Source organism: Cytobacillus sp. SAFR-174, from assembly GCF_051964675.1.
GTDB lineage: Bacteria > Bacillota > Bacilli > Bacillales > Cytobacillaceae > Cytobacillus.
Genome location: NZ_JBQCMZ010000028.1, coordinates 1 through 50,234, shown reverse-complemented (window position 1 = coordinate 50,234; position 50,234 = coordinate 1). Strand labels below are relative to the sequence as shown.

The 50,234-nt window shown below is 41.4% G+C and carries 52 protein-coding genes and 1 other RNA gene; 12 read left to right on the top strand and 41 right to left on the bottom strand.

From position 1 onward, the window contains the following. Window positions 1-284: 284 nt before the first annotated feature. The 4 genes from ACTHRG_RS21300 (at window position 285) to ACTHRG_RS21285 (ending at window position 2,296) form a co-directional block, all read left to right on the top strand. Window positions 285-527: a DUF2249 domain-containing protein gene (locus tag ACTHRG_RS21300; RefSeq protein ID WP_440231917.1), complete on the top strand. Its 243-nt coding sequence runs from the start codon at window positions 285-287 to the stop codon at window positions 525-527. Further along, window positions 524-730: a DUF2249 domain-containing protein gene (locus tag ACTHRG_RS21295; protein WP_076260609.1), complete on the top strand. Its 207-nt coding sequence runs from the start codon at window positions 524-526 to the stop codon at window positions 728-730. The genes ACTHRG_RS21300 and ACTHRG_RS21295 overlap by 4 nt, the downstream gene beginning before the upstream one ends. A 127-nt stretch (window positions 731-857) precedes the next feature. Next, window positions 858-1,985, top strand: a complete 1,128-nt coding sequence (locus tag ACTHRG_RS21290) for a hypothetical protein (RefSeq protein WP_286149021.1) — start codon at window positions 858-860, stop codon at window positions 1,983-1,985. An 11-nt stretch (window positions 1,986-1,996) separates the two neighbouring features. Further along, the gene (locus tag ACTHRG_RS21285; RefSeq protein WP_076260599.1) at window positions 1,997-2,296 is read left to right on the top strand and encodes a metal-sulfur cluster assembly factor; all 300 of its coding nucleotides are present in this window, start codon (window positions 1,997-1,999) and stop codon (window positions 2,294-2,296) included. Between the two features lie 35 nt (window positions 2,297-2,331). On the opposite strand, the gene ACTHRG_RS21280 is transcribed toward ACTHRG_RS21285, so the two are convergent. The 9 genes from ACTHRG_RS21280 to ACTHRG_RS21240 form a co-directional block, all read right to left on the bottom strand. Then, window positions 2,332-4,260, bottom strand: coding sequence for an ATP-dependent DNA helicase (locus tag ACTHRG_RS21280; protein ID WP_076260597.1), 1,929 nt, complete (start codon window positions 4,258-4,260; stop codon window positions 2,332-2,334). Window positions 4,261-4,663: 403 nt separating this feature from the next. Beyond that, entirely contained in the window at window positions 4,664-4,831 is a 168-nt protein-coding gene (locus ACTHRG_RS21275) for a hypothetical protein (RefSeq protein ID WP_175609136.1), read from the bottom strand. Window positions 4,832-4,903: 72 nt separating this feature from the next. Then, complete coding sequence (locus ACTHRG_RS21270; protein ID WP_076260594.1) at window positions 4,904-6,043, bottom strand: THUMP domain-containing class I SAM-dependent RNA methyltransferase; 1,140 nt, start codon at window positions 6,041-6,043, stop codon at window positions 4,904-4,906. A gap of 202 nt (window positions 6,044-6,245) precedes the next feature. Beyond that, window positions 6,246-6,634: RNase P RNA component class B (rnpB, locus tag ACTHRG_RS21265), an RNA gene on the bottom strand. Window positions 6,635-6,715: 81 nt separating this feature from the next. Continuing rightward, on the bottom strand, window positions 6,716-7,015 hold the full coding sequence (gene gpsB, locus ACTHRG_RS21260; RefSeq protein ID WP_048008342.1) for a cell division regulator GpsB: 300 nt from the start codon (window positions 7,013-7,015) through the stop codon (window positions 6,716-6,718). Between the two features lie 80 nt (window positions 7,016-7,095). Then, window positions 7,096-7,665 carry a DUF1273 domain-containing protein gene (locus ACTHRG_RS21255; RefSeq protein WP_076260591.1) on the bottom strand — a complete coding sequence of 190 codons (570 nt, stop codon included), beginning with the start codon at window positions 7,663-7,665 and terminating at the stop codon, window positions 7,096-7,098. Window positions 7,666-7,742: 77 nt separating this feature from the next. Continuing rightward, window positions 7,743-8,126, bottom strand: a complete 384-nt coding sequence (locus ACTHRG_RS21250) for a CotD family spore coat protein (protein WP_076260588.1) — start codon at window positions 8,124-8,126, stop codon at window positions 7,743-7,745. 318 nt (window positions 8,127-8,444) lie between these two features. Next, on the bottom strand, window positions 8,445-9,710 hold the full coding sequence (locus tag ACTHRG_RS21245; RefSeq protein ID WP_076260585.1) for a ribonuclease H-like domain-containing protein: 1,266 nt from the start codon (window positions 9,708-9,710) through the stop codon (window positions 8,445-8,447). Next, entirely contained in the window at window positions 9,700-12,000 is a 2,301-nt protein-coding gene (locus tag ACTHRG_RS21240; RefSeq protein WP_076260583.1) for a DEAD/DEAH box helicase, read from the bottom strand. Before ACTHRG_RS21240 ends, ACTHRG_RS21245 begins: the two co-directional genes overlap by 11 nt. Window positions 12,001-12,200: 200 nt before the next feature. On the opposite strand from ACTHRG_RS21240, the gene ACTHRG_RS21235 reads away from it, so the two are divergent. The 4 genes from ACTHRG_RS21235 (at window position 12,201) to ACTHRG_RS21220 (ending at window position 15,387) form a co-directional block, all read left to right on the top strand. Next, the gene (locus tag ACTHRG_RS21235) at window positions 12,201-13,094 is read left to right on the top strand and encodes an ABC transporter permease subunit (RefSeq protein ID WP_076260581.1); all 894 of its coding nucleotides are present in this window, start codon (window positions 12,201-12,203) and stop codon (window positions 13,092-13,094) included. A 5-nt stretch (window positions 13,095-13,099) separates the two neighbouring features. Further along, the gene (locus tag ACTHRG_RS21230) at window positions 13,100-14,017 is read left to right on the top strand and encodes an ABC transporter permease subunit (protein WP_076260578.1); all 918 of its coding nucleotides are present in this window, start codon (window positions 13,100-13,102) and stop codon (window positions 14,015-14,017) included. A 101-nt stretch (window positions 14,018-14,118) separates the two neighbouring features. Continuing rightward, window positions 14,119-14,811, top strand: a complete 693-nt coding sequence (locus ACTHRG_RS21225) for a Crp/Fnr family transcriptional regulator (protein WP_076260575.1) — start codon at window positions 14,119-14,121, stop codon at window positions 14,809-14,811. Between the two features lie 111 nt (window positions 14,812-14,922). Continuing rightward, on the top strand, window positions 14,923-15,387 hold the full coding sequence (locus tag ACTHRG_RS21220) for an Hsp20 family protein (protein ID WP_048008335.1): 465 nt from the start codon (window positions 14,923-14,925) through the stop codon (window positions 15,385-15,387). Between the two features lie 93 nt (window positions 15,388-15,480). Here ACTHRG_RS21220 and ACTHRG_RS21215 read toward each other — a convergent pair whose 3' ends face one another. From ACTHRG_RS21215 to ACTHRG_RS21205, 3 genes are all read right to left on the bottom strand, one after another. Then, window positions 15,481-17,889, bottom strand: coding sequence for an ABC transporter permease subunit (locus ACTHRG_RS21215; protein ID WP_440231908.1), 2,409 nt, complete (start codon window positions 17,887-17,889; stop codon window positions 15,481-15,483). Beyond that, window positions 17,882-18,745 (bottom strand): ABC transporter permease subunit, encoded by an 864-nt coding sequence (locus ACTHRG_RS21210; protein WP_076260569.1) that lies wholly within the window; start codon window positions 18,743-18,745, stop codon window positions 17,882-17,884. Before ACTHRG_RS21210 ends, ACTHRG_RS21215 begins: the two co-directional genes overlap by 8 nt. A 204-nt stretch (window positions 18,746-18,949) precedes the next feature. After that, complete coding sequence (locus tag ACTHRG_RS21205; protein WP_083675396.1) at window positions 18,950-19,519, bottom strand: YppG family protein; 570 nt, start codon at window positions 19,517-19,519, stop codon at window positions 18,950-18,952. A 318-nt stretch (window positions 19,520-19,837) separates the two neighbouring features. Between ACTHRG_RS21205 and ACTHRG_RS21200 the strand changes: the two genes are divergently transcribed. Further along, window positions 19,838-20,053 carry a YppF family protein gene (locus tag ACTHRG_RS21200; RefSeq protein WP_061792775.1) on the top strand — a complete coding sequence of 72 codons (216 nt, stop codon included), beginning with the start codon at window positions 19,838-19,840 and terminating at the stop codon, window positions 20,051-20,053. Between the two features lie 26 nt (window positions 20,054-20,079). Here the strand turns inward: ACTHRG_RS21200 and ACTHRG_RS21195 are convergent, their stop codons facing one another. From ACTHRG_RS21195 to ACTHRG_RS21185, 3 genes are all read right to left on the bottom strand, one after another. Then, complete coding sequence (locus ACTHRG_RS21195) at window positions 20,080-20,457, bottom strand: YppE family protein (protein ID WP_076260566.1); 378 nt, start codon at window positions 20,455-20,457, stop codon at window positions 20,080-20,082. 71 nt (window positions 20,458-20,528) lie between these two features. Then, the gene (locus ACTHRG_RS21190) at window positions 20,529-20,792 is read right to left on the bottom strand and encodes a hypothetical protein (protein ID WP_440231905.1); all 264 of its coding nucleotides are present in this window, start codon (window positions 20,790-20,792) and stop codon (window positions 20,529-20,531) included. A 470-nt stretch (window positions 20,793-21,262) separates the two neighbouring features. Continuing rightward, entirely contained in the window at window positions 21,263-22,255 is a 993-nt protein-coding gene (locus tag ACTHRG_RS21185; RefSeq protein WP_440231904.1) for a DUF2515 domain-containing protein, read from the bottom strand. 178 nt (window positions 22,256-22,433) lie between these two features. On the opposite strand from ACTHRG_RS21185, the gene recU reads away from it, so the two are divergent. Continuing rightward, a complete protein-coding gene (gene recU, locus ACTHRG_RS21180; RefSeq protein ID WP_440231903.1) occupies window positions 22,434-23,045 on the top strand; it encodes a Holliday junction resolvase RecU in 612 nt (203 codons plus the stop codon). Between the two features lie 40 nt (window positions 23,046-23,085). Then, window positions 23,086-25,782 (top strand): PBP1A family penicillin-binding protein, encoded by a 2,697-nt coding sequence (locus ACTHRG_RS21175; RefSeq protein ID WP_440231902.1) that lies wholly within the window; start codon window positions 23,086-23,088, stop codon window positions 25,780-25,782. Between the two features lie 37 nt (window positions 25,783-25,819). On the opposite strand, the gene ACTHRG_RS21170 is transcribed toward ACTHRG_RS21175, so the two are convergent. The 19 genes from ACTHRG_RS21170 to ACTHRG_RS21080 all read right to left on the bottom strand — a co-directional run bounded on the left by ACTHRG_RS21170 (window position 25,820) and on the right by ACTHRG_RS21080 (window position 43,513). Continuing rightward, window positions 25,820-26,341 (bottom strand): YpoC family protein, encoded by a 522-nt coding sequence (locus ACTHRG_RS21170; RefSeq protein ID WP_440231900.1) that lies wholly within the window; start codon window positions 26,339-26,341, stop codon window positions 25,820-25,822. Continuing rightward, window positions 26,338-26,994 carry an endonuclease III gene (gene nth, locus ACTHRG_RS21165; protein ID WP_076260547.1) on the bottom strand — a complete coding sequence of 219 codons (657 nt, stop codon included), beginning with the start codon at window positions 26,992-26,994 and terminating at the stop codon, window positions 26,338-26,340. The genes ACTHRG_RS21170 and nth overlap by 4 nt, the downstream gene beginning before the upstream one ends. Window positions 26,995-27,044: 50 nt before the next feature. Further along, window positions 27,045-27,755 (bottom strand): DnaD domain protein, encoded by a 711-nt coding sequence (locus tag ACTHRG_RS21160; RefSeq protein ID WP_440231899.1) that lies wholly within the window; start codon window positions 27,753-27,755, stop codon window positions 27,045-27,047. Between the two features lie 178 nt (window positions 27,756-27,933). Beyond that, on the bottom strand, window positions 27,934-29,226 hold the full coding sequence (asnS, locus tag ACTHRG_RS21155; protein ID WP_175609139.1) for an asparagine--tRNA ligase: 1,293 nt from the start codon (window positions 29,224-29,226) through the stop codon (window positions 27,934-27,936). Window positions 29,227-29,392: 166 nt separating this feature from the next. Next, window positions 29,393-30,577, bottom strand: coding sequence for a pyridoxal phosphate-dependent aminotransferase (locus ACTHRG_RS21150; RefSeq protein WP_440231920.1), 1,185 nt, complete (start codon window positions 30,575-30,577; stop codon window positions 29,393-29,395). A gap of 57 nt (window positions 30,578-30,634) precedes the next feature. After that, window positions 30,635-31,108: a cell wall elongation regulator TseB-like domain-containing protein gene (locus ACTHRG_RS21145; protein ID WP_076260536.1), complete on the bottom strand. Its 474-nt coding sequence runs from the start codon at window positions 31,106-31,108 to the stop codon at window positions 30,635-30,637. A gap of 15 nt (window positions 31,109-31,123) precedes the next feature. Then, on the bottom strand, window positions 31,124-31,294 hold the full coding sequence (locus ACTHRG_RS21140) for a YpmA family protein (protein ID WP_009332715.1): 171 nt from the start codon (window positions 31,292-31,294) through the stop codon (window positions 31,124-31,126). 303 nt (window positions 31,295-31,597) lie between these two features. Continuing rightward, complete coding sequence (locus ACTHRG_RS21135) at window positions 31,598-32,446, bottom strand: ATP-dependent DNA helicase (RefSeq protein WP_440231898.1); 849 nt, start codon at window positions 32,444-32,446, stop codon at window positions 31,598-31,600. Between the two features lie 147 nt (window positions 32,447-32,593). Further along, complete coding sequence (dinG, locus tag ACTHRG_RS21130; RefSeq protein ID WP_440231897.1) at window positions 32,594-35,395, bottom strand: ATP-dependent DNA helicase DinG; 2,802 nt, start codon at window positions 35,393-35,395, stop codon at window positions 32,594-32,596. Window positions 35,396-35,563: 168 nt separating this feature from the next. Further along, a complete protein-coding gene (gene panD, locus ACTHRG_RS21125) occupies window positions 35,564-35,947 on the bottom strand; it encodes an aspartate 1-decarboxylase (RefSeq protein WP_076260528.1) in 384 nt (127 codons plus the stop codon). Between the two features lie 13 nt (window positions 35,948-35,960). After that, window positions 35,961-36,818 (bottom strand): pantoate--beta-alanine ligase, encoded by an 858-nt coding sequence (gene panC / locus ACTHRG_RS21120; RefSeq protein WP_440231895.1) that lies wholly within the window; start codon window positions 36,816-36,818, stop codon window positions 35,961-35,963. Further along, entirely contained in the window at window positions 36,815-37,651 is an 837-nt protein-coding gene (gene panB / locus ACTHRG_RS21115) for a 3-methyl-2-oxobutanoate hydroxymethyltransferase (protein ID WP_335687261.1), read from the bottom strand. The genes panC and panB overlap by 4 nt, the downstream gene beginning before the upstream one ends. Before the next feature lie 269 nt (window positions 37,652-37,920). Continuing rightward, a complete protein-coding gene (locus tag ACTHRG_RS21110) occupies window positions 37,921-38,904 on the bottom strand; it encodes a biotin--[acetyl-CoA-carboxylase] ligase (protein WP_083675395.1) in 984 nt (327 codons plus the stop codon). After that, complete coding sequence (locus ACTHRG_RS21105; RefSeq protein WP_440231893.1) at window positions 38,877-40,085, bottom strand: CCA tRNA nucleotidyltransferase; 1,209 nt, start codon at window positions 40,083-40,085, stop codon at window positions 38,877-38,879. Before ACTHRG_RS21105 ends, ACTHRG_RS21110 begins: the two co-directional genes overlap by 28 nt. Continuing rightward, on the bottom strand, window positions 40,085-41,227 hold the full coding sequence (gene bshA / locus ACTHRG_RS21100; RefSeq protein ID WP_076260516.1) for an N-acetyl-alpha-D-glucosaminyl L-malate synthase BshA: 1,143 nt from the start codon (window positions 41,225-41,227) through the stop codon (window positions 40,085-40,087). Before bshA ends, ACTHRG_RS21105 begins: the two co-directional genes overlap by 1 nt. Next, window positions 41,224-41,940 (bottom strand): bacillithiol biosynthesis deacetylase BshB1, encoded by a 717-nt coding sequence (bshB1, locus tag ACTHRG_RS21095; protein WP_076260514.1) that lies wholly within the window; start codon window positions 41,938-41,940, stop codon window positions 41,224-41,226. The genes bshA and bshB1 overlap by 4 nt, the downstream gene beginning before the upstream one ends. Further along, window positions 41,927-42,349 carry a methylglyoxal synthase gene (gene mgsA, locus ACTHRG_RS21090; protein WP_076260512.1) on the bottom strand — a complete coding sequence of 141 codons (423 nt, stop codon included), beginning with the start codon at window positions 42,347-42,349 and terminating at the stop codon, window positions 41,927-41,929. The genes bshB1 and mgsA overlap by 14 nt, the downstream gene beginning before the upstream one ends. Before the next feature lie 14 nt (window positions 42,350-42,363). Next, the gene (dapB, locus tag ACTHRG_RS21085) at window positions 42,364-43,167 is read right to left on the bottom strand and encodes a 4-hydroxy-tetrahydrodipicolinate reductase (protein ID WP_076260509.1); all 804 of its coding nucleotides are present in this window, start codon (window positions 43,165-43,167) and stop codon (window positions 42,364-42,366) included. Between the two features lie 13 nt (window positions 43,168-43,180). Beyond that, window positions 43,181-43,513, bottom strand: a complete 333-nt coding sequence (locus tag ACTHRG_RS21080) for a nucleotide pyrophosphohydrolase (protein WP_440231892.1) — start codon at window positions 43,511-43,513, stop codon at window positions 43,181-43,183. A gap of 214 nt (window positions 43,514-43,727) precedes the next feature. Here ACTHRG_RS21080 and ACTHRG_RS21075 point away from each other — a divergent pair, with 214 nt between their 5' ends. Next, window positions 43,728-44,600 carry a YitT family protein gene (locus tag ACTHRG_RS21075; protein ID WP_076260504.1) on the top strand — a complete coding sequence of 291 codons (873 nt, stop codon included), beginning with the start codon at window positions 43,728-43,730 and terminating at the stop codon, window positions 44,598-44,600. A gap of 64 nt (window positions 44,601-44,664) precedes the next feature. Here ACTHRG_RS21075 and ACTHRG_RS21070 read toward each other — a convergent pair whose 3' ends face one another. The 7 genes from ACTHRG_RS21070 to ACTHRG_RS21040 all read right to left on the bottom strand — a co-directional run bounded on the left by ACTHRG_RS21070 (window position 44,665) and on the right by ACTHRG_RS21040 (window position 50,082). Then, window positions 44,665-45,345 (bottom strand): zinc metallopeptidase, encoded by a 681-nt coding sequence (locus ACTHRG_RS21070; protein ID WP_048008306.1) that lies wholly within the window; start codon window positions 45,343-45,345, stop codon window positions 44,665-44,667. Between the two features lie 302 nt (window positions 45,346-45,647). Beyond that, complete coding sequence (gene ypjB, locus ACTHRG_RS21065) at window positions 45,648-46,424, bottom strand: sporulation protein YpjB (protein WP_048008305.1); 777 nt, start codon at window positions 46,422-46,424, stop codon at window positions 45,648-45,650. Window positions 46,425-46,754: 330 nt separating this feature from the next. After that, on the bottom strand, window positions 46,755-47,351 hold the full coding sequence (locus ACTHRG_RS21060) for a DUF1405 domain-containing protein (RefSeq protein ID WP_076260501.1): 597 nt from the start codon (window positions 47,349-47,351) through the stop codon (window positions 46,755-46,757). Window positions 47,352-47,472: 121 nt separating this feature from the next. After that, window positions 47,473-48,240, bottom strand: coding sequence for a menaquinol-cytochrome c reductase cytochrome b/c subunit (locus ACTHRG_RS21055; protein WP_076260498.1), 768 nt, complete (start codon window positions 48,238-48,240; stop codon window positions 47,473-47,475). A 43-nt stretch (window positions 48,241-48,283) separates the two neighbouring features. Beyond that, window positions 48,284-48,958 carry a menaquinol-cytochrome c reductase cytochrome b subunit gene (qcrB, locus tag ACTHRG_RS21050; RefSeq protein ID WP_035330156.1) on the bottom strand — a complete coding sequence of 225 codons (675 nt, stop codon included), beginning with the start codon at window positions 48,956-48,958 and terminating at the stop codon, window positions 48,284-48,286. Window positions 48,959-48,961: 3 nt separating this feature from the next. After that, window positions 48,962-49,468: a ubiquinol-cytochrome c reductase iron-sulfur subunit gene (locus tag ACTHRG_RS21045; RefSeq protein WP_048008301.1), complete on the bottom strand. Its 507-nt coding sequence runs from the start codon at window positions 49,466-49,468 to the stop codon at window positions 48,962-48,964. Between the two features lie 149 nt (window positions 49,469-49,617). Next, a complete protein-coding gene (locus ACTHRG_RS21040; RefSeq protein ID WP_076260496.1) occupies window positions 49,618-50,082 on the bottom strand; it encodes a YpiF family protein in 465 nt (154 codons plus the stop codon). Window positions 50,083-50,234 lie beyond the last annotated feature (152 nt).

The following is a 50,234-nucleotide window of genomic DNA, read 5'->3' as shown; positions in this document are numbered from 1 at the left end:
CGCAGGAAAGCGAAGCGCCTGGAACGGAAATCAACAGCCTCGATTACACGCTAAATAAAAAAACTGCAGACAAGCTCTTTTTTCATCGAGTTTGTCTACAGTCTGGAATCCGCAGATTAAGCATCCGCGGATTTTTTTGTCCCATTTGATTTGTGCATTTTAAAAAATGTTCTTTGCAATATGATATATGTCACTTATTTGAAAAGCTCATGCTGATAAACTTAAAGTAATTAATAACGATTCTCACTGGCATGTGATTTTCAGTTAACGAAGGAGAGATCAGAATGGAAAACAAAGTTATTGAACTTGATGTAAGAAAGGATTTAAAAAATAAATTGGAGCCATTTCAAAAAATCATGTCGGCGATAGCTGAACTCGATATCGATGATGTTTTTATCCTTCATGCTCCGTTTAAACCCGTCCCTCTCTTTGGAGTATTAAAAGCTAAAGGGTTTGAATATGAAGCTGAAGAAATTGAAAAGAAGCATTGGAAAGTGATCTTTACTAAGAGAGGTGCGTCAAAATGAAACTGGATAACCGAGGGCTGGAACCGCCTCAGCCGATGATGAGAACTCTGGCAGCTCTTGAAGATCTGCCAGAGGGAGAAACCTTATCCATTATAAATGACAGGAGGCCCATGTTTCTTTATGAACAGCTGGACGAAATGGGCTGCAGGCATGTAACTGCCGAACAGGAAGACGGAAGCTTTTTAATAGAAATAACAAAATAAGCAGGTGATCGCATTGCTGGCCAATACAAAAAATGAGACCAATATCAAACTTCCTTTTTCATTTATACTTTTCAGCTTGCTCTGCTTAATAGGATCTATGGCGCTCATTCTTTTTCAAGGGGAATCCATGATTAACAGTCAATTTCGTATACCCGCCATTTGGTCAGCGGCTCATTTGTTTATATTGGGCTGGGCGCTGATGACAGCAATGGGAGCTATGTATCAGCTCGTTCCGGTGGCCTTTCTTACCCCTATATGGAATGAAAGATTTGGATTTATACAATTTACTGTAACCGCCTTTGGGATATTATATTTCGCGCATAGTTTATTTTATAATCCGGCGGGTGCAATGCTGCCCGGGCTCATTACATTAACAGGCATCTTAATGTTTCTGCTGCAAATGTTCATGACTTTAAGGCAGCAGGCAAAGCCCAATGTACTGACTCTTTTCGTAGGAACTGCATTGATTAGCCTGCTGTCTGCAATTCTATTGGGAATCCTTATGGTCTTCAGCATGAAAACCGGATTTATTTCCGGCCATTATCAGGCAGTTTTTAAAAGCCACATACTGCTTGGAACAGCAGGCTGGTTTACCCTTCTGATTTTTGGATTTTCCTATAAAATGGTTCCCATGTTTTCCTTGTCCCACGGATACAGCATGAAGCCTGCCAAATATGTGTTTATGGTTTATGCTATTGGGCTGGCAGCTGCTCTGATCTCTTTTTTCACCAAGAATAATTCGCTTTTAACTATAGCTTTAATGATCCTGGCTGGCGGATTTGCATTCTTCACCTGGCACATGCTGCAAATCCTGCAGAAAAGAGTAAAGAAAAAGCTTGATTATTCATTCCGATTTGCTCTTCTCGCTATACCTGCAGGGCTTTCAATCCACCTTGGAGCATTCATAAACTCACTAATCGGAAACTTTCAAAATACAGTGGGATATCTCGTGTTTGCATACCTCATGCTCTGGGTAGCCTTGAGCATTCTCGGTTATCTGTTTAAAATAGTGCCATTCTTGTGGTGGACCTGGAAATACAGCAAAGAGATCGGCAAACGGAGTGTGCCTTCTCTCAAAGATATGATGAATGACAAGGCATCCATTCCGGTTCTTTCCGCCTTCATTCTTGGTATCCTTGGTGCGACAGTCTCCATTGCCTATGAACAGCCCGCCCTGTTCCTAACCGGCCAGATTTTAACTGTTGGTGCAAGCATTGTGTTCTGTTATTTGATTATTACTGTTATAAAACAATAGGGGGAATTAACATGAATCGAAAAGAAATAGTCCTCAGCAATCTAAAAAGAGTTATGGATCCCGAATTGAATATAAACGTGGTTGATTTGGGCCTTATTTATGATATTAATATTCCAGAGGATGACAAAGCGGTTATTACCATGACTTTGACAACACCTGGATGCCCGCTGCATGACAGCATAGTCAGTGGAGTTAAATATTGCATAGAAGATCTTGAGCTGTTTTCAGATGTAGAGGTTAACCTTGTCTGGGAGCCTGCCTGGACTCCTGCTCGTATGACACCGGAAGCAAATCAGCTGTTGAGAGGTTAAAAGAAAGGCAGCGCCCTCTTGGGCACTGCCTTCGTTCAGCTTATTACGGATGGCTCTGCAGGCAGAACCCTTTTTATCATTTCGCGCACTTCAGGATTTTCATTTTTATTCATCAGAATATGAACGGTCCCTTTGTCTTCATGTGTTCTAATTAATCTCCCAATCCCCTGCCTTAACCGCAGAATCATATATGGCAGATCAACCTCTTTGAAAGGATTGGCCGAACCTTCCCTTTTCGCTGTAAAGACCGGATCGTGTGGAGGAAATGGCAGGCCATAAATAAGCACATTCTCCAGGGATCTCCCAGGTATATCAAGACCTTCCCATAAATGGACAGAGCAGAGTACTGAATGCTCATCATTTTGGAAATTTGATACGAGGCTGCTTATCTCTGCATCCCCTTCAAAAAAGAGCGGTACACTTATTTTCCCTGAAGCAAAGGCTTTGAATTCTGCCAGCTCAGAAGAACTGTTGAATAATACTAAAGCACGTCCTTCGGTTGCCTTAACTTGTTCGAGAATGTATTCCATTTTCGCTGTGCATGACTCCTCTGCAAATTCCGGCATGCGAATGACCATATTTTCTTCATAGTCGAACGGGGACTCAACAGTAAAGGATAAATAATCGTCTACTCCCAGGCTTTTTGCCATATAATCAAAGGATTTATTCTCAGACAATGTTGCTGAAGAGAAAACAAAAGGCTTCTTCTGGGAAAATACTTCTTCCCTCATAATATCTTCTACCATTCTTGGCATGATAACCAAGGTTCTTTCCCCATTATTCTCTTCAAACCAAGTTATTCCTTTTAATTCCTTAAGGAACAGTGAAAGTGAGTATGCGATTTGCTCAAGATATTCTTCAACAATTTTTAAGTCATATTCATTAATCACGTACATTTCGCTTTCAAATACTAATTCTTCCTCAAGTGTATTGATCAAGTCCTGCAGTTTACGGCCTTCTCTCATTACATCTGCAGTTTTTTCAATCGTTTTCTTGTCAGAACCAGTGTCACCCGAAGCAGACATGGACAATGTCAGAAAGAAATGCTCATTCTGGTAAATAGCATCTTCAATGATATTTAACGTTTTTTCACGCACATCATTCGCCATAAGCCTTGTTAAGAGGGATTCCAGAATCTGCTCGGAAAAACGATATGTCAGAGCCTTTTGGGATGCATATTCCAGCAGATGGCCTTCATCAAAAACCACACAAGAACTCTCAGGAAGCAATGGCAGCTGCCCTTCCCGTTTTCTCGATTCCTTTGTCCAGATATGTTCCATGTAAAAATCGTGTGAACAAATGATCAAGTCTTTTGCGCTGCGGTAATATTCCCTATGGAGAGTTTGACCGCAGCGGTGACGCTTCTCACAAGTGAAACAGTCCTGGATTGAATCCCAAGAGACATTGGTCCAATGCTCATCCGGCAATTCAGGGTAATCTTTCCGGTCACCATATCTTTCAAACTTTTGCATGGATGAGCCTGTTTGAACAAAATCCGGAAGATCATCAAAAATGCGATTATAGTGATCATGAGCATCATTTGCTACGAGCTTGTCCAGCTTGTTTAGGCATAAATACTGATCGCGTGATTTTGCCAGTCTGACATCAATATTTAACCCTAATGCTTTTTCCAGCTTGGCAATATCACCTTCTTTTTTCACAAGCTGCTCGATTAAAGTCTCATCCGCACAGGCGATAATAGCAGGTTTATTTATGTACCTTGCATAACTGATTGCATATAAGAGGTAAACAATCGTTTTCCCAGTCCCTACACCTGCCTCAGCAAAAATAACACTTTTATCTTTAAATGCTTTCTCCAGCTGAAAAGCCATAAATATTTGCTCATCCCGAATTTCAAATCCTGCTTCAGGCAATATATCGTAAAAAACATCTCCGATCCACTCACTTAGCTTTTCATAAAAAGATTCGCTCTTGGATACGGCAAAAGGCATCCGGTTCGACATGCTACCCCTCCGTAATTAAAAAGTTAAAGCGCCTAAAAACCAGACGCTCCTGAATTCAGTTCTATCATTATTTCATATATTAGGTGTTAATAATCAAATGAACATCATATAATTTTATCTCAAATACAGTAACTGTCAAGATATAACGCCAAACCTGTTGTTTTCGCCTATCAATGTTGTCCGTTGATTTCCGCTCCAGGATGCTCAGCGAACCGCGGGACTTTGAATAAGCTTCCTTGAGTAAACACCGCACGAAGAAAATGCGAATGCATTTTCGAGGATCTCGCACCTTGAGCCCCAATCAACTCAGTAAATAATATAAAAAATGCAACAAACCTTGAGAAAACAGCCTTATCAAAAAAACAGGGGTGCTTTAAGGCAGCCCCCTGCTCATTATAAACGACTAGTTGAAACGTGACATAGAAAATGACAATGCCTGCTGAAGTTCGTCCTGTGCGTTTTTAAGACTCTCCAGTGCCTCTGCTGATGGATCACCGTCTCCGTGAATTGCTTCAAGTGTTCCATTCAGCGCCTGGGAAATTTTATGGAAATCGATGCTGGAATGTTTCATTGCCACCCCTCCTGAAAAAAGAATCAGATAGATATATTCTATACAGTCTCAGGAGGTTTTATGCTTTTGCTGCTAATTATTTCTCGGCGGTCTTTTGCCCCAGTACTGATAATAGTCTGTACGAATAAAACCATTGAAGAGCTTGCGTTTTTTAGTTGCTTTTCTTCCATAGTGATTCTCAAATTCCTCGTCTGATGTCAGGATATAAATGGACCACGTGTCAAGAGGAGCAAAGGCATTTCCCATCTCTGCATACATTCGCTGTACCGCAGCCTTCTCACCAAGGCGCTCCCCATATGGAGGATTCCCGACAATGACACCATATTCCTTAGCAGTCGTAAAATCACGCACTTGCATTTGTTTGAAGTTGATCAAATCACCCAGTCCAGCTTCGAAAGCATTTTCTTCGGCAATCTTAACCATCCTGTGATCAATGTCAGCACCTGTTATATCGAGTGGCTGATCATAGTTTGCCAGGTCTTCAGCTTCATTTCTTGCATCTTCCCAAACTTTTTCAGGAATCCAGGACCATCCTTCCGAAATGAATTCACGATTAAAACCGGGTGCAATATTCTGGCCGATTAATGCTGCTTCTATCGGGATAGTCCCGGATCCGCAGAAGGGATCAGCAAATGGCTTATCAGGGTTCCAATTTGTCAGCATAACCAATGCAGCTGCAAGTGTTTCCTTCAGCGGGGCCTCCCCCTGCCCTGCACGATATCCCCGTTTATGGAGGCCGCTTCCGCTGGCATCGATGGTCAGAAGGGCTACATCCTTATGAAGAGCGACTTCTATTTTAAATAGGGGCCCATTTTCTTCAAGCCAGCCTGTCTTATTATACTTTGTTCTCATGCGTTCCACGATTGCTTTCTTGACAATCGCCTGACAGTCGGAAACAGAAAAAAGCTTGGACTTCACAGATTTACCTGATACTGGGAATTCGGCGTTTTCTGGCATATACCTTTCCCAGGGCAGCGCTTTAGTTTTTTCAAAAAGCTCGTCAAAGCTAGTTGCTTTGAATTCTCCTACTTTAATGCGAACCCGATCTGCTGTTCTCAGCCATAAATTAGACCGGACAATTGCAGCTTCATCACCTTTAAAGGTTATTCTGCCGTTTTCAACTTCACATTCATATCCAAGATCGCGCACTTCTTTTGCAGCAAGTGCCTCAAGGCCCATGGCCGTAGTGGCGATTAAATCGTATTTAGACATATTTATTTTCACCCTAACCTAATTCTTATTTCTATTATGTATACCCTAACTGGATCAACAAATAAAGTATATCTGTTTATAGGATTACCCGCAATGAATGCCTAAGTTATCATTATTATATACCAGCCTGCAGCAAAGTAAAAAAGCTCTCCCAAAAAGGAGAGCTTGAATTTATAACACTCATACTGTCTCACTAATAACGTTCTGTAAGCCATGTTTTGTACCGTAGTACTGCAAGCGACAAATGTCTCGTACTCAGGTGGCAATCATCTATCTACAGGCATCTGCCTGTCCTTCCCGTTGTTCATTTCCTCAGGGAAAGTGCCCCTACCATCATTTGGGTTTCTCGCTCGCGGGGTTTACCTCGTTCCACCCTTTTCATTTCTGAAAAGGCTACGTCACTGTGGCACTTTCAAGGTATTCATGCCATATCCCGAAGGACTTAGGCATTTTCCCTGCCGTCAGCCGGAGACAGCTCCGACTGCCCTAGCTTATGAATTCGCTAGGCACGAACACTACAGGCATCTCAGCCTGTGCGAGCATGGACTTTCCTCTACAATATAAGATATATTGCAGCGATTACCCGAACGCTATTAATGATCACAAAGAATATTATATGTAATCTGTGATGGAATAGCAATGGTTTTAAATTGGAAAGTCCGATAAATACTGTCAATCATACAATTTACTGCCAAAAACGTGTTTTTCCAGATTTGATAATCTTTTTAGGATGTCAAAATTGGTTGTTCCAGCAGTTTGTGCTGCCGGTCTGCGTGAAGCTTCCTCAACCTGTTTTTTCAGCTTCATATTTTCCAGCTGCAGATCTTCAATTTCCTGATGGAATGCCTCGTAGTCTTTAATGACCAAATCTAAAAACTTATCGACATCTTCAGGCTTGTAGCCTCTCATGGCTGTCTTAAACTCTTTTTCCAAAATATCTTTTGCAGTTAATTTAATTTTATCGGATAGCATGACACTCACCTCAGTATATCGGCAATCATAATTAATACTATTTTTCCAGAGATATGTACATTTGTCAATTTATCTGAGCATTATTCAAATGTGTCTCTCTGAGAGAATTGTTCTTCTTCTACAATCAATTGTAAATCATAAAAGGTGATTAGTCTAATATCATATTCATTTTCTTCCTGATATTTTTTTGCGGTTTCATACAGATACTTAGGGCTTCCCTCTTTTTCCATATCATAAAACAGCAGCAGAACATCACTTTTACTGATCAAAAAATGATTTTTTAATCTGAACTGCTGCGGACTTTCATATGGTTTTTTTGTGACTGAATCAACAAAATCTGCCTGAGCCAATATAGATTCATACCATTCTTTGTTGGCATCATTCCAGGAAGCTTCCTGATCTAAAAAGGGAGTAATGACTGCAAGCTTCAGGTCTTCGTATCCTTCAAGCTGAAGATTATAAACAACTTCAGCTGCCCAAAGTTCTGCACCAAGCTGCCCGCTGATGATTACCCATTCCAGACCGTCATCCATCAAAGAAAGCAGGCTTTTTCTGATTGCGGTTTTGATATAGCCGACAGCAGGGTTATCATTTTTAAATATCCCTACTTCAAAAGGCTTGTACCCTGAAATAACTGCTACTTTTGTCAATTGCAAAACTCCTTAAAGAAATCTGGCAGGGAATAGCCAGTTATATAAATAAAACAAGGGCATAAAGCCCTTGTTTATTATCTGCCTGAAAAGCCAGGCCCTTGTTTTGGACCCATTCCTGTTGATGCTCCAGCTACGCCAGTTCCAGGTCCGCCATATCCTGGTCCCATTCCCATTCCTGGTCCCATTCCCATTCCTGGTCCCATCCCCATACCTGGGCTATATGCACCTGCCACGCCAGGTCTTGGTCCCATATTCACATTTGATTGTGTAACCTGGTTAACATTTGACTGCGTTTGCGGGAAAGAGTGCTGATTCTCATAGTTAATGTGGTTTACATGAGTATGATGTGTAGGATGAATGTGCGGAACCACAATGTTCTGGAACGAATGAGTTACACAGCACTTTGTCGGATGAACAACAGCAGGCATAACCTGCGAAGGTCTCGGTCTGCAATACATGTAAAGATCCCCTTTCGAAATTGTTTTTACATTAACAACCTATGTTAGAAAGAGTAATCTTGTACTAATGAAAACACCTATTTTATAGGTACTAGCCTTAGAGCATACTGTAGAAACTGTCTTTTAAATTGGAGAAAACGATTGCAGTAGTGAAAATTACAAGGAAGAATAAAAATAAGATTGCTTTATACATCTTTTACCAGCCTCACTATATAAAATTCCTAAAAAAGTACCACACAAGTTATAATTTTAACTGTTAGAAGAAGTACATACAACTAGGAAATAGTGGATTTTTTTGTCTGGTATATTAAAATTATGTTACAAGGAGATATTAGCTTGATTAAATTTTCGTTCAAGCCGTACAATTCGCCGGTGCACATCTTCCTGTTTTATTTTCAGTTTTTCTATTCCGTTATCTGCTTCCAGCAGGTTTAACGCTTTATTTGAATAGATTATAGCCTGGCTAATATCCTTTATTCGATGCTCGTAGATCTTGGCCAGTTCAATGCAAGATATTACCTTCATATTGGTCAAACCTTTTTCAGCAATATCCTTCCATAATTTTGCTGCCTCTTCCCAATTTTTATGTTTCTTATGCTCAAAAGCTAATGCAAACCTGGCATTCAAAGCTTCAGATGACTCTCCTGCAGATATTTTATTGAAGGCACTTGCTGCCTGTGAAGATTCACCCAGTGTGGAAAGCCACCTTCCCACTTCATAAACCTCACGGGATGTCTGTCTTTCATCCAGCTGCAGAATCTGGAAAGAAAGATGTGTATACAGGCTTATCAGGGATAGGATATCAATTTCATTATGCTTTATGATTCCCAGCATGCCTTCAGGATCTTTTCTTTCAATAAAATCAAAATAAATCATTGGTGCCAGAAACCCTGGAATATCATCTTTTCTTTCAATCCCCAGAACATCTTTCTCCACTGCAGCAAGCTTTATTCTTTCAAGCTTGTGCTTCCACATTCTTCTAGCAGCATGATATAAATCAAAATGTCCAAACGGCGGCAGTTTTGGAACATGCTCCCTTAACAGGGTATGTCTCGTTTTAACCTGCGGCCAGTCGAAAGCTTTCCCGTTATATGTGACCATTGTTGAATAATCAATGCTTTCCAAAAAACTTTTATATAAAGCTATCTCAGCACCCGGCTGAGGGAGAATATGCTGTTTCAGCTTTATTTTGCTTCCCTGCAGGCTGGCTTGGCCAAGAAGGAAGATAGTATTGCCAGTCCCTCCGCCCAATCCGGTTGTCTCTGTATCAAAAAAGAAAAGATTTTCCGGCCCGTGACCGGATGCAGACAGCGGATGTCTCAGGCCGGAAGAATTCCAGGCATCCACCGCTGCTGTAAACTGTCCAAAAGTATAGATTCCATGCTTGTAATCAAGGCTGTATTCTTTTTCCCTTACAAGACAGTAAGAGTCTTCAAAGTAATACGGATAAACACCTTCTTTAGTCCATACTTCTTTAAAAGGAACATCGGCCTTATTCTCATGTTTTGGGACGGATGAAGGCTGTTTATCGTTATCTGTCCCAAGATGGCCCTTAAGCCTGTTCAGCTTGTTTTTAATGGACAATTCTATCACCTGCGCTATTAACGCCATTTTTAAAAGAGCCGAGAATCCTGAGTACGTCTTTTTTGGCCGTTTCTGATGAGGTATCTGTTCCTATGCAGGAAGGACAGCCATGGTCACATGCACATCTGCTGACCATTTCCATCGTTTCGTGCATGATATGTTCGATTCCCCCGAAAATTTTCTCACTTAACCCTACACCGCCAGGATACCTGTCATAGAAAAAGATTGTCGGCTTTTCATTATGGGCAGCTTTCACTTGCGGGACAACATGAACGTCCTGAGGATCGCACATAACAAATAACGGCACAATATGCTTAAGGGCATGTGCTGTTCCAATGAGTCCCTGTTCAAGCCGGTCCTGTTTATAATTCAAGGATTCCCGGTTAAACGAAAGCCAGGTTGAGCTTGTATGGAGCTCTTCTTCAGGAAGTGTTATTGGACCGGATCCGATATTTTCATGTGTTTCAAACTTAACTTTTTTAAATATTGTTGCCATTGCTACAACACTGACATCCCCATAGCCAATATCTCCAATGGATGACGACCTGATTTTATCCTGCTCAAGCACTTTGAGCTCTACTGCCAGATTAGCATCGGTAAAATAGTCCACATCCACTTCCCGGACAAATGCCTTCTTCTCTTCCCAATCAAGCATTTCCACCTGAAACTGGGTTCCCTGATGAAGATAGATTGCCTCATCGTGGAGAAGGGTCATAGCGGAAAAGCGGTCCATTTCACCAATTACTTTTACATTCGCAATATCTGACTGATCAATTATGATAACATTCTCCTGTGATGCTGAACGAAGACTGATGTTGTGGGCAGGAAATGAATCTTTCATCCAATAAAATTTGTCTCCGTTCTGATGAAGCACCCTCTCCTCCGCCAGATATTCCAATACCTCTTCGGTTTCAAAAGTGCCAAAACGTTCCCCGGCATTGAAAGGGAGCTCATAGGCTGCACATTTGATATGATCAACCAGAATAATAAGGTTATCCGGGTTTATTCTGGCTGTTTCAGGACTTTTATTAAAAAAGTAATCAGGATTTTGAATAACATATTGATCCAGCGGACTGGAGCTTGCCACCATAATGACAAGCGATTCACCATGCCTTCTGCCTGCACGTCCAGCCTGCTGCCATGAGCTGGCAATGGTACCGGGATATCCGGTCATGACACAAACCTGCAGCTGTCCGATATCCACTCCCAGTTCAAGGGCATTTGTGCTGACAACTCCATAGATCTCCCCTGAACGCAGTCCTTTTTCAATTTCCCGTCTCTGGGTTGGCAAATAACCGCCTCTATAACCCCGAATAGCTTTAGGCCCCAGTTTATGTTTGACAAGCTCCTGGAGGTAAGTCAGCAGGATTTCGACTCTGACCCTGCTTCTTGCAAATACAATGGTCTGGATTTTATTTTTCAGAAGTTCTCCTGCGAGCTTTCTCGCTTCGAGAGTTGCACTTCTTCTGATATTCAGCGGTTTATTGACGATTGGAGGATTATAAAATACAAAATGTTTCTTCCCGCTTGGAGCTCCGTTATTATCCACGAGTTTCATCGGCTTTTCAGTAAGCTTTTCTGCCAGCTCCAGAGGATTGGCTATTGTTGCAGATGTACAGATAAAAATGGGGTCGCTGCCATAAAAACGGCAAATGCGTCTAAGGCGGCGAATAACATTTGCTACATGACTGCCAAATACCCCTCTGTAAATATGAAGTTCATCTATGACCACATACTTTAAATTTTCAAACAAGGATACCCACTTTGTATGATGAGGCAATATTGCCGAGTGAAGCATGTCCGGATTTGTAATAACCACATGCCCGGCCCTGCGAACTTTTTGCCGAATGTTTGCCGGTGTATCCCCGTCATATGTATAGGAATTTATATCCAATCCGGACTCCTGGATGATTTCATTGATTTCGCTTTTTTGGTCCTGAGCCAATGCTTTTGTGGGAAACATATAAAGCGCCCTTGCATCCGGATCATTTACGATCGTCTGCAGGACTGGAAGGTTGTAGCAAAGCGTTTTTCCAGAAGCCGTTGGAGTAACAGCTACCAGACTGTCCCCATTCATGGCTGTCTGATAAGATGTTTTCTGATGTGTATAAAGCCTTGAAATGCCCCTTTTTTGCAGTGCATCCTTTAAGGATGGATGAATGTTTTCCGGAAGGCTCGCAGTTTTAGCCTCTTTTTCTTCTATTGTGTGCCAATGGACAATATTCTCTTTATATTGCTGTTCAGATATAAGCTGTTTCATGATTTCAGGCAAATTTTTTCGCACTTTCATCTATTTCACCTCATCTTCCTATTCTATCGAATAAACGTTCGTTCTAACAGAGCAAACTCTTAATTTCTATTAACTTTTTATGGAAAAATTTCTATTAAGCCTTTAAGTCTTTACTCTTTCAGATTCAAAGAAAAATTGACTGAAAGTTCTAAATATAAGAGAATGTAATATATCCATTTTTTCTCAAATGAGGTGAAGTCATGCTGCAAAGCATTTTAAAATCAACAGGTGTATTTATGTTAATTGTCATTGGATTTATCCTGATTCTTTTTCTTCCAAGAGAAAAGGAAGTAACCTTTTTATCGGCCTTTCATATTGAAGCAGATTACCCCTTCAGCTTTGAACTATATCTGGAAAGAATAGAAGATTTCACTGGCCATATCTTAACTGAAAAAGGATTAGGGGAAGCCCGCACCGGACGCCCCGTTAGTGAAGAAGCTGGAATATTCGTTGCGCGCAGCTTAAAAATTGTTCTGCCTGCTTTCATTGTCAGCATGCTTCTTGGCACATTAATGGGTGCTGTCCAATTTTACCGGAGAACAAAATTCACCGGGAAGCTGCAGAATTTTCTTTCCTGGATGTTTTCTTCCATACCCGATTTTTTTCTGTTTATTGCCATTCAGTATCTATTCATTCTGATGATGCAGCATGGACTTCCGCACTTTAAGCTATATGGACATGAAAATTGGTATAGCTTTTTATTGCCGCTCATTTCATTATCCCTATTTCCATTTCTGCACATGTCCCGTTTTACATCGGCTGCTCTTGAAAATGAAATGGGCGAAGAGTATGTGCGCACAGCATATGCAAAAGGGCTTGGCGACTTTAAAGCACTTCTTCACATGCTCTGGAATTGCTGGTCCCCCATTATGAACCAGGCGCAGCTGGTGATGCTCTATATCCTATCCAGTCTCCCAATCATTGAAAAGCTGGCAGGCTATAATGGGGCAGGCAAGGAACTTCTATTCAGCATATCATCTAATGATGAAATGAAGGCACTGTCCCTGATGCTTCCCTTCCTCTTCATCATGTTTTTAACAATTATCCTTTCACAGACAGCAAAAATATGGCTCGTCCAAAAGGAAAGGGTGTGAGGGAAATGCGATTTTTATCTTGGATCAAGAAACATGCTTTATTTTGCTTAGGAACCTTTTTGCTGCTGCTATTGCTGGCAATCACGTTTGCCGGACCATATCTTCCTTTTGTTGACCGTGAGCTAACAACGATTACATACATCCTAAATGAGGATAAGAAGCCAGTTATACCGCCTTATCCGCCATCAGAGGATTACATATTCGGCACTGACAAAAGCGGAAGGGATTTGCTAAGCCTGATTATCCTGGGGGCAAGAGAAACCATTTTGCTTGTTGCCTGTATAACTGTCCTTCGGTATGTACTGGCCATTCCGCTCTCCTTTCTTGCACACAAAAAATGGCTGGGTACACACCTTTTGCTTAAATGGCTGAATGGACTGCTGTCATATATTCCAACCATCATCATCGTCATGCTTCTTGCCATGCTTCCGCCATTTTTGCTGAGTGAATACCGCCCCTTATTCCTGCTCCTTATTATTGCTCTGGCAGAAATGCCCCGTGCTGCTGAAATGATAAAGCTGGAATTCGATCAGATTTCATCTAAAGAGTATATATATGGAGGGATTGCTGCCGGAGCATCACCTTACAGGCTTTTCAGAATATACTATCTTCCTCTTCTATATAGTAAGCTTCTTGTTTATATGGTTACTGATCTTGGAAAAGTCATGTTTCTGCTTGGTCAATTAGGGTTTGTCGGCATTTTTATTTCGCAGGATTTTGTTCAATCCATGACAGGAGATTGGCAATTGGTCAATAATTCGATTTCTTGGCCAATGATGATGATTAAAGCCTTTGAGGATATAAGAGGCCCAATTTGGATTCCTTTTTTCTCGGCATTTGCCATGACCTATGCTATCTTAACCTTCAATATATTCGCGGAGGGATTAAAATCATTTTTCACCAGGAAGGTCCGATATATTTAGATATCACAGCCGGGATTATTAAAATAAGCTTTTCTTAATATAAACGTTATTAATGTTTTTTGTTACAATAAGCTTAATAGGACAGAAGCAAGAGGTGGATTATGAAAGCAGAAGAAATTAAGGCAGTTCTCTCCCAGTTCTCTCTTTTTAAAGAGCTGAACAGCGAAGAACTGGATAAAGTAGTTGAGATATCCATATCACGGGAATGGAAAAAAGGAAGTCATGTTTTTCTGCAGGACGACCCGCTGGATAATGTTTATTTTATTAACAACGGCAGAGTTAAGATTTATAGAAGTGATATTAATGGAAAAGAACAGATAGTTGCCATCCTGGCAAAAGGCGAGATGTTCCCTCACGTGGGATTCTTCAGAAAAGGCGGGTACCCGGCTTATTCCGAGGTGCTGGAAAATGCTCAGCTCGTAGTTGTGCCTATTTCGCAATTTGAAAAGGTGCTTATTGAAAATCCGGAGTTATGTATTAAGGTGTTTAAAGTCCTTGGCGAAAAGATTGTCGACCTGCAGGAGCGCCTGGAATCGCAAATTTTAAACAATACTTATGAGCAAATCATTAAATTGCTTATCCGGCTAGCCAAAATGCATGGAAAAAAGCTTGAAAACGGCAGCTTTGTTCTAAAAGGGGACTTTACCAATAAAGACCTTGCCAATATGATCGGCACCACAAGGGAAACGGTCAGCAGGACTCTAACCAAAATGAAAAAAGAAATGTTAATTGAAACAGACCAGGATGGACATTTAATCATAAACCCTGATCAGCTATTAGAGACAATGTTTTAAAACCGCACTAGATGCGGTTTTTTCTTTTTCCTGATTAACCAACAGGAACATCCACCCAATAGGCGGCATACGATATGTTGAAAAATCCTGTTTGAGAGGGGATGGATGGATATGGAGGATCCAAAGAAAAAGGATCGAAACGAACCATTTGGGGATTTGATGAGATCAATGAATCAGCTTTTCCATGAAAAACCTGGCAGAGGATTTCTGCAGACAATGGATGATTTCTTTAAAAACCCCTTCCCGGCTTCTTCTTCCTTCCATGTTGATGTTGCTGAAACTGAAAAGGAACACATCATTAGTGCGGAACTTCCGGGAATAAATAAAGAGCAAATACAGATTGATATCCTGGATAATTATATAACCATTTCAGTTAAATCCTCTGAGATGATAACGGAAGAAGATGAAAAAAACAAAATTTTCCGCAGGCAGCAAAGCATGCAGCGTTCCAGCCGGACAATTCCGCTTCCACAGCCAGTTAATGAAAAGAAAGTAAAAGCGGTTTACCAAAATGGCCTTTTGCAAATTACAGTACCTAAGCAGCAGGGAAAAAGAATCCTGATCGATGAGAACTGATTCTGACTGCAATCCTGCTTTTATAAAGTCTGGTTAAACAAAAACAAGCAGTATCATGCCTGCTTGTTTTTGTTTGGGTTATCTAAGCTGGTCTTAACTGTTCAGTTTAGATGTATCAATCCAATTATTGAAATAGCCGGTCGGAACACTGAAATAATCCTTTGTGAAGGATATAAACTCCTTCGTATCGACCTCTTTATAGCGGAATTTCTGATAATAATCGGACAGGAACTGCATCCCCACATCCTTAGGAGTCTCCCCTTTCAAGGTATACTTTTCCTGAATCATTTGTAAAATCTCCAGTGCAGGCTGGCCATAAATATATCCTGTATGCTTTACCTCATTAACCGGCACATTTGAATATTGCCTGCCTAAACCAGCTTCCTCGATTGCCTCCATCCGATAATGGGAGATGCCAAATGCCTGCTGTTCAGCTTGATTTTGTCCTGCATAGAAGTACATAGAGGTGGCAAATTCAGTGATTCCTTCATCAATCCACGCATTGTTGTATGGGTCATTAGCTACTGCTCCATAAAAATACTGATGAGCAATTTCATGGACAATAGAAATATCATAAAACCTTTTATCATCAATATAAGGATTTATAGTGACTATACCGGGATATTCCATGAATTGCCCTTCATCCAAAACAATATCAAGCTGCTCATGCGGGTAATCTCCAATTTTATTCTGATAGAAAGATAGTGCTTTTTTAGCCAGTGTTAACGATGCTTCCGGGTTTTTGTCATGATTACCTTTTGAAAATAGTCTGACCTTTACACCGTCTTGCGCTTCCGTTTCATACACTTTCATATCCTTCATGACTGCAATGAAGAAATCCCTGACCCTTTTGGCTTTAACTGTCCCCTCATTTTTTCCTTTTGCCGGATCTATTTCTGCTGTGGAAGCCAGGGAATAGCCTTCAGGCAGCTTATAGGAAACTTTGAAATCTGAGAAGCCTGTATGAAATGTTTCCAGCCCCTCCATATAAGGCTCTTTGTTCCATTTGCCTTTTTGATAGACTGCAGCCATTGGGTACCATTGAGCAAGATAATAATTTGTACCTACATTTGAAAAACGGCTGCCTCCCTCTGGGACTGTAAATCCATATTGGATCTCCACCTCATGTCTGCTTTTATCTTTCATTTCAGGTTTTAAGTTTATTGTCAGCGTATCACCATCCAGCTTAAAAGAAGCTTTTTGCCCATTCACTGTCACTTTTTCGATCTTCGCTTCAGACGATCCTTCAACAGAATCAAATGAATGTCCCTCTTTAAAAACGTTCGGAATGAAATAAAAGACAAGCTCATTCCAGTTATTATCTGATTGGTTTTTCAACTGAATATTTGCATTAGCAGTGAAATAGCCTTCACCGTTCATTTCCAGATCAATTTTATAATCCGCCTTACTGCCGCTTTGGACACCTGTTTTTGAATCCTTTGCAGCCACAACATAGACACCTGCACCTGCAAAAGCAATCACTAATGCAGCGAAGCCTGCTTTAGGGCCGGAGAATGACCAGAAATTCTTTTTTCTGCTATATTGTTTTCTGGAAGGCTGTATTAATGGCTCATGCCCGGTCTTAATCCAGGGAGTACGCTGATAGTTTGATTGAAAGCGGTTCTTCAGTCCATTTGCCAGCAGACTGAAAGACACAGTTGCAAGCAAAAGGACCGCTAATGGTGCAATTAATATATGGGTATTGCCATAAATATTTAATCTTGCCTGACCAACCAATCCCGCCAGCTCCTTTGTTGCTGACAGGTAGATTATGGGGTCATATCTCATAATGGTTCCGCCGACAAAGATATTTAAAAGTGCCAGCTGGCCCATAAGGGCGATGACGTACACAATTTCAAGTATAAACATTACAAGGAACGTTTCCTTTAACTGGGGAAAAATATGCTTCCAGATCAGACGGTGTTTTCCGGCCCCCAGGGCTTTTGCAGCTTCAACATATACAGACTTATATAACTGTGCGGTTTTAAGCCTTACAGAAGATACAATGCTTGGAATGCTGATGACTGACGCAATGACAATAAAATAGGCAATTAACACATTTTGCTTAAGAGTACTGTTGAAACTTATTGGTGCAAGGAAAAAATACAGGATCAGAAACAGAGGTACATAGCTCCATGCATTTTCGAAAGCAATCAGCCAGCCTGGCGTCCTTCTCAAGGTGCCCGCATACAAACCGATGATTGTTCCAAATGCCATTTTTATAACTGTCACAGCAGCTGCAATAAAAACAGTGTATCTTAATCCATATAAAATCATGGATAAAATATCATAGCCCCATTTATCAGTACCCAGCGGATAGGAGGATGATTCAAAAGGCTCCAGTGGCGGTGCCAGAACCTTCCCGTTTGTATATTGTGTTTCTAAAATCGAAGTTAATGAATGCGGTGCAAGAATAGGCCCGAATATGCTAAGAAAAAGCAAGCCGGTAACCATAACAATTCCGATAATTAAGGAGTAATTTATTTTTAGCAGCTTATTCATAGATAAAACCCCGTTTAAACAGATAGAATATGAGTCTGTTAGAAATATAGACAATTAAAGAAATCAAAAGCATGGCAAACAAGCCAATTGCGATCGGCTGAACCCCGCTGCTCTGAAAAATAAATTTTGTTATGCCGGAAACATTCATAATATGTTCAATAATAAAGAGATTGCCAATAGCCAGGGAAATCACTTTGACCAGTTCGGATTTGATAAATGGCTCTAAATTTTTGAAGACGTGCTGAAAGTTTATGTAATTTAAGCCCATTCCTTTAGCAACTGCAGTCTTAATGTAGTCCTCCCCGCTTGTCTGATAATATTTGACCGACACGAGCTTAAATAAATATAGTGTCGGGGCAATCGCTGCAAGCACTGTGGGAAACCAGGTGTTAAGGGCTCCTCCATCCGGCCTGAGTGAAATCACTCTGATACCGGTCATTTTATATATTTTAACGGCAAGAATCATAGACATCACTATGATGATAAAGTCAGGTATGGCCGCAAGAATATTCATGAATGCCCCAAAAAGCTTAGTAAGCCTGAAGCGGCTGATAAATACCCCGAAAATCAGACTTATAATTAAGGATGCATTTACAGCAATCAATACGATCAGGAGACTGGTCAAAAAGTTATCAGCAATGTCCCCGGCTATAGGACGTGTCTGCATCCCAAGCTCATAGGTACCAAGGCTGCCCTTGCTTATTTCAGAAATAAAATCTCCATAAATATGCGGCAGACTTTCGAAGCTCCATAGCAGACTCCCGCTCAATGGATCAACAGATATAATTTTTGGCAGAGCTGCTAGAAATAAGATTAATACAAATATAATAAAAATTTGCTGCACAGCACGAACCATAGTACCCCCCCTTTATGACTAAGAGTCATTTTTTATTTTTTCACTTTTACCTAAATTTTGTCAATCTGCAATTAAATTCTCATAGAGAATATTTCCTATATACCTTTAAAAATAGACCGGCTATTCTATTTTTAAATATATTTAATCTTTTTTCAAGTCTGATTTTTTAAAACATAAAAAAAAGGCCTGTGCGGCCATGATCCCTTAAGCTTTAAATATTCCGCCAATTCCTTTAACCATGGATGATACCTGCGTGACTGCAGACATCATCTGGCCTGCTGTGTCCACCATTTTATTGAGATCCAGTGATCCATCCTGGGCTTTAAATGAATTCATAATGCTTTGCACGCCAGATGGCTGTTTTGGAATGAAGGATTGCTTTGGATATGGATTCATGTATGGCATTTGCGGAGCTGCTGGCTTGCTTGGCTGATTTCCATAATAATCTTCAGATTCTAGCGGATTCTGAAAAATACCTGCATTTTTTGATCCTGTATGTGAGTAATATCCGGGATCAAAATTTTGCTGCGGATAGGGCTGGTGCGGAAAACTCTGCGGCATTCCTGTCATTTGCTGCGGCTGCTGGTATTCCATATTAAAAGGCGAATAATAAGGATTATACTGTTCGGCAGCTTGGTTATAATTATGCAATGGCTGCTGCCTCATATAATATTGGCCATTGTTCCCCATATAAAATGGATCAAAGTATACATTTTGATTTAAATGGCCGTATGGCTGTATATGGCTCGTTCTATTCATTACTCGGCCAAACATGGGCAAACATCCTCCCCATTCAATAAGATAAGTATATTAGCGATACTATCAGGCAGTAGCCTTCGTATTATCACCATTACAATATATGAATGATTTGCCCAGAATGTGAAAGGAGTAAAAAATGAGTAAAAAAGGAAGCGCTTTCCGTTTTTGTCTAACTATGATGAAAGATGTCGGAAGTTTGATTTTTTTAAAAACGATGAAAAATAAATTTTCATGTTAGGATATAAAAAACAAATTGTTTCTTGTCCGCTTTTTCATTTACCGGGATGCGGGGAAGAAATTTCTCCGCGAATCTATTCTAGAGGAGGCAATATCATGAATGTTCACGAACTACAAATGAAGTTTCATCAGCTGCGGGAGTATACTCCTGAAAATGTTAATGAATTATTGGATTTTGCTAAAAAGGCCTATATCCATAATGAAATTTCCAGTACAGATTATCGAAATCTCGTTCGTGAGCTCGAAGCTCAAGGAGCGGCCGTTCCAGAAAGCTACAAAGATAATACCCTCCAGGATTCAGTAAATGCATAAGAAATCAATGAAAAAGGGAGCCTGATTCAGGTTCCCTTTTTTTCATCATTTAACAATATTATCAACTGCTTTAACACATACACAGCCGAATTAACATAATTAATGAATCTGGTTCTGCTTGTTTCAGGAAAAAACGCCTGAATGGAAACCATTTCAATATGTTCCGAAGCAGATTCAATCTGCTGTGAATAAAGATTTCGTGGTTTATGAATGCTAACCCACTCCCGAGCTTCTTCTTTCCATCGGTCATTTATGGATTTAACCTCATCAGCAAAAGGTTTGACTTCATTATAAAAATCACCCTTTTCACCTGATTCCTTAACCTTTTTATACCTGCTGTCCGAGATCTCCACATATTCAAGCAGCAGTTCTGTCATTTGCAGCAGGGAATGTTCATTTACCATGGGCTTCATCTCCAAAAATAAAAGTAGCTAGTCAATTTTAGCTACTGAAGGATACTGCTATTCTATTCGACTTAGAAGCCGAGTTCAAGCTTCATACGTGCTGATCTTTTTGCGCTCTCTATACTGTCTGCCTCAGACCTGATTGCCGTCATATCTTCTTCAATCACTTCGAGCCTGCTTTCACAAGCCTCTATTTTTTCTGACTGTTCATAATACCACTCCTGCCGAAGTCCCGACAAATTAGATTCCAGTACATTTTCAAGCTCTTCAAGCTGATCGTATATTTCTGAAAGCATGGCCAGCAATTCATTTTTTTCTACCATTTTTCCCTGCATTCAAAAAACCTCCCGATTTCTTTTTCTCCTTGCCATCTGCCATAAATACAATGAAGGATACAGTGAAAATTTGCTTTGTGCCTACATAAATTCTATCTTCCCTGAAGGTTTCCTCCACGCATGACAAAACTAGAAGTGATTCGCCAAAGAAAGTACTTATTTGCATAGAAGCGGCAAGGTTTCGACAGCCTCCGAAGAATGAAAATTATATCATTGAACAAACTAATGAACGGAGGTGTTATGTTATGGCAAAAAAAGAAAAACAAAATAAAGTTCAGCCAAAAAAGCTGGAAGAAACAAAAGCAGGCTATGGCAATAAGAAGCTTGAAGGTCCTGACCGCCCTTCAACTTAACAGAACAAAAGCGGAAGCGGATTGGCTTCTGATCTCGAGGGGGGCAGGCACTGGGGCTGGATGCAGACACTAAAAAAGCAAGGGAACCCTTGCTTTTTTGTTTGCAGTTTTATTCTGTTAGCAAATTGAGAGAAATATTTTCCCCAGCTTGGCAGCTTTGTGAAGCTGGTCCTGTTTATGCAAATACCATTTTGTAATATGGACGGGATGTTTTAGGACAACCGATTCTGATGTCCATTTACTCTTTATGCGTTTTTTGACAGACCAATCAGTAAATTGATGTATGTGATGAGTGATTATTGGGTATGTACAGCGTAAGAAAGGAGTAGTTCTCCGTTTTCTTCCATTAAAGTATTTCTCATAATCATGCCTTGAACCAGTATGAACCGTGCGTAAAGCAAATTCATACACGTCGTCATAATAACTTGTGTCAAATAATATTTCTGCCAGCCGTTTTCCAAGATCAATTCTTTTGGACACCGAGCGGAAACCATTAACACTCGCCCCGTATAATTCTCCTTTACAAGTAGGGAAGATGACTGAACTAAAATGAAGATAATCCTGAAAGGAAAAAAGCAATGTATGAAAAACTTTATTTTTATAAATAGAGTGCTCCATTACAGGCTCTTGAATAACATTTTGTTCGTTGATAATCAGTGAAATCATTAACCTCTTTTTATTTCTATTTTTCCAGAAATAAAGCCACTCCTTTTCCATAAAGGCCGATACATGAAAAGTTTTTAATAAATGAAACATTGGCCTATTTAGTTTCGTCGAATAATGATAGAGGAGCAGTTGGGGAAATGCATCCTGAAAAATAAGCCAATTAGCCCTTTCATATGTAATATAAAGCATATCCCTGAATTTCTTTCCTATCAATTTAGGAAAACAGTTTCCTTCAAGATCGCACATATTCCAGCCGGCATTACGGGATACCATGGAGGCCAGGAACGCCCAGCGTATTTCAGGATGCTTTTTGTAAATTTGAAAATAAGCTTCCGTTCTCGAGATATTGTCCATGTTATATTTGGCTGTCATTTTCATAATATGATCCTTTATTGCCTGTTCCTTTTTTTCATGTCTATTCAGGAATTTCCCAGAAAGAAACACCGCAATTCACCTCAGAAAATGAATGTTCTATATTTAGGCGTCAGGCAGCATCCGGGTAAAACTGGAAAATACTGCTTAACTGGAGTTTCCTATATACTTTGTTATTTAGAACTTTTTATTCAACCAAATCACGCGTACTTTTGTTATCATAGGGAGTAGCTGAAAATGAGGTGAACGCATGAATTTCCACTATCCTAATGGCAGGAGATATACCCCGCCTGCTAATAGCGCCAAAAAACTGGCTCCAGAGAAGAAATGGACATACAGCAATCGCGGAATGACACTGGAGGAAGATATAAATGAAACCAATGAATTCTATTTGGAACATGGAATAGCCACTATTCATAAAAAGCCCACGCCTGTTCAAATCGTACAGGTCGATTATCCAAAGAGAAGTGCAGCTGTTATTAAAGAAGCTTATTTCAAACAAGCATCAACAACTGATTATAATGGTGTGTATAAAGGCAGATATATTGATTTTGAAGCAAAAGAAACCCAGAACACGACCTCCTTCCCTTTAAAAAATTTTCATGAGCACCAGGTAAAGCACATGGAGAAAGTTTTAGCCCAGAAAGGGATTTGTTTTGTCCTCCTCCGCTTCTCGGCTACCGAAGAAGTTTTCCTGTTAGAGGCACATCATCTGCTCTCATATTGGGAGAGAATGAAGGATGGGGGGAGAAAATCAATCACCAAGGATGAAATTGAAATGAATGGCCATTACATTCCGCTTGGATTTCAGCCCAGAATTGACTATATTAAGATAATAGATTATCTTTATACCCTTAAATAATTAATTTACAGTTCCATTGTCAGAAAGGATGAACATAGATATGACAGAAAAATATCAATCAAGGGAGGAGCGCCGCAAACAGCAATCCAAGCCTAAAAAGAAGGGCAAGAAAAAAGGCACAGGCACTTTTAAACGTATTTTCCTTATTTTAATTGCCCTCGGAATTGCTGGAATGCTCTTAGGAGCAGGCGCTTTTGCTTTTATGGTGAAAGACGCACCAAAGCTTGATGAAAAATTGCTGAAGGATCCCATTTCTTCACAGATTTACGATATGGAGGGCGAATTCATTACAGATGTAGGCTCGGAAAACCGGGATTATGTCGCATATGAAGACATTCCAAAACTTGTGGAAGACGCCTTTTTAGCAACTGAGGATGTCCGCTTTTATAAACATAATGGAATGGACTTAATCCGTTTAGGCGGTGCTGTTATCGCAAATGTTACGCGCGGATTTGGTTCTGAAGGGGCAAGTACGATTACCCAGCAGGTGGTAAAGAACTCCTTCCTGAATAATGAAAAAACGCTTAGCAGGAAAGCCCAGGAAGCCTGGCTTGCCTTCCAGCTTGAACGCAAGTATACAAAACAGGAAATCTTTGAAATGTATGTCAATAAGATTTATATGTCTGAAGGCCATGGCGTTTTAACGGCATCGAAAATTTTCTTCGATAAGGAACTTAGTGAGCTGGAGCTTCATGAGGCCGCCCTTCTAGCCGGCATGCCGCAAAGCCCGAACAATTACAATCCTTTTGATCATCCTGACAAAGCAGAGAAAAGGAGAAATATTGTCCTTTCACTGATGAATCAGCATGGTTTCATTTCAAAAGAAGAAATGGAAGCAGCCCAAAAGGTCCCTGTGGAATCTACTCTTGTGGCTGAAGAAAAAAGAGAAACAAACGAATCAAAATATGATTCTTTCATTGACGTTGTATTAGATGAAGTGGAAGAAAAATATCCAGATTTAAATCCGTATTCTGATGGCCTGAAAATTTATACGACACTGGATCCGAATGCACAGAAGCATGTTGAAAACATACTAAATACGGATGCAGCCGTAGCCTATCCTGATGAAGAGTTCCAGGCGGGAATCACCCTGCTGGATACAAAAACTGGTGAAATCAGAGCAATCGGCGGAGGACGCAATCAGGAAGTAAAACGCGGCTTTAACTTTGCCGTGGATCAAAAAAGACATGCCGGTTCAACCTTTAAACCAATTGTCGATTATGGACCAGCAATTGAATATCTAAAATGGGGCACTTACCATACAATTGTTGATGAACCTCACACATATTCCGGAGGTACAAAAATCAATAACTGGGATGGAAAGCACATGGGTCCTATGTCCATGCGTGAGGCCCTTGCCCGCTCACGCAATATTCCGGCTCTGAAAACACTTCAGGAAGTCGGGACTGATAAAGCATTGGAATTCACCAATAAATTAGGCATTCCAATGAAAGAGATGTATGAGTCCTATTCTATCGGCGCTTATGAGGTTTCTTCTCTTCAGGTAGCCGGTGCATACAGTGCATTTGGAAACAATGGCTTCTATACTGAGCCACATGCCATCAAGCAAATTGAAATGCGTGACGGCACGAAGCTTGATTTGAAACCTGAATCTGAAGTAGTGATGAAGGATTATACAGCATTTATGATCAGTGATATGCTGAAAAGTGTAGTTAAATCTTCTTACGGAACCGGCCGTCTGGCTGATGTTCCAGGATTGCCTGTAGCAGGGAAAACAGGGACTACAAACTATACAGATGAACAGGAACAGGAATTTGGAATACCTCGAGGTGCCGTGCCTGATGCCTGGTTTGCAGGCTATACAACTAACTATACAGCAGCTGTCTGGACCGGCTATCAGGATAGAAAAAATTATATCCCGGCCGGAGATGAGCAAAAAATTGCGCAAAAGCTTTTCAGCAGCTTAATGGCACATGTATCAGAAGGAAAAGAAACCGAAGACTTCAAGGCCCCTAACTCTGTGGAGAAGGTAGCCATTGAAAAAGGCAGCAATCCTGCCAAACTGGCAAGCCAGTACACACCTAAGGAGCAAATCATTTATGAGTACGCTGTGAAAGGCAATGCTCCGACTCAAGTGTCTGAGAAATTTGATAAACTGGACTCCCCTTCTGGCCTGTCAGCGAACTTTGACCAGGAGGCAAATGAGATCACATTATCATGGGATTACCCTGAAGACGCAGAAGGCACTCAATTTGAAGTGACTGTATCCGTTAATGAAGGCGGAGATCAGCAGCTCAGCGTTACTTCAGAAAAAGGCTTAAAAATTGCCAACCCTCAGCCAGGGGCTGTGTATACCTTTAAAGTAACAGCATTTAACGGTGACCAGCAAAGTGATCCTGCGTCTGTAAAAGTAGAAATCCCTGATCCAAGCCTCATCGAAGAAGATGAAACGGAAGGTGAAGGGCAGGATGGAACGGAAGAAGAACAGGAAGGTCAAGACAACCAAAATGGTGAAGGCGACCAGGACGGAGACCAGGATGGCGACGGTTCTGGGAATGGTAATGGTGAAGGTTCTGGAAATGGTAATGGTGAAGGTTCCGGAGATGGCTCTGGAGATGGTGAAGGAGCCGGAAACGGCGACGGTGATGATGAAGGTTCCGGAGAAGGCGATACTGGAACTGGAGAAGGAACGGGAACTGGAGCAGGGACTGGAACTGGCGGTGACACCGGAGGAGCTTCCGGCAACGGATCTGAATCCAATGGCGGCCGTAATTAAATAAAGCTAATGAAAAAAGCGCTGATTCAGCTTTGAATCAGCGCTTTTTCTTCATTTTTTCCAATGCCAGCATCTTCATACATTGCTTCTCCATTTCGTCTATAAGTTCAGACAGCTGTATGTAAGAATGATAAAAAGCCGGACGTGCAAAAACGAAATCCAGCCGTTCTTTAATATTCACTGGTTTTATTGACAACTCTCCGGGATCGGACAAAAGGTTTACCGGCTTCCGGTTTGTCCAATAGAGCATCTGTAAAAACAATCCCAAAGATACTTTCATCGGATCTAATGCAGCTTTCCGGTCACGGTTTGTGAAGTGCATACCAAGAAGATCCTTCTGTCCTGCCCACTCATCAATCATAACCGGAATATATTTAGCATTGTTTTCCCAAGGTCTTACTGCAGGGATTCCCGCATAAAAAGCCGCTTCATATAAAAAGGGCGGCAGCGGCTGGTAAGCGAAAAGAGATTCTTCTTTTACAGCCAATGAATCACCCCTTTTATAAAACAGGGAATGGCATAATTGTTCTTTAACAGGAATGACGATTTCTCCGGTCATTTTGCCTGCTTCACCTTCATTCGTTTTTTTCCTTCGCGGCATAAATCGAGCAGCGGGCAGATTTCACACTGAGGATTCTGTGCCTTACAGTGATATCTTCCAAAAAAGATCATACGATGATGTGTAATTGACCATTCATCCAACGGCACTTTCTTCATCAATGCTTTTTCAACTTCCAGTACAGAGTCCTTCCAGCGGCAGAAACCAAGCCTTTTGCTGACTCGTTCAACATGAGTATCAACCGCAATGGCAGGCACCCCAAAAGCCACTGAGACTACGACATTAGCTGTTTTGCGGCCTACTCCGGGGAGCTTTGTCAGCTCGTCTCTGTCGCGCGGCACTACCCCTCCATATTCAGCGAGAAGCAATCTGCATAGCTTTTGGATATTCTTGGCTTTGTTTCGATAAAGACCAATGGAACGGATATCCTCCTGTAACTCCTCTATGGAAACTTGAAGGTAATCCTCGGGGGTTTTATACTTTTGGAACAGGTTCCTTGTCACTTTGTTAACCAGTGCATCAGTACATTGTGCAGACAGTGCCACTGCTATGACCAGTTCAAACGGGTTGGAATGATTCAATTCGCAATGTGCCTCAGGGAACATTTCTCCCATTGCATCAAGGCAGTGTCTAATTTGTGTTTTATTTAACAAAGAAATCACCAACTTACTATCTTCATTATTTTTTCGGCAGCAGTGTCTGCTTACTGTTCAAGCCAATTATAAAAGGGAACAGATTTCGTTGTCTGTGACGGAGTATCCTCCCTCTTCGTCCTTTGCTGTGCTTGATTCTGTCTGAATTTTTTCCCATAGCTTTTAGCCTGTTCAATCGTTTTTATGCCGTTCTTTTTCCATTCAAAAAGAATCCTGTCTATATACCTGAAATTCAATTTACCGGACAGGACAGATTCTCTTAAGGCAGCTTTTATAATATGGGGATCATGGTGATCATCATCCATCCAAAGAGCAAGTGTTTCACATTCAAAAGGTGAAAGCGGCCTGCCAAACTCCCTTTCAAAGCAGGTATAAAGATCTGTTTCCTCCTGCTGCATCTTAGCAGCTTCCTCTTTTTTACCGGTGAGCAGAAACTGATCAATGAGCTTCTCCCAAAGCGGATCAAGATGGTAACTTTCATATCTGATTCCATCGGCAGAGTAGCTGTCTTTAATATCAATAAAGCCTTTTTGGATTAGTTTTCTTAGCATTTCCGTGCATTCAGCCACAGAAATGGTCATGCGGGAAGATAATTCTACAGGGGTGGGAAATTTATTCCCATGTTCAATATAGGAAATTACATGAAGTATCAGGACGAGTTCATGTTCATTCAAATTCATTTCTTTATATTGTGAAAGCAGGACGCCAGGTATTGAAATATTACCTTCCTGCAGCCATTTTAATAAACTATTTTTGGACATTCGGGACACCTCCTTCTCAGTATATCATGAACATAGTGACCAAAGTGAGTTGAAAAAACGGTAACTTTTCCATGAAGATTCAGCTTGACTGCCTTCTTTTGAATGTTCTAACGAAACTGGAAGAAGCAAAAAATCCGCGGGAGGCGGATTTTTGCTTTATTTATTAATTCATTTTTTATTATGGATATAGGCGGTTTAATAATCGAGGGAACGGAATTGTTTCACGTACATGCTCGACGCCGCTGATCCAGGCAACAGTTCTTTCAAGCCCAAGACCAAATCCGGAATGTGGCACTGAACCATATTGGCGAAGCTCCAGGTACCACTTGTAAGCATCCAAATCTAATTTATGTTCATCTATGCGCTGCTTAAGCAGGTCATAATCATGAATCCGCTCAGAGCCGCCGATGATTTCACCATATCCTTCAGGAGCAATCAAGTCGGCACATAGTACAACATCTTCTCTTGCAGGATCCGGCTGCATATAGAAAGGCTTCAGTGAAGTTGGATAGTGCGTGATAAAGACTGGCTTATCATAGCTTTCTGCAATAGCTGTTTCATGCGGTGCTCCAAAGTCGTCTCCCCACTGAATATCATCGAAGCCTTTTTCCTGAAGAAACTTAATTGCCTCATCATACGTGATACGCGGGAATGGTGCTGTAATTTTTTCAAGCTTTTCTGTATCACGGCCAAGTGTTTTAAGTTCAATTGGACAATTCTTAAGTACGGACTGAACAATATGAGCAACATATTCTTCCTGAACCTTTAAGTTTTCATCAAATTCACAGAAAGCCATTTCAGGTTCAATCATCCAAAATTCGATTAAATGACGGCGGGTTTTTGACTTTTCAGCACGGAAAGTCGGACCGAATGAAAATACTCTTCCAAGAGCCATCGCAGCTGCTTCCATATAAAGCTGGCCGCTTTGGGATAAATAAGCATCTTCATCAAAATACTTGGTCGCAAAAAGCTCGGACGTTCCTTCCGGTGCGCTGCCCGTCAGAATTGGCGGATCAACCTTGGAAAACCCTTGCTCATTGAAAAACTCATAAGTTGCCCGGATAATTTCATTTCTGATTTTCATGACTGCATGCTGACGGCGGGACCGCAGCCACAAGTGGCGATTATCCATAAGGAATTCAGTTCCATGCTCTTTTGGCGTAATAGGATAATCGACAGCCTGATGAAGAACTTCAAGGCCTGTCACCAGCATTTCAAATCCGAAAGGAGAACGCTCGTCCTTTTGGATTCTGCCCGTCACATATACAGAGGATTCCTGAGTGACTGATTTAGCACCTTGGAAGATTTCCTCCGGCACTTCCGCTTTTACTACAACACCTTGAATAAATCCTGTACCATCGCGCAGCTGCAAAAACGCAATCTTCCCGCTTGAACGCTTGTTGGCAATCCAAGCACCGATGGTAACTTCCTGATCAACATATTTATGAACTTGAGAAATTGTTGTTTTTATCAATTTAAGTTCCCTCCAAAAAAATCTAAGCAATCACTTCTTATGTATCGCTATATATTATACCTTCAAGGACATTGACAAGCAATAACAGTAAATTATTAATCGCTCTAATTAGGCTGAAAACATAGAAGGAAGCCGGATACGATCCGGCTTTCCCGTTTTACTATTATTTTAAGTTCTTTTCAACAAATCCATGCATCCGTTCCACTGCCTTTTCTAATAACTCAAGAGAAGTTGCATAGGATAAACGGATATTATCCGGAGCGCCAAAACCTGATCCAGGAATAACTGCAACCATCGCTTCCTCCAGAAGCGCCTCCACAAATTCATCGACACTCGCAAATCCGGTCAGTTCTGCTGCCTTTTTTACATTAGGAAACAGATAAAATGCACCTTGTGGCTTTACACAGGTAAAGCCCGGAATGCTGATTAATTTATCGTAGATAACGTTTAGTCGATGTTCGAATGCTTCTCTCATTTCTTCCAATGTATCCTGCGGCCCGGCATATGCAGCGATCGAGCCATATTGTGCTGTTGTTGTCGGGTTGGATGTACTGTGGCTGGCAAGGTTGGTCATAGCTTTGATAATACTTTTATTGCCTGCAGCATATCCAATTCTCCAGCCTGTCATAGAATGAGATTTGGATACCCCGTTAATTATAATGGTTTGTTCCTTAAGCTCTGGTGAAAGCTCAGCAATCGAAGTATGCTGATGGCTGCCATAAACCAGTTTTTCATAAATTTCATCAGATACAATCAGCACATTATGCTTCAAACATACCTCGCCAAGCTCCTTTAATTCCTCAGCAGAATAAAGCATGCCAGTCGGGTTGCTAGGAGAGTTGATAATAACAGCTTTGGTTTTGTCAGTTATGCTTTTGGACAGCTGTTCCGGAGTGATTTTAAAGTCATTTTCTTCTCTTCCCTCTGCATAAACAGGAACACCCCCGGCTAGTTTAACCTGTTCAGGATAGCTGACCCAATATGGAATCGGGATAATGACTTCATCCCCTTCATTCAGCAATACCTGGAACAGTGTATATAAGCCATGCTTTGCCCCATTGGTTACGATGATTTGTGAAGCATCATATTCAAGTCCCTGATCTATTTTAAACTTGTTTGCGATTTCTTTCTTTAATGCTGGAAGACCTGCCGATGGTGTATATTTTGTATGACCCTCATTCATGGATTTCACTGCAGCATCAATGATATGCTGTGGCGTATTAAAATCCGGTTCGCCTGCTCCCAATCCGATAACATCATGTCCCTGGGCCTTTAGTTCTTTTGCTTTAGCAGTGATTGCCAGAGTTGTTGATGGTGTTAATGCTTTTACTCTTTGTGCCAATTGAATCTCCATTGCTTGCTTCCTCCCGATTTTCTCCTGCACTGTGGCGGTGAATGCCTATGGCTACAGGTTTTCAATTTTTTTCAGCCATTCCCCTGTTTTAAAATCTATATAGTAATAATTTATTAAATTACTGCCGGAACGGTAATGAATTTCCCATAATGGAATATTTTTCTCCATCCCCAGCCGAACAGACACGATCTCAGCAGAATTCTTCTCCTGCTTGAGCCTGTTAATGGCTTCATTTTTGGAAATTCCATCGGATTGCTTCAGTGAGACGATTTTTCCTTTTTTTTCCGGAACCCAGACATATATGCTTGTACCATCATGGTCTTTGCCTTCAATCACATAGAAGGTCTCAGTTCCATGATATAAGTTGAAGTCTTCAGCTTCAGCAAGATCCGTTTCCTGTTTTGCAAGCTCAACTGCCTTTGATTCTGCTGCCCTCACTGGCTTCATACTGTTTAAGTAAATGAAAGAGCCTGCTCCAATGCTTATAGCAAGCAGAATAAGGATACCCCATAATATTTTTTTCATGTCTCCATCACTCTTTTATGTACGATAAATCGTAAAAATCGCTTTATTTTGGTCTTCCTGATCAAGCGCCAAACCGAACATCAAGTCTTTTTCTTTTAACGTTCTGTTCAGTGCATCAACAATTTTATACAGATCCGGGCTTTGCTGGATCTTCACCGTAGATAAAACCTCAATTTTGCTTTCCATTCTGGAATTCCTCCTCAGCCTCTACAATATTTGTAACTTATATACCCAACCGTTAAGGTTAAACTAACTTTACAAAGAAATAATTCTCAGTAACAGTATAACAGCAGAAATGATCAACTGGTATTAAAACAATACAAATTTTCTTCTGGTCCACCACGTCATGCTGCGCCATAAGCGCAGCTTTTTCGTTACCTTCCTTTTCAAAAGGCAAGAACTTAGCTGAGTTACACTAATTAGCCGCCAAAAATTAATTGCCTTCACAAAATCTTCCCTGGGAATTTTTCGTGAAGGTTCATTTTCTGTTTATTTGAACTCCTCACCCGGGAAAATCGTGAATAGCTCATAATTAACGTCTGTAAATTTGATGGTGACCGTACCGTGCTTTCTTGTATAATATACATCAACCCAGGCATCATTTAACAGCCGGAACAGATCTGAATCATGTTTTATAGATGGTCTGTAAAAAAGAATAGCGATCTGGGGATCCAGATGTTTAATCATCTCTTCTGATATAGAGCCATCCCCTCCAAATGCAGGAAGTTTAACAATATTAACATTCGATAACTCTTTTTCCATAAGAAATTCTTTGGCTTCCGGACTTGTCGAGTTCATAAACAATATCCGATGTCTTTTAAATATAAAGGAAATATCCATTCCTTCACCCAGGTCACTGCCTTCGTATAAAACTTCTGCATGTAATCCCGGAAAAAGCTGCTGCTTAGCATTTTGATTCCAGGCATGAAAATCGAGATCACTTATTCCTTTTTCAGACTTCAGCTCTGAAAGGGCAGATTCATTCGCTATAATTTCCCTTACCCCGAAGTTTTTGATAAGCCATTTAAGGCTTGCCTTATTATATAATTCTTTATTTGTCAGGATGACTGCTGAAATCCGATTAACGCCATATAATTCAAGGAGCTTTCTTAATTCACCCTCAGTTCCCTGCCCGCCGGTGTTAATGAGGATTTTTTCGTCATTTCCATGATGAATTAAGGCAGACTCGCCATCCGATAGAGAAAAAAACGTAAAAGCCAGTTCATCACTTTTTAATTTTAAGTCAATGCTTTCCACTTTAACAGGAACTGCCGGTGAATCTTTCGGTATGTAATACCAATTCGCAAACAGCAGCATAAAGGCGAACAGCACGTTCATCTTTCCATTCCTCCTACATTGAAACAAAAGCAGACTGAGGGTTTATTAAAACCCATCAAATTTATGATGTGTTAATCATCTAAATTTATCCTGCATTACAGATCTTTGTTCATCATAAAGGAATGAAAATGAAAATACACGAAACGTTTATAGCCAATTATTAATCAAATCAACAATTTCATCAATATTGCTTTTCTTGACAGGAATGGGAGGAATGGAATCCAGGAATGCTTTCCCATACCTTGCGGTGATGATTCTCCTGTCAAATATTACGATGACTCCCCTGTCGGAACTTGTTCGGATTAATCTCCCTACCCCCTGCTTAAAACGGATAATTGCCTCGGGCAATGAGTATTCGGAAAACGGATTTTTTCCTTTATTGGCAATTTGCTCACTCTTTGCCTGTGCCATCGGTTCATCAGGCGGTGAAAAAGGCAGTCTTACAATTACAAGACAGGAAAGATCCTCACCCGGGATATCCACACCTTCCCAAAAGCTGCTTGTCCCCAGGAGGATGGCTTTATCAAAACGCTGGAAATTTCTCGTTAGCCTTGATCTGCTCCCGCTTGTCACACCCTGGGCGATGATAGCATAGTCCTCCAGAAATCCTGATTCCTTGATAAGTTCATGGGTTTTCCTTAACATTTCATGTGAAGTGAAAAGAATCAGCATTCTTCCCTTTGCAGCTTCCGCAATTGAAATAATATGCTCGGTAATGGATGCCACATACTCCTCCAGCGGTACTGCATTAACTTCAGGCAAATCATCAGAAACTACGAGCTTAACCTGATTCTGATAATCAAAAGGAGATTGAATTTGCTTTAGAGTGCATTGCTGTTCCTCCAGCCCTAATTCTTTTACGATAAAGCTAAAGGAATTTTTTACAGATAAAGTGGCAGATGTAATGACCGCACTTTCCTTTTGGCTGAAGAATTGATCATTGAGGTATTCAGAAACCGATACAGGCTGTGCATAAACCGTTGTGGCATTTTGTGCTGCGCGCGTATCCATTTCTATCCATACAACAAATTCGGCGGCCGGCAAATGAAAGATATGCTTTAAGTCTTCATTCATATCCCGCAAATCATCCAAAATTGAAACCACTTCCTCCATTAATGCCTTTTCCTCAAGAGACAGGGCCGATTTAATTGCTGAAACTGCGCATACACGACTTTCTATGGCCTGGATTAAATCCTTAAGCATAAATCCAAAACGTTCGGCACCCGCTAATACAGCCTTCGTTTCCTTATTGGCAGCACTTTTAGTAAATCTCACTGAGATTCGATTTACGCTTTTTTTGGCTTTATTGTTCTTCTTAGCATACATCGCTATTACTCTGAACAATTCATCCATTTCATGAAGAATATCAGCTATTAATTGGTTGACTTCAAAAGAATGCAGGAAATCATCCCGTGTCCCTGCTTTCTCTTCCACCAGCTTCTCAAGCTTATAGTAGAGCTGTTTCTGTTCCATCATTCCAATTTGTCCAAGCATCAGCCGCACTGATAAATAATCCAGCTTGTTTCCAAAATGTTTCCCGGAAGCCTTAACAAAATGATGCCCTTCATCGATCACCACATGGCTGAATTCCGGCAAAATAGCAGTACTTGCAGTAAGATCCGTTAATAGCAGTGAATGATTCGTAATAATGATATCTGCCTTTTGTGCTTCCTTTCTTGCCCTCAGATAAAAATCTCTCGATATCCACGACTTATCCTGCAAAAAAGCTGTTTCATCATTCTTTATTCTGCTCCAGTAAATCATCCCGCCGCTTGACAGGTTTAATTCATCAATATCACCCGTGTCAGTCTCCAGGAGCCATACAAGAATCTGCATTTTGCTGAGGATTGTATCATAATTATCGTCATCATCTCTTAGTGTTTGAACGAACTTCGCTAGGCTGATATAGTGGCTTCTTCCCTTCAGCAATACAGCACTAAGCGGGAATGAAAGCATTTTTTGCAGCAGAGGAACATCCTTTGAAAGCAGCTGCTCCTGCAGCTGTGTTGTATATGTACTGATAATGACAGTTCTGCCGCTCTCCTTTGCATGTAAAGCCGCCGGAACAAGGTATGCCAGGGATTTCCCAACACCAGTTCCTGCCTCTATTAATGCATGCTGTTTATTTTTGAAGGCTTCATAAACCGAATCCATCATGATAAACTGGCCTTGCCTTTTTTCATAGGACGGGAAAGCTTTAACGAACAATGCCTGTTTTTCCTCTTCACAGAAAGGAAAGGCCTGAAGTCTGGATCCTGCAGACTCCTGTCGTTCCGTTCCTTTTTTTAAAGCAATGCCTCTGTGAACTTCAATATCATCTGCCAATTGCTCAATCTTGCTATCATTAGTTAAAATGTGCTGGTCCAATAATATATCAAGATCACTCTTTAAGCCTCCAGACAGCTTATGAAGCCGTTCTATGGTGGTGTGAGGAAGATTTTTAAGCTTGTTTAATAATATTAACAGGAGCTCAGCGGTAACATATGCATCGCTGTCTGCCTGATGGGGGCGTTCATGATTTAATCCTTCCCGGAGTGACAGATCCGATAATTTGTAGCTATCTGCGGTAGGAAAAAGGATTCGGGCCATCTCCACTGTATCGAGAACAGGACCGTAAAATCCGTTATATCCTGCCTCAATCAATTCTTCCTGTAAAAAAGACAAATCAAACAGAACATTGTGTGCCACAAAATAGGCACCCTCAAGCAAAGTCAGGACTTTAGGGGCAATCTCCGAAAAAAGCGGGGCATCCTCGACCATTTCATCTGACAAACCTGTCAGTTCTTCTATGAAAGGGGGAATAGATTGCTCCGGGTTTATAAGGGAGGAGTATTGCTCAGTAATTTTTCCGTTTTCGATTACCACAGCAGCGAATTGTATTATTTTATCGCCTTTTTTCGGGGCGTTCCCGGTTGTTTCCAAATCAACTACGACATATTTATTACCCATGGCTAACACCTCATATTCAGTCATTCAAAAGGTATCATAAAAACGGAAAAAGAAAAAGGCAAATACTTTTCCCTCTTTATTTTCTTTCACCTGCTCAGGTCCCTTATTCACTGACTATTATAAAAAAGAGCCGAAGCTCCTTAAGAGTTCCGCTCTGGTTAAAATACATTATAGCACTGTACTTTCCGGCTCTGCATGTATCATGTCAGCGATCCGATTCTTGCTGTCCATTATGGCTACCTTCGGTTCATGATAAGGCACCTTTTCATCAGGAACAAGAGCATATGAAATGATAATGACTATATCGCCTTCCTGGACAAGACGTGCAGCTGCCCCGTTTACGCAGATTACTCCGCTGCCTCTTTCCCCTGGAATAATATAGGTTTCAAATCTTGCACCATTGTTATTATTGACGATCTGAACCTTTTCATTGGGCGCCATTCCTACCGCTTCAATTATGTCCGTATCAATTGTGATGCTGCCAACATAATTCAGATTGGCTTCTGTTACTGTTGCACGATGGATCTTGCCATTCATCATGGTGCGAAACATGCTGCTTCCTCCCTTAACTTTCTTTTCTCACTGATATTATTGCGTTATCTATTAAACGGGCCTTTGTGAATTTAACGGCCATAGCGATAATGATTTTCTCTTCGAGACGGGTAAGCTGTTTAAGATCAGGATAGGATAGAATTTCAATGTAATCTATTTCCCCGCTTGTGTTTTTTTCAATAAATCCCCTTATGATGCTGAGAATCTTGACTGGATCGTACTCCCCTTCAGTTATTAGAGACTCCGCCATTTTAAGGCTTTGATGGAGAGCAGAGGCCTGGTCGCGTTCTGCCGGCAGAAGATGTACGTTCCGTGAGCTCTTAGCTAGACCATCTTCTTCCCTGACCGTCTGAACAGGGACAATCTCCACTGGAATATTAAAATCTCTTACAAGCCCGTCAACGACGGCCACCTGCTGGGCATCCTTCATCCCGAAATACACTTTATCCGGCTGAACAATGTTGAACAGTTTTATCAGGACTGTGGCAACACCATCAAAATGCCCTGGCCGTGATTTTCCGCATAACACATCTGTCCGCTCCTGTACCTTAGCCGTTACCGACAGTGCTGCAGGATACATATCTTCTGCTGAAGGAAAGAAAAGATAATCGCAGCCCTCTTTCTCTGCAAGGCTGCTGTCACGCTCTAAATCCCTTGGATATGTCGCTAAATCTTCTTTAGGTCCAAATTGCAGCGGATTAACAAAGATGCTGACCACTGTAACATCGTTTTCTTTCCTGGCATTCCGTAATAACGAGAGATGGCCTTCATGCAAATAGCCCATTGTCGGGACAAACCCGATTGTTTTTCCTTCCCTCTTAAGCTGTAAAGCAATCCTTTGCATTTCTCTTATATCAGTAATCGTTCTCATGCTTTTCCTCCATACAGACTCAGCAGCTCTTCCTCTTTCATCCTGAAAGAATGGGAATCATCAGGAAATGCTCCATTCTTCACTTCAGCGGAATACTTAGTAAGGCTGTCGCCGATAATCGGGTTCAGGTTTTCATACTGTTTCACGAACTTTGGAACACGATCTACACCGTATCCTAATACATCATGGTACACAAGGACCTGTCCATCGGTATCCTTGCCGGCCCCGATTCCAATGACTGGAATCGTCAATTCTTCCGTGATCTGCTTTGCCAGCTGTTTTGGAACACACTCAAGGACAAGAGCAAAGGCTCCGGCTCTCTCACATTCCCTGGCATCATCAATCAGCTTTCTGGCTGCTTCAGCGTTTTTCCCCTGGACCTTATAGCCACCCAGGACGCCAACGGATTGTGGTGTCAGTCCGAGGTGGGCAACAACAGGAATGCCTGCTTTTGTTAAGGCCATGATTTGTTGTGCAACTTCATCACCGCCTTCAAGCTTAACAGCATGTGCACCAGTCTCCTGAATGAGCCTTGCTCCATTTAACAGTGTGTCTTTCACGGATAAATGATAGCTCATAAACGGCATGTCAATTACAATGAATGTATGTTGTGCCCCCCGTTTAACAGCTTTTCCGTGATGAATCATATCCTCCATCGTAACAGGAACGGTTGAATCATAGCCCAGCACTACCATCCCCAGCGAATCCCCAACAAGTATCATGTCCACATTGGCCTTTTCAGCCTGTTTGGCAGCAGGGAAATCATAGGCGGTCAGCATGACAATTTTCTCATCATTTTCCTTCATTTTTAAAAAGTCTGTTGTTTGCTTCATCATTCGTCCTCCTTATGCAGGAAGAGGCAATAAAACTTTAATGAGTTTAAAAAAACAGAACATTAAAAAAATCCTTCTGTCGGCAGAAGGATTTTACATTAGCTCATATATCAGTTCATCCCTCTGTCCCGGTCCACTTTTTTGGATCTAGGCAGATATATTATATTTGTGTTTCCTTAAAAAAGGTGCAGTTCTGTTAAGGATACTGCCCATAAAAAGTATATCAAAAAGGGAAATGAGTTGGCTATAAAAACTTTCAGGCCGGCATTCTATACATCCAGCTCAATGTCTGCAGAATATACGTGATGGATTTTCCCGCTGCTGTCCTCAATCATCAGGACCCCATCTTCGGTAATTCCAAGGGCCTTGCCATATATGCTTCCGGTAATCGTTCTAGCAGTAAGATTTTTCCCAATGCTGACCGCATAACTTTCCCATAAAAGCTTAATCGGATAAAAGCCCTTATCTAAATAAAGTTTATACAGGTTTTCCAGTTTGCCAAGCAGGATTTTAATCAACTCAGCTCTTGAAAGCTTTTCGCCTTTTTCAATGGATAATGAAGTGGCAATTTCTTTAAGTTCATCGGGATAATCATCAAGCTGCTGGTTAACGTTGATGCCAATTCCTATGATAATAGAAATAATCCGGTCGGCATCCGCCTGCAGTTCTGTCAGAATTCCTGTAACCTTCTTCCCGTTCATCAAAATATCATTCGGCCATTTAATTTGCGGTGTTAAATTGGTCAGCTCTTCAATTGCCTGTACAACAGCCACTGCTGTAATCAGTGTAAGCTGCGGAGCTTTCGGCGGTGGAATGTTCGGCCTTAGAATAACACTCATCCATATGCCTGTTGATTTGGGAGAATGCCATCTCCTGTCCATTCTCCCCCTGCCTGAAAGCTGTTCTTCCGCAATAACGACCGTTCCTTCCTGCGCACCCTCGTATGCAAGGCGATGGGCAATCTTCTGAGTTGAATCAACACTTTCTTCATGATGAATCTGGCGTCCAAGGGTCTCAGTCTGCAAACCAAGCCTGATTTCATCAGGGGTAACTTTTTCAGGTGTTTTTATTATCCGATAACCTTTTCTTCTGACCGCTTCCAATTCAAAGCCTTCTTTCCTCAGCTCCTCAATATGCTTCCATACAGCCGTTCTTGAACATCCAATCAGGTCAGCTAAATACTGGCCTGAAAGATATTCCTCATTGCTTTTCGTAAAAGCATCAATCAATTTGTTCCTGATTTCTGATTGCACTTTATGAGCCACTCCCTTATGGATTCATTGCTATTACTCACTTCGCCGCGCAAGACTGCTTTTTCGGTTTTTTCAAGCTCCGCTTTAATCCAGGGACCAGGAGGTTTGCCAAACCAATTCATCAGCTGATCTCCAGTAAGCTGAAGGTCGCTTCTTTCTTTAATCGGCAGAGAATTATATTGACTCAGCAGGCTGTCTGTTCCCCTGCTTGAGTCCTCATGCAAGATTACGTTAAGGACCCGTTCCGCATTCAGGGATTTGTCCCCTGCCTGATAAAGGGAATAGGCCTCCCACTGGTTTTTGGCTCTGTACCGGATCCAGCTGATAATCGAAACTATCCTTTTTGTTCTCTTTACAGGCAGTTTCCAGTTCTTCAGAAAATCTTCAGCCTGTGACTGGTCCAACTTAAAGTTATACACAAGAAAGGCCCACATTTCATCTCCTGTCAGATCAGCTGCATTATATTTCTCCGCCTCTTTTAATTCCTGTTGGAAGCCTGACATTTTTGGCAGATAATTAGACAATCCTGTTTCCGCAATGACCTTAAGAGCTTTCATCCTGCCGGTTCCCGCTAATAACTTTTCGAACTCTGCCAGCTTTCTTTCAACTGCTATGTTTTCAAGTAAATGTGACAGGGATGCCAAAGCATCATAAGTGTTTCTTTCAATCTCAAATGCCAGCTGGCTAAAAAAGCGGACTGCTCTCATCATTCGAAGGGCATCTTCAGTAAATCTCTCAGCCGGCTTGCCTACAGTGCAAATTTTTTTTCCCTCTATAGCGCCCCTCCCGTTAAAAGGATCGATAATCAGCCCTTCTTTATCCATGGCCATCGCGTTCATCGTAAAATCTCTTCTTTTCAAATCCTCTTCCAGTGATCTGATAAATTGCACTTCTGAAGGCCGCCTAAAATCCAGGTATTCAGCCTCTGTTCGGAAGGTTGTAATTTCATAGGGTATGCCATGGTATAGTACCACCACAGTGCCATGCTCAATACCCACATCAAGTGTTCTTGAAAATATGGCTTTTACTTCGTCCGGGGTAGCCGAAGTTGCAATATCAACGTCTGCAATTTCTTTTCCAAGTATATAATCCCTGACAGAGCCTCCTACAAAATAGGCCTCAAAACCTGCATCCTCAAGCTTCTCGAGCACAGGAACTGCCTTTGCAAAAGCTTCATTCATCAAAGGTCACCTTTTTCCAAAAGTTCATAATATAGCTCTTCATATTGACTGACAATGCGGCCGGCACTGAAACTGTCCTTTGCAAGCGAAATGGATTGTGAAGAGAACCGTTCTAGCAGTTTCTCATCAGTAAGCAATTTAATCGCTTTTAGCGAGATTTCAGTTATATCGCCCAAAGTGCAAATATAGCCGGTCTCACCATCACTGATTACTTCGGGAATTCCACCGACATCAGTACCGATGCATGGCACTCCGCATGCCATTGCCTCAAGAGCAACAAGTCCAAAGCTTTCCTTTTCCGATAATAAGAGCATTAAATCACTGATGCTGTAAAGCTCCTCCACATTGTCCTGCTTTCCCAAAAACAAAACCTTGTCTTTAAGCTTCAGGTCATTCACCAGTCTGCATATAACGCTCATTTCCGGTCCGTCTCCTACTAATAGCAGCTTTGAAGGAACTTCTTCAGAAATTTTTGCAAAGGCCTTCACAACATCAGGCACCCGCTTTACACCGCGGAAGTTAGATACATGGATGATCACCTTTTCATCAGCTTTTATTCCATATTCTTCTTTTAGGTAAAGAGAATCGGTTTTCCTGTATATTCTTTCATCTATAAAGTTATAAACTGCTCTTATGGACTTATCAGGTTTGATCAGGTCATAAGTTTGTGATATTAAAGCTTTGGAAACAGCTGTAACTCCATCAGACTTTTCGATTCCAAAACGTATCGCATCTGTAAGGGATGGGTCGTACCCGAGAACTGTAATATCTGTTCCATGAAGGGTGGTAACAATCTTAATGTCTGTACCGCTCATCTGCTTTGCCAGAATCGCGCAAACTGCATGGGGAATCGCATAATGCACGTGCAGCAGATCAAGGCCCTCGCGTTTTATCACTTCCGCCATTTTACTTGCCAGCGCGATATCGTAAGGAGCATATTGAAATACGGAGTATTGATTGACATCCACCTGATGATAAAAAATATTGGGGTACATCCTTTTTAGTCTAAAAGGGAGGCTTGATGAAATAAAATGTATTTCATGGCCTTTTTCGGCAAGCATTTTCCCTAATTCTGTTGCTACAACACCTGAACCTCCCACCGTGGGATAGCAGGTTATACCTATTTTTAATTTTTTTCTCATATTTCTCCACCGAATATATCCATATTTACCAGTAAGGGATTCTTCACTTTAAAACCTTCTGCATATTGCACCCCTGCCTGTTTTCCAAATAAACTTTCCCTCGCTGCAACAGTTTCAATATAACCGTTGACAAGCGGTGTATCAAATGAACCTGGGCTTTTTGCAAATTGACTCTGATAGGACTCGAGACCTGCAATTTTTTTATCCATAAATGAAGAGATATCGATTAGGAAGTCAGGCTTATGGAAGCCATTTATCATGTAAAAGTGCAGGCTTTTCACTTTATGCGGAGCAAAATTGCCGCCTGTTTCATATTTCTTGATTCCGGCTGAAAAGACGGCTTCTTCCACTAGGCGGGCACAATGCCCGTGGTCTGGATGCCTGTCCTCCATATATGGCGCAAACACAAGGGCAGGCCTATATTTGCGGATCATTTCAGCAATCTTTTTTATGTATTCCTGGTTATAAAATAAGCCCCTGTCAGGCAGATTAAGATTCTCACGGACACTAACTCCCAGAATGCCTGCTGCTTTCAGCGATTCGTCTTTACGGATTTCAATCGTCCCATTGGAAGAAAGCTCTGCCTGAGTTAAGTCACATATTCCAATCTTTTTGCCGATAGAGGCAAATTTGGCAATTGTGCCGCCCATGCCGATTTCAACATCATCAGCATGCGCGCCAAATGCCAAAATATCGAGGTTATCCGGGTTCATTCATGTCACCTTTTTCACTTACAATATTTCTCCAGGATAAATCATTGCGTTCAAGGCCTTTAATAATAATTTCAGCTGTGCCCATATTGGTCGCGAGCGGCACAGCATATACGTCACAGAGGCGCACCAAAGCTGAGACATCCGGTTCATGAGGCTGAACAGTCAGAGGATCTCTGAAGAAAAACACAACATCCATTTTATTGTTGGCAATTAAAGCACCAATTTCCTGGTCCCCGCCAAGTGGTCCGGACTGAAAACGATGAATGGAAAGGCCAGTTTCTTTCATGATGCGGGAACCGGTTGTTCCGGTAGCATAAAGGGTATGTTCAGCAAGAATGGATTTATAGGCGATCGTAAATCTTACAATATCATCCTTTTTCTTATCATGGGCTATTAAGGCAATATTCATGTCGGCACCCCTTTCTAATCGATAATATTTTCGAGACCATAAACGAGTGTATCAATTTTCAAAACCGTATCAACAGCAAGTTTTACTCCTGACATAAAGGAAGCTCTATTATATGAGTCATGACGGATGGTCAATGTCTGGCCCTCAGAGCCGAACATCACCTGCTGATGAGCAATCAGGCCGGGCAGGCGTACAGAATGTATATGCATGCCATCGAAATTTGCACCTCTGGCACCAGGAATCGTTTCCTTCTCCTCCGGGTGCCCCTGCTCCTTTTTCGTTCTTACATCAGCAATCATCTCCGCTGTTTTAACTGCAGTACCAGATGGAGCATCCAATTTCTGGTCATGGTGCAGCTCAATAATTTCCACATCATTAAAATACCTTCCTGCCAATTGGGAGAATTTCATCATTAATACAGCACCAAGTGCAAAGTTTGGGGCAATAATGCAGCCAATTCCTTTTTCATGGCAAAGTTCTTCAAGCTCTTTCAGATTATCCTTCGAAAATCCTGTTGTTCCCACAACTGGCCTTACACCATATTCCAAGGCAGTTTTTGTATGGAACATTCCTACTTCCGGAGTTGTCAAATCGATCAGTACGTCGGGACTCAGCTCCTGAAAGGCTAGGGCCAGATCTGTGTACACCGGAACATGGCCAAATTGCGAGAAGCCTTCAAAATCGCTAAGAAAGCCACCGCCATTTTTATGGTCGATCACGGCAGCTAACTCATAGTTCTCAGTTCGATTAACAAGCTGGACGGCTTCGCTTCCCATCCTCCCCCGGGGTCCCGCTATAATAACTTTTACTTTATCCATTTTCCTCTCTCCTCTACTCTTCAATTCTTGTCCATCTGTCTTTATCGCGTGTGCTGAATTTTTCCATGACACGATCGTGCGCTTCTTCTAAGTCAATATTTAAGGAATTAGCAAAGCATATTAGAACAAAGAGCATATCTCCAAGCTCATCCTCGATAGCCTTTTCTTCCTCTGTGGATTTTTTTGGTTTTTCACCATAGTGATGGTTCACTTCCCTGGATAGTTCCCCAAGTTCCTCGGTCATCCTTGCAAGCATGGCCAATGGGCTGAAATAACCTTCTTTAAATTGGCTTATGTATTTGTCAACGTCTGTTTGCATGTCTTTCATTGTTTTTGGTCTCTCCATACTTTCACCTCTGTTTTTATTACATGTTCTATATACGGGATTTCCACTTTTCATGTTAAGCTATAGCTCAGCCATTTTACAAATATTTTTTATCATTGCTTATAGATGGTCTGTCTGCCGCTTCTTATCCTTTGATGTTATTGCTCTTATAATCTGTATCTTATATAATTAGATACGCTTTGGTATTGTGATATTCAGGCAGCGGAGGGATAATATGTTTTATGGATTGAAATTTAAGAATATTTTTTTCATTTTGCTTGGCTCGGCCATTTTTTCATGGGGCCTTGTTCACTTTAATATGCAAAATAACTTGGCTGAAGGCGGTTTCACTGGTATTACCCTGCTTTTATACTTCCTTTTCGAGTGGGACCCTTCCTATACTAACCTTCTGCTAAATATACCTCTTTTCTTTATCGGATGGAAACTACTGGGAAGGAATGTTTTTCTTTATACCATCATCGGAACGGTCGGTGTGTCCCTATTCCTATGGATTTTTCAGCGTTACCAGATTGAAATGCCATTAAAAGAGGATTTGACTCTTGCTTCCTTATTCGCGGGTGTTTTTATCGGGATCGGCCTTGGCACCATTTTCAGGTTTGGAGGCACAACAGGCGGAGTTGATATAATTGCCAGGCTTGTACATAAATATGCTGGAGTCAGCATGGGAAAGACAATGTTCATTTTTGACTTTTTTGTGATTGCCCTATCATTAATTACATATTTGAACTACAGGGAAGCCATGTATACGCTGGTTGCTGTTTTTGTGGGTGCAAAAGTAATTGATTTCATGCAGGAAGGGGCTTATGCAGCAAGAGGGGCCATGATCATATCAGAACAAAACGATGCAATTGCCGATAAAATCATGAAAGAAATGGATCGGGGCGTTACCGTGTTAAAAGGACACGGTTCTTTCACAAAAAAAGAGCGGGAAGTATTGTATTGTGTTGTCGGCCGCAATGAAATTGTGCGGTTAAAAAATGCGATTACTTCTGTTGATCCCCATGCATTTGTTTCTGTCACAGCTGTACATGACGTGCTGGGAGAAGGCTTTACTTTGGATGAAAATAAAAAGCCGGTTGAACGCTAAAAATCAATGTGATGTCCCAAGGGCATCACTTTTTTTCATTAAAAAAGCCGGCATTGCCGGCTTTTTACTCAGATCTGGTCATTCCTGTGTAAATAAGAATTAAACGCAGCAATTCCAGCACAGCCACGGCTGCTGCCGCCACATATGTCAACGCAGCTGCATTCAATACTTTCTTAGTCTCTCTTTCTTCATCGTTTCTGATAATTCCAAGGGATACTACCTGATCCATCGCACGATTGGAAGCATTGAACTCTACCGGAAGTGTGATCACCTGAAAAACCACTGCAGCTGCCATGAAGATAATTCCAAGCAGCACCATACCGCTCAACCCAGCAAAAAAACCGATCATGATTAAAATCCAGGAGAAGTTTGAACCAAGATTCGCAACAGGTACGAGTGCATGGCGGAAACGCAGAAAAGCGTAATCCTGATTATCCTGGATAGCATGGCCAACTTCATGGGCTGCAATGGCAGCTGCAGCCACAGAATGGCCATGATAATTTGTTGCTGAAAGTCTGACTGTCTTGGATCGCGGATCATAATGATCTGTTAGGTGCCCCCTGGTTTCTTCAACGCCAACTTTATATAGACCATTCTCATCCAGAATTCTTCTGGCTACTTCAGCACCCCTCATTTGCGTGGATGAAGGAACTTTTGAATATTTGCTGTAAGCTCCCTTTACTTTCATTTGTGCCCAAAGCGGAACAAGAATAATTATTGCAAAATAAATGAGATATCCTCCCATTCTGTTACCTCCCAATAAGCTGATCATGGTGAATTTCAACCGCTGGCCTGCAGTTATCCAGCATACAAATCGCTCTGCCTATCTTTTCCCTTTTATCTTGATTACAAAACGGGAAAAGACTCTCATTATTCTTTTTGTTCAAAGATAAGAGTGTATAAATTTTTGAACTTCGAGGCCTGTCTAGCTCCAGCACCTACCCCCTCGAGGTCACAAGCGGATTCCCCCAAAAAGGCAAAGAACGCCTTTCCGTGAGGCTCGTCTTGTGCTTGTCGGGGGTGAGCAAAGTGCTTCCGCTTTTCTTATTAAGATCGATTTTTTTGTCTTGCCCTGTCTCCCTTATATTTTCTCCAACCTACGTAAGATAATGTAATGATGATTATGCTCCCTGTTGAGATGATCACCCACCAGAGGGATGGATCCGTTTCATCCTCTGTCATTTCATCAAAGATAGTCTGCAGATCATTTTCCAATGCAGCAAGTTCCTGCTGGCTTGCCTGCTGGGAAAGCACCTGCGGCCGATAATGATCGATAAAATTTATGCGGGCGTTAAGTTTTTGTACCTTTTCTGCATCCACATCAATCTTCAGACTGGGATAAATAACCTCATATAAAGACAAAAAGGAATTCAAACGTGAATGGAAGTTCTCGTTATTGCCGCTGTATGCCGCTTCCTTGACCTCACCAAACACTGACATGATCGGCTTCTCCATTTCAGTCCATAAAGGCTGATATTTGGAGGAAATCGCATCCATTACGAGGCGGAATTTTGTAGCATGATTCAGCCGTTCCTCGTGGCTCATAGATGTATTTACCGCAGCTTGTACAGCATCATCATGAGAGACGGTAATAATCCGCAGTTCGTCCATTGTAAATGGCCTATCCTTGCCGTTTACAGCAACGAATTGCTCGGAGAAATACTCCAACAGCTTCTTGGCATCCTCATACCTGTGAAGCTTAACCATCTGTAAAGCTTCATTAGATAATTGATCTAATTTATCTATTTTTGTTGTCTTATCTGCAGACACCATTCCAGGCAATAACATAATAATGAATAAGAATGCGATTACTTTTCGCCTCATCAAACTTGTCCCCCCTCAAATTACTATTAGATAAATATGAAAAGAGGGACAAGGTTAGACCAGAAAATAATTTCGGGAACTATTATATTTAATTTGCGTGCCAGGAGTCATTACAACTTTTATATTAAAGGTCCATTTCTCAAAGGTATTTTTTGCTGCGAATTATGCTCGTTGATTTCCGCTGCGGGCACTTGCTTTCCGCGGGGAGGAACGGGAGCCTCCTCCCGCAGGAGTCAAGCGCCCTCCGCTCCAATCAACTCAGTAAATGAAACTAAGTTATTAAAAATCAACATGATTTATGAGAATAACCGCATTAAAACTTTGATAAAGCTATTTCACAATATCCAGACTAAACCGATTCTTTCTTAGGACGAAGTAATACGCTGTTCCTAGTGAGAAAATGCTGAGCCAGAATGTAAAATAGCCGATTTGCGGTGTGTAAAGATTTAAAATCGGATAGCGGGGAAGCATGAAAAAGACATAATCAATTACATCATTGTGCAGAGTCCAGATACCCGTAATGACTAGATGCCATGTTTTGAAGCGATAGAATGGTGCGTAAAGAACACCCTGGACTGCCATAGCACCATGGGAGAAGATCAGCATGAGAGCAACAGGATCCAATTCACCTGTAACCTGAAATACGAGCAAATTCATAACTACGGCCCATATTCCGTATTTAATAAGGGTTACAATTGCTAAAGCTTCCATCAATGGCCAATTTTTGCCCATTAGAAAGGCGATAAGCACAAACATAAAAAACAGGCTCGCTGTAGGGCTGTCGGGTACGAAAGGCAAGAAAATAGCCGGTGTATCTACCAGCTGCCACTTATACCATATATACCCATAGATGGTGCCTGCTGTGTTAATAATCAGAAGCAGTATCAGCATAGCTCTGCTGCCTAATAAAGGATAAATCCATTTCATGTTTTTTCTCCTTTTCTTTATGTACACGATTATTTCATTATTTTACCACATCAAACTCCTGTAAAAAAACGAGTAATTTTTGGGCAAAAAAAAGAAGCTGGCAAAGCCAGCTCCTTTTAAATTATTTGCTTTCAAGGCCAGAAATAAATTCAGCAAGCTTTTGAAGTTCTTCATCAGAGCCTTTGAACATTCCTGGAGGCATAGCGCCTTTACCGTTTTTAGCAATGTCAGCTACTTCTTCAGGTGTTAACCCAGTGTCTACAAGTGCAGGTGAACCTGCACCACCCTGAAGATCTCCTCCGTGGCAGGAAATACAGCCGTTTGCTTCAAAAATCTTGTAGCCTTCGTCTTCTTTATCAAACTCTGCTTCAGCCACAATCTTACCTTGCTGTGCTGCCGCCTCCCAATCATGATGGGCAACAGACTCCCAAGTCAAATACGTGATGCCGGCTAAAGCCAATAGCATAAAGCCGGTTGCTAAAGGACGCTTGGACGGACGGCGTTCAGGTCCGCGATCAATGAATGGTGCAAGCAGCAATGCTCCGAATGCAAGACCCGGAATAATGAAAGCACCGATCGCATTATAAGGTCCGGAAGCATAGCTGTATTTCAGAAGCTGGTACAAGAACAGGAAGTACCAGTCTGGCAGCGGAATATAAGCTGTATCACTTGGATCAGCAATTTTTTCTAACGGCGGCTCATGCGCAATTGTCAAGCATAGGAAACCGATAAGGAATACAGCCCCTACCATCCATTCCTTTAACAGGAAGTTTGGCCAGAATGCTTCTGTTTTTCCTGGATATTCCGAATAGTCCTTCGGAATATTCGGTTTGCGTTCTGCAGGAACACGAGAGTCACCTACGAATTTCATACCTTTACCACGATGCATTGGGCGATTTCCCCTCCTTTTGCAATGATCATAAAATTATTTCTTACAACGGTCCTGAAATACCCTGCTTACGAATCATAATAAAGTGGGCAGCCATTAACCCGAATAATGCAGCCGGTAAGAAGAATACATGGATAGCAAAGAATCGGGTGATCGTCTGCGCGCCGACAATATCAGAATGTCCTGCAATAAGTATTTTCAGATATTCTCCAATCAGCGGAGTTGATTCTACAATCTGGATTGTTACTTTTGTAGCGAAAAGGGCTTTCATATCCCAAGGCAATAAGTAACCTGTAAGTCCAAGTGCAAGCATTATGAAGAAAATAAGCACTCCGACAACCCAGTTTAATTCACGGGGCTTCTTATAAGCTCCCTGGAAGAAAACACGTAACGTATGTAGGAACATCATTACGATTACCAAACTTGCTCCCCAGTGGTGCATTCCGCGGACAATCTGCCCGAATGCAACATGGTTTTGAAGATAATACACGGATTCCCATGCATTTTTGATATCCGGAACATAGTACATTGTCAGGAACATACCGGATAAGATTTGAATTACAGTAACGAAGAACGTCAGACCGCCAAAACAGTAAACGAATGCGGAGAAATGATGTGCAGGGTTTACATGCTCAGGCACTTCATGGTCAGCAATATCCCGCCAGATCGGCGTAATATCTAAACGCTCATCTACCCAATCATAAATTTTGTTTAACAATTATTACGCCTCCTTTCGCGGTTCAGCCTTGCCTAAATACAAGAAGCCATCTTTTTCTTTGTAAGGAAATACATCAAGTGATGCAACCGGCGGTGTACCAGGAACGTTTGTCCCATCCTTTGTATAAAGGCCGCCATGGCAAGGGCAATAGAAATGATCAGGGTTTGACTTGTCAGTATTCCAGTCAACTACGCACCCTAAATGCTTACATACTGGAGACAATGCAACAATTTCACCTTTATCATCCTTATAAACCCAAGCAGTGCCGGTAACTTCGGATGTGTACCATGCATCCTGCTGCTCGTAAGTGTAATCAACCCTTGTCGGCTTTTCAGTAATTTCAGCCACTTTTTGCTTTGTTGGAATAAAATCACTTTCACCAGCTGCCTGCAATACAGGATCAACCGCAAAACGGACCATCGGCATAAGCATGCCTGCTGCCATGAAACCGCCTACACCAGTAAGTGTATAGTTCAGGAATTGACGTCTAGAAACTCGATTTTTGCTCATACTTTTCCCCCCTCTATTATGAAGTTAAGTCCAACGGACAAAATTCAACACAATATAAAACTAGGACATAACAATGATATATCAATCTTTATGCAAGGTCAATATAATCCTTTGGCGAAACATGTAAATAGAGCGACTTAACATTCACACTATTCACCATTTTGCCACTTTTGAACAAAAAGATTCAGCAGCTGTTTCACCTGGTCATCCAGAATGGAATTCCGATAATTCTCATCCATATGCTCAAGAGGCAGGGATGGCAGCCAAATCAAACCTCCTTCCAGCCGGTCTTCGAACGTTTTCCACATGCTGTCCGAAGTTAAAAGGAAGATATGCTTAAATCCCTGTGCCTTCAATTCTGCTTCCCATTGGCCCAAGCCGCTGATCAGACTCTCTTCTGATGCCGGTTTCAGATAGGCATATCCAGGCAGCATGATGAGGCGTCCTCTGAATTGCCTTTCAAGCTGCACACTTAGAAGCGATATAAATTCAGTCATCGCTACAGACTGCTTGATATCATCGCCAAATGATACAGGAAGGAGCGGCAGAACAGCAGTGTCTACATATTGCTTTTCTTTTAGGAACATGTCGATATCCTGTGATATCCATTTCATATCATTCACTCCATTACATATATTTGCCTTCCTTAATATATCATTAATGCTTAGAATGCTTCAAATCAGAGAATGCAGGCAATCGAGTAGGAGGGGGTGATTAACCCCCGACCTCTCACACCACCGTACGTACCGTTCGGTATACGGCGGTT

Excerpts from the sequence above, each read along its gene's own strand:
- ACTHRG_RS21300 (WP_440231917.1), top strand. The coding sequence starts at position 285 with ATGGAAAACAAAGTTATTGAACTTGATGTAAGAAAGGATTTAAAAAAT.
- ACTHRG_RS21295 (WP_076260609.1), top strand. The coding sequence starts at position 524 with ATGAAACTGGATAACCGAGGGCTGGAACCGCCTCAGCCGATGATGAGA.
- ACTHRG_RS21290 (WP_286149021.1), top strand. The coding sequence starts at position 858 with ATGATTAACAGTCAATTTCGTATACCCGCCATTTGGTCAGCGGCTCAT.
- ACTHRG_RS21285 (WP_076260599.1), top strand. The coding sequence starts at position 1,997 with ATGAATCGAAAAGAAATAGTCCTCAGCAATCTAAAAAGAGTTATGGAT.
- ACTHRG_RS21280 (WP_076260597.1), bottom strand. The coding sequence starts at position 4,260 with ATGTCGAACCGGATGCCTTTTGCCGTATCCAAGAGCGAATCTTTTTAT.
- ACTHRG_RS21275 (WP_175609136.1), bottom strand. The coding sequence starts at position 4,831 with ATGAAACATTCCAGCATCGATTTCCATAAAATTTCCCAGGCGCTGAAT.
- ACTHRG_RS21270 (WP_076260594.1), bottom strand. The coding sequence starts at position 6,043 with ATGTCTAAATACGATTTAATCGCCACTACGGCCATGGGCCTTGAGGCA.
- gpsB (WP_048008342.1), bottom strand. The coding sequence starts at position 7,015 with ATGCTATCCGATAAAATTAAATTAACTGCAAAAGATATTTTGGAAAAA.
- ACTHRG_RS21250 (WP_076260588.1), bottom strand. The coding sequence starts at position 8,126 with ATGTATTGCAGACCGAGACCTTCGCAGGTTATGCCTGCTGTTGTTCAT.
- ACTHRG_RS21240 (WP_076260583.1), bottom strand. The coding sequence starts at position 12,000 with ATGAAAGTGCGAAAAAATTTGCCTGAAATCATGAAACAGCTTATATCT.
- ACTHRG_RS21235 (WP_076260581.1), top strand. The coding sequence starts at position 12,201 with ATGCTGCAAAGCATTTTAAAATCAACAGGTGTATTTATGTTAATTGTC.
- ACTHRG_RS21230 (WP_076260578.1), top strand. The coding sequence starts at position 13,100 with ATGCGATTTTTATCTTGGATCAAGAAACATGCTTTATTTTGCTTAGGA.
- ACTHRG_RS21225 (WP_076260575.1), top strand. The coding sequence starts at position 14,119 with ATGAAAGCAGAAGAAATTAAGGCAGTTCTCTCCCAGTTCTCTCTTTTT.
- ACTHRG_RS21220 (WP_048008335.1), top strand. The coding sequence starts at position 14,923 with ATGGAGGATCCAAAGAAAAAGGATCGAAACGAACCATTTGGGGATTTG.
- ACTHRG_RS21215 (WP_440231908.1), bottom strand. The coding sequence starts at position 17,889 with ATGAATAAGCTGCTAAAAATAAATTACTCCTTAATTATCGGAATTGTT.
- ACTHRG_RS21210 (WP_076260569.1), bottom strand. The coding sequence starts at position 18,745 with ATGGTTCGTGCTGTGCAGCAAATTTTTATTATATTTGTATTAATCTTA.
- ACTHRG_RS21205 (WP_083675396.1), bottom strand. The coding sequence starts at position 19,519 with ATGTTTGGCCGAGTAATGAATAGAACGAGCCATATACAGCCATACGGC.
- ACTHRG_RS21200 (WP_061792775.1), top strand. The coding sequence starts at position 19,838 with ATGAATGTTCACGAACTACAAATGAAGTTTCATCAGCTGCGGGAGTAT.
- ACTHRG_RS21195 (WP_076260566.1), bottom strand. The coding sequence starts at position 20,457 with ATGGTAAATGAACATTCCCTGCTGCAAATGACAGAACTGCTGCTTGAA.
- ACTHRG_RS21190 (WP_440231905.1), bottom strand. The coding sequence starts at position 20,792 with ATGCAGGGAAAAATGGTAGAAAAAAATGAATTGCTGGCCATGCTTTCA.
- recU (WP_440231903.1), top strand. The coding sequence starts at position 22,434 with ATGAATTTCCACTATCCTAATGGCAGGAGATATACCCCGCCTGCTAAT.
- ACTHRG_RS21175 (WP_440231902.1), top strand. The coding sequence starts at position 23,086 with ATGACAGAAAAATATCAATCAAGGGAGGAGCGCCGCAAACAGCAATCC.
- ACTHRG_RS21170 (WP_440231900.1), bottom strand. The coding sequence starts at position 26,341 with ATGACCGGAGAAATCGTCATTCCTGTTAAAGAACAATTATGCCATTCC.
- ACTHRG_RS21160 (WP_440231899.1), bottom strand. The coding sequence starts at position 27,755 with ATGTCCAAAAATAGTTTATTAAAATGGCTGCAGGAAGGTAATATTTCA.
- ACTHRG_RS21145 (WP_076260536.1), bottom strand. The coding sequence starts at position 31,108 with ATGAAAAAAATATTATGGGGTATCCTTATTCTGCTTGCTATAAGCATT.
- ACTHRG_RS21140 (WP_009332715.1), bottom strand. The coding sequence starts at position 31,294 with ATGGAAAGCAAAATTGAGGTTTTATCTACGGTGAAGATCCAGCAAAGC.
- ACTHRG_RS21135 (WP_440231898.1), bottom strand. The coding sequence starts at position 32,446 with ATGAACGTGCTGTTCGCCTTTATGCTGCTGTTTGCGAATTGGTATTAC.
- dinG (WP_440231897.1), bottom strand. The coding sequence starts at position 35,395 with ATGGGTAATAAATATGTCGTAGTTGATTTGGAAACAACCGGGAACGCC.
- panD (WP_076260528.1), bottom strand. The coding sequence starts at position 35,947 with ATGTTTCGCACCATGATGAATGGCAAGATCCATCGTGCAACAGTAACA.
- panC (WP_440231895.1), bottom strand. The coding sequence starts at position 36,818 with ATGAGAACGATTACTGATATAAGAGAAATGCAAAGGATTGCTTTACAG.
- panB (WP_335687261.1), bottom strand. The coding sequence starts at position 37,651 with ATGAAGCAAACAACAGACTTTTTAAAAATGAAGGAAAATGATGAGAAA.
- ACTHRG_RS21105 (WP_440231893.1), bottom strand. The coding sequence starts at position 40,085 with ATGAATGAAGCTTTTGCAAAGGCAGTTCCTGTGCTCGAGAAGCTTGAG.
- bshA (WP_076260516.1), bottom strand. The coding sequence starts at position 41,227 with ATGAGAAAAAAATTAAAAATAGGTATAACCTGCTATCCCACGGTGGGA.
- bshB1 (WP_076260514.1), bottom strand. The coding sequence starts at position 41,940 with ATGAACCCGGATAACCTCGATATTTTGGCATTTGGCGCGCATGCTGAT.
- mgsA (WP_076260512.1), bottom strand. The coding sequence starts at position 42,349 with ATGAATATTGCCTTAATAGCCCATGATAAGAAAAAGGATGATATTGTA.
- dapB (WP_076260509.1), bottom strand. The coding sequence starts at position 43,167 with ATGGATAAAGTAAAAGTTATTATAGCGGGACCCCGGGGGAGGATGGGA.
- ACTHRG_RS21080 (WP_440231892.1), bottom strand. The coding sequence starts at position 43,513 with ATGGAGAGACCAAAAACAATGAAAGACATGCAAACAGACGTTGACAAA.
- ACTHRG_RS21075 (WP_076260504.1), top strand. The coding sequence starts at position 43,728 with ATGTTTTATGGATTGAAATTTAAGAATATTTTTTTCATTTTGCTTGGC.
- ACTHRG_RS21070 (WP_048008306.1), bottom strand. The coding sequence starts at position 45,345 with ATGGGAGGATATCTCATTTATTTTGCAATAATTATTCTTGTTCCGCTT.
- ypjB (WP_048008305.1), bottom strand. The coding sequence starts at position 46,424 with ATGAGGCGAAAAGTAATCGCATTCTTATTCATTATTATGTTATTGCCT.
- ACTHRG_RS21060 (WP_076260501.1), bottom strand. The coding sequence starts at position 47,351 with ATGAAATGGATTTATCCTTTATTAGGCAGCAGAGCTATGCTGATACTG.
- ACTHRG_RS21055 (WP_076260498.1), bottom strand. The coding sequence starts at position 48,240 with ATGCATCGTGGTAAAGGTATGAAATTCGTAGGTGACTCTCGTGTTCCT.
- ACTHRG_RS21045 (WP_048008301.1), bottom strand. The coding sequence starts at position 49,468 with ATGAGCAAAAATCGAGTTTCTAGACGTCAATTCCTGAACTATACACTT.
- ACTHRG_RS21040 (WP_076260496.1), bottom strand. The coding sequence starts at position 50,082 with ATGAAATGGATATCACAGGATATCGACATGTTCCTAAAAGAAAAGCAA.